Here is a 57,671-nt window from a genome sequence, read left to right as displayed (position 1 = left end):
GGGAGTATCTGCCGCGCCTTGAGCGATGAAGGTATGGAAGTAATGGCGATGGACATTGATGAAGATCGAGTCAATGAATACTCTACGATTGCTTCGCATGCGGTTGTAGGCGATTCAACGGATGAATCTGTTCTAAAAAGTATTGGTATTCGAAATTTCGACCTTGTCATAGTTGCAATAGGAGACAATTTGAAAGCAAGTATATTAACGACCATCATTTTAAAAGAATTAGGCGTTAAACAAATTTGGGTGAAAGCCCAAAACGATTATCATGAGAAGATACTAAGTAAAATAGGTGCGGACCGCATCGTCCACCCAGAACGAGACATGGGAAAACGGATTGCTCATAATATTATCTCTAATAATGTACTAGACTATTTAGAACTATCAGATGAACATAGCATTATTGAAATTGTGGCTGGTAATAAAATCGATGGAAAATCCCTTATTGATTTAAATGTGCGAGCAAAATATGGAGTAACGATTGTTGCGATCAAAAGGGGAAAGAATATTATTGTGTCCCCTCAGGCAACCGAGCTTATACATAAAGGAGATATCCTGATTATGATCGGGGCCGATACTGACATCAGTCGTTTTGAAAAGAATTTAATTGAAGAAGAATAAACGTCCCAAATGGGGCGTTTTTTTAATTTTTATAAAAGGTTTCAACTTGGATAGTCTTTTTTTGTTTTTTACTAGGCTTGAGTGAGGCAATTTAATATGAGCGTTTATAATTTAAAACCCACTGAACTAGGATCAGTGGGAATCAACATTGAATATAAGTGCAAAAAAGGTATATCTTATACCTCCATAATAATCGGTAAGATCATTGGACGGCGTTTTGTTTTCTCATAAAGGAAAGGCGCAAGAGTATCTGTGATTTCATTTTTTATCTCAGACCATTGTGTAGTGCGACGCTCCATTACTTTGTTTAAATGTTTAGTAATCAAGGATTGTGCATCATTGATTAAATCTCCTGACTCGCGCATATACACAAAACCACGAGAGATTAAATCAGGACCTGCCGCAATTTTAAAGTCTTTCATATTAATACTTACTACAACAATGACAAGGCCTTCTTCGGATAGGATACGGCGGTCACGTAATACAATATTACCGATATCACCAATCCCACTACCATCAATATATACATTGCCTGAAGGAATTTTTCCTGCTACAGAAGCTTCATTCTCACTTAACGCAAGCACTTCACCATTATCCATAATAAAGCAATTTTCTTCTAGTACTCCACAATCGACAGCAGATTTCGCGTGCATTTTTTGCATTCTGTATTCGCCGTGAATTGGCATAAAATATTTTGGTTGCATGAGGCGAAGCATTAATTTTTGCTCCTCTTGTCCCCCATGACCAGATGTATGGATATTACTTAGTGGTCCATGTATCACATCTGCGCCAGCACGGTAAAGCATATCAATGATTCGACTAACACTAAGTGTATTCCCTGGAATAGGAGATGATGAAAACACAACAGTATCCCCAGGAATAATTTGAATTTGGCGATGTGTACCATTCGCAATTCTTGAAAGGGCTGCCATAGGTTCACCTTGACTACCTGTACAAAGAATAACTACCTTATTAGCAGGAAGGCGGTTGATTTGGTTCGCATCAATAAATGTATCTTTTGGGCATTGAATATAACCAAGGTCATATCCAATGGTTATCGCAGATTCCATACTTCTTCCGAACACAGCAATTTTCCGATCGTTTTGAACAGCAGCTTCAACAACTTGCTGGAGACGATGAATATTGGAAGCAAAAGTAGCGAAGATGATTCGACCATCTACCGTACGGAAAATATCGTGAATACTTTCGCCTACTCGTCTTTCCGACATCGTGAAATGTGGTATTTCAGCATTTGTACTATCAGATAATAAACATAGTACTCCATCTTTACCGATTTCAGCCATTTTTTGTAAGTTTGCTGGCTCGCCAACAGGAGTGAAATCAAATTTGAAATCTCCCGTATGAACAACTTGTCCTGGAGGGGTTTTCACTACAATTCCATAAGAATCAGGGATACTATGGGTTGTTCTAAAAAACGTAACCGATGTTTTGCGGAATTTTATAATGTCATCTTCTTTAATTTCAATTAACTTTGCTTGGCGGAGTAGACCGTGCTCTTCTAATTTGTTCCGAATTAAACCTAAAGCAAGTTTACCTCCGTAGATTGGTACATTAATTTCACGCAATAAATAAGGTATCCCACCAATATGGTCTTCATGGCCGTGTGTGATGAATAGCCCCTTAATCTTTTCTTCGTTCTTGACTAAATAGCTGTAATCAGGAATGACATAGTCGATTCCTAACAGCTCGTCCTCTGGAAATTTAATTCCAGCATCGATCAGGATAATTTCATCCTGAAACTGTACGCCATAAGTGTTTTTACCAATTTCCCCGAGTCCACCTAAGGCGAAAACAGCTGTTTGATCGTTCTTAACAAATTTCATAATTCATCAAATCTCCAATACTTTATAATCTTCATCTAGTTTTTCATATTCAAGATATGGACCTTCCACCTTTTGAATATATTCAATGTTAATTTTCCGTTCCATTAGTTTCTTGCGTACCTCAACTTGAGATTCTGCTTCAACATACATGGTTCTTGTATTTTCTCTTACTGGAACTTCATTTGCATCATCTTGATAGTAAATTTTAAAAATCATTGCCAAATCTCTCCTTAATTTCCGAAAGTTAGAGTAACTTTTTCTATTATATAAAAATATAACATGATTTTCATGTTTTTTCTTTCTTTTCCTAAATTATTCTTATCAAAGAGAATGAATAGGTAAAAAAAGAGGGGTGTCTTAGAGGCAAATTCTTTGACTTATCCGAATTAAGTCAGATATTTGAAGAACAAAAAAACCGCACACCTAAAAATTAATTATAACATTAATGAAAATGATAGTATATAGAGTCCACACAAAAGGTGAGTAATTATGTCTAGCGTATCACGTGCTGTTGAGGTTACAAATCAGTTCATCAAGAAGGTTCTCTGGCAACCTTCTTGATGGTTTGTTTGTCTGTGACTATCTAGGTGAAACTTTATAAAATGTTCTTAGGCAATTGTTTTCCTTTTTAATAAATCCTGCCATTGCTTGAGTAACTTTTTCCGTAACTTTTTTAGCATGACTATCATCTCCTTTTTTCTTAGACTTTAAACTTTAACGATTACTATATTTGTCTATATTATGTGGAAAAATGGAGTACTTTATCAGGCAAATAATTGGAAAGTAGAAATATAGTGACAAAGGAGTATAAATAGGAGGGATGCATTATTTTACAAACGACGTGTGGCATAACCTTTAGTTGGAGATGCTAAGAAAGTTTGCGTAATTCCTCCTAATAAGAGTAATATGCAGTTTCAATAATACCGTGTTTGCTATAACAGGATAATATAAAAAAGTACCGATATGACTTACACATCGATACTCATTTTCTCCTTTAACATAGGAAGGATTGCGGAAATTAATTTATCGTTCAATTGGAATCGCATTTTCTGGTTCGGCAAACGGGTTCTCTTTATTAATGTGGTCATAGAACATAATTCCATTTAAATGATCAATTTCATGTTGAAAACAGATAGCTGGTAATCCTTTAAGTTTCAAGATCACTTCCTCACCATCAAGTGTCGTCCCTTTTACTTTAATTTTTGCATAACGAGGAACATAGCCTGGTACCGCTCTGTCAACGGATAAGCAACCCTCTCCACTTGTTAAATAGCTTTTTTTCACTGAATGACTAATAATTTTTGGATTAAATAATGCATAACTATATAGCTCACCATTTTCATCATGAAGATGCACAGCGATCATTCGTTTTGAGACGTTAATTTGCGGTGCCGCAAGTCCAATTCCTGGTCTAAGTCCATATTTTTCAGCAACTTCTGGATTTTGACTGTTGATAACATATTCAATTAACTCTTCTAGTATTTTACGATCTTCTGCAGATGCGGGTAATGGTACCTCGTCTGCAACCCTACGTAATGTTGGGTGACCTTCACGAATAATATTTTCCATCGTTATCATAATTATCACTTCCTGCTCTTGATGATGCTTTTTTTAGCTTAAGTTTACCAGAGGTACGTTTAATTGAAAATACAAAAGTATGAGTTGAACCTGAGTTCTAAAGCTTGTATAAGCTCATATATTAATATCGTTTAAACAAAAATATATTAGGAAATCGTATTATAATATAGTATATTGGAAGTAACTAAGGGGGAGCAGATGGTGAAAAATAAAACGGGTATTATTGTCTTTCTTTTCATTCTTATGAGTTTTCTTCTAATGGGGTGCATGGGCGGTCCCTCACCTGAAGAACAAATGTATGAGACATTAGAAAAGGTTGTATCGATTGAAAAGGACTTCGAAGAACAACAAAATCCATTAGTCGAACTTGAGAAGAAAGAAAAAGCGCTTTACGATGAAATTTTAACTTTAGGAATGAAGGAATTTGAACAAATTGTTTCTTTATCTAATGAAGCTTTGACAGTTGTCGCGGATCGTGAGACAAGAATCAATAATGAACAAGAGAGTATCAATGCTTCTAAAAAAGAATTTCAAAAGGTTGAATCCATCATTCAAGAGATTAATGATGAGAAGGTAAAAAAAGAGGCAAATGATTTAGTCACATTGATGAATCAGCGTTATGATAGTTATGATGAATTATATAAATCATACAAAGAAGCCACTCAACATGATAAGAAGCTGTATGAAATGTTTCAAAATGAAGAATTAACGATGGAAGAATTAGAACAACAAATCAATCTAATTAATGAGACATATGAAAAAGTAGTGACAGCAAATGAAACATTTAATCAACTTACAGACCAATACAATAAAGCAAAGATTTCGTTCTATCAAAATGCGGGACTAAAAGTTGAAATGAAAGAAGAATAAAAAACGAATAGAAAAGGGCTATCATTAAATGGTAGCCCTTTTCTTATACCGTTTTTTCGAGTTTTCTTAAAGATATACTAATATACATAGAGTTTTTATAGTACAGGTAAAAAATGTGTACTGGTACAGTTTGAGTAAAAAGGGAATTATGAGAAAAAATAAAAAATAAAAAACCACAACAAAAACAGTAAACAAACAATTTGACGTGTGTCTTACGTTGTTGTAAACTTGGTTATGGAAATAAGGCAGTTGTATCAATTGCTTTTCTAAAATAATTAATACAGATTTATTTAGGAATAAAAATATCCTTTTCGAGCATGGCGTATTATCGCTTCTTCTACAGGTCATTACTAAATGGATAAAAAGAGTCTTTGAAAAGTTATATTTTTGGGTAACCTAATGCTGTATGTTTTGTATCAAGTTAACTTTATTTCATTGGTTCTCACCATAATAAAGTTAAGAACCAAGGTGAAAACCACCGAGGCATATTTTGATATTAGAAAATAGGGTAAGAAAGGAAGCGAGAAAAGATGGCTGTAAAAGCAAATGTCTTTGATTTACAAGGGCAACTGAAAAAAGTTGCTGAAAACTTTCCTATGTTTCAGATCTTAAATGAAGAAGGAGAAGTAGTAAATAAAGCTGCTGTTCCTGATTTAAGTGATGATCAATTAAAAGAATTAATGAGAAGAATGGTTTATACAAGAATTCTTGATCAACGTTCCATTTCTTTAAACCGTCAAGGACGTTTAGGTTTCTATGCACCAACTGCTGGTCAAGAAGCTTCTCAACTTGCATCACAATTTGCATTAGAAAAAGAAGATTTCATTCTACCAGGTTACCGTGATGTACCTCAAATCGTATGGCATGGTTTACCATTATACCAAGCATTTTTATTCTCACGTGGACATTTCCATGGAAACCAAATGCCTGAAGGAGTAAACGTACTTTCTCCACAAATCATTATTGGTGCACAATACATACAGTGTGCTGGTGTAGCATTAGGTATGAAGAAACGTGGTAAGAAATCAATTGCGATTACTTATACAGGTGATGGTGGTACTTCACAAGGTGACTTCTATGAAGGAATCAACTTTGCAGGTGCATTTAAAGCACCAGCTGTATTCATCGTACAAAATAACCGTTTTGCAATCTCTACTCCAGTTGAAAAACAATCAGCAGCTCCTACATTAGCTCAAAAAGCTGTTGCAGCTGGTATTCCTGGAATTCAAGTTGATGGAATGGATCCACTTGCTGTATACGTTGCTGTTAAAGAAGCACGTGAACGCGCAATTAATGGTGAAGGTCCAACTCTAATTGAAACAATGACATACCGTTATGGTCCACATACAATGGCTGGAGACGATCCAACAAGATATCGTACGGCTGAGCTCGACAATGAATGGGAAAAGAAAGATCCACTTGTTCGTTTCCGTAAGTATCTTGAAGGTAAAGGTATCTGGAACGAAGAAATTGAAAACCAAGTCATTGAAGAAGCAAAAGAAGATATTAAAAATGCGATTAAAAAAGCAGATGAAACACCTAAGCAAAAGGTTACTGACTTAATTTCACATATGTTCGAAGAGCTGCCTCATAATTTAGAGGAGCAAATGGAAATCTATAAAGCGAAGGAGTCGAAGTAAGCCATGGCGCAAATGACAATGATTCAAGCAATCACTGATGCGTTACGCACAGAATTAAAAAATGACCCAAACGTCTTAGTTTTTGGTGAAGACGTTGGTGTTAACGGCGGTGTGTTCCGTGCTACTGAAGGTCTACAGGCTGAATTCGGTGAAGATCGTGTATTTGATACGCCACTTGCTGAATCAGGAATTGGTGGACTTGCGGTAGGTCTAAGCCTTGAAGGTTACCGCCCTGTCCCTGAGATTCAATTCTTTGGGTTTGTTTATGAGGTTATTGATTCCATTAGTGGTCAATTAGCTCGTATGCGTTACCGTTCAGGTGGCCGTTATAATGCTCCTGTTACAATTCGTTCACCATTTGGTGGTGGTGTACATACACCAGAACTTCACGCGGATAGCTTAGAAGGATTAATGGCACAACAACCAGGACTTAAGGTTGTTATCCCATCTACGCCTTACGATGCAAAAGGTTTATTAATTTCTGCGATTCGTGATAATGACCCAGTTATCTTCCTTGAGCATATGAAACTTTATCGTTCATTCCGCCAAGAGGTTCCTGAAGGTGAATACACAATTGAAATTGGTAAAGCAGAAGTGAAGCGTGAAGGTACAGACCTTACTATGATCTCATATGGTGCAATGGTACATGAGTGCTTAAAAGCTGCAACTGAATTAGAAAAAGAGGGCGTTTCTGCTGAGGTTATTGACCTACGTACGGTAAGCCCATTAGATATTCCAACCATCATTGCTTCTGTTGAAAAAACAGGACGAGCTATTGTTGTTCAAGAAGCTCAAAAACAAGCTGGAATTGCTGCTAACGTTGTTGCTGAGATCAACGATCGTGCAATCTTAAGCCTAGAAGCACCTGTATTACGTGTAGCTGCACCAGATACAGTATATCCATTCTCACAAGCTGAAACAGTTTGGTTACCAAACTTTAAAGATGTTTTAGAAACAGCTAAGAAAGTATTGAACTTTTAATCAATAATTAGGGATTAAATCCTTACTTAGAACATAAAAAGCCTATGGTGTATAAGCTATTAGACTTGATGAAAAAAACATACGAAAAGCTGTACACTATTGGCTCTTTTTACATGAAACTAACAATTTAGGAGGCGAATACCGTGGCATTTGAATTTAAGTTGCCAGATATCGGTGAAGGTATCCATGAAGGTGAAATCGTAAAATGGTTTGTTAAACCAGGCGATGAAGTAAACGAGGACGATGTACTATGTGAAGTCCAAAATGATAAAGCAGTAGTTGAAATTCCTTCTCCTGTTAAGGGGAAAGTTCTAGACATTCTTGTAGAGGAAGGAACAGTTGCAGTAGTAGGTGACACACTTATTAAATTTGATGCTCCTGGATATGAAGACATCCAATTTAAAGGTGAAGAATCTGACGATGCTCCTAAAGCTGAAGAACCAAAACAAGAGGCAGAACAACCAGCTGCTACAGCACCAGCTGCAGAAGTGGATGAAAACCGTCGTGTTATCGCGATGCCATCTGTTCGTAAATATGCACGTGAAAAAGGAATTGACATCAAAAAGGTTGCAGGTAGTGGCGATAATGGTAGAATAATGAAGTCGGATATTGATGCGTTTGTATCTGGCGGTGCACCTGCTGCTCAAGAAACAACAGCAGCTGAGGCTCCAGAAACAGCAACACAAGAAACTGCAAAAACTGCAGCGAAACAACCAATTCCAGCTGGCCAATACCCAGAAACTCGTGAAAAGATGAGTGGAATCCGTAAAGCAATTGCAAAAGCAATGGTTAATTCTAAACATACTGCTCCACACGTTACATTAATGGATGAAGTAGATGTGACAGAACTCGTTGCACACCGCAAAAAATTCAAAGCAGTTGCAGCTGAAAAAGGTATTAAATTAACATACCTACCATACGTAGTGAAGGCATTAACTTCGGCATTACGTGAATTCCCAGCTTTAAATACATCTCTTGACGATGCAACAGATGAGATTGTTCATAAGCACTACTACAATATTGGTATTGCAGCTGATACAGATCGCGGACTACTTGTACCAGTTGTTAAAGATGCAGATCGCAAATCCATCTTTACTATTTCAAATGAAATTAATGAATTAGCAGGTAAGGCTCGTGATGGTAAGCTTGCTCCAGATGAGATGAAAGGTGCATCTTGTACAATAAGTAATATTGGTTCAGCAGGTGGACAATGGTTTACTCCTGTAATTAACCACCCAGAGGTTGCAATCTTAGGAATCGGTCGTATTGCAGAAAAACCTGTTGTTAAGAATGGTGAAATTGTTGTAGCTCCAGTACTTGCTATATCATTAAGCTTTGATCACCGTATGATTGATGGTGCTACCGCACAAAACGCACTCAACCAAATTAAACGTTTGTTAAATGATCCACAATTATTATTAATGGAGGCGTAATTCAAATGGTAGTAGGAGATTTCCCAATCGAAACTGATACAATAGTAATTGGTGCCGGACCAGGTGGATATGTTGCAGCCATTCGTGCAGCGCAACTGGGACAAAAGGTAACTATCGTAGAAAAAGGCACTGTTGGTGGTGTTTGTCTTAACGTTGGATGTATCCCTTCTAAGGCATTAATCTCCGCAGGACATCGTTATGAAACAGCTAAAAATTCTGAATCAATGGGAATCAAAGCTGAAAATGTAACTCTTGATTTTTCAAAAGTACAAGCATTCAAAGATGGTGTTGTTAAAAAATTAACCGGTGGAGTAGCAGGATTATTAAAAGGTAATAAAATCGACGTTGTACAAGGGGAAGCATACTTTGTTGATGCAAATTCTCTACGTGTTATGAACGAAGATTCAGCACAAACGTATACGTTTAAAAATGCGATCGTTGCTACTGGTTCTCGTCCAATCGAGATTCCATCATTTAAATATTCAAAACGTGTTTTAGATTCAACTGGAGCATTAGCTCTACAAGAAGTACCTGAAAAAATCGTTGTTATCGGCGGCGGAGTTATCGGTATTGAACTTGGTGGAGCTTATGCAAACTTCGGATCACAAGTAACAATCCTTGAGGGAGCAGATGACATTCTTCTTGGTTTCGAGAAGCAAATGACTCAAGTTGTTAAAAAGAACCTGAAGAAAAAAGGTGCAGAAATTGTTACGAAGGCATTAGCTAAAGGTGTTGAAGAAACAGAGAATGGCGTAACTGTGAAGTATGAAGCAAACGGTGAAGAACATTCAATTGATGCTGATTATGTATTCGTAATGGTTGGTCGTCGTCCAAACACTGATGAGCTTGGTTTAGAGCTTGCAGGCGTTAAAATGAACGAAAGAGGCATTATTGAAATTGATAAACAATGTCGTACAAGTGTAAGTAATATTTATGCGATTGGTGACGTTGTTCCAGGACCTCAATTAGCACATAAAGCATCTTATGAAGGTAAAATCGCTGCAGAGGCAATCGCAGGTGAGCCTTCTGAGATTGACTATTTAGGAATTCCAGCTGTTGTCTTCTCAGATCCTGAACTAGCAACTGTTGGTTACACAGAACAACAAGCAAAAGACGAAGGTCTTGACTATGTTGCATCTAAATTCCCATATGCAGCAAATGGTCGTGCACTTGCTCTTGAAGCAACTGACGGTTTTGTGAAACTAATCACTCGCAAAGAAGATGGCCTTCTCATTGGTGCTCAAGTAGCTGGTGAGAGTGCGTCAGATATTATTGCTGAGCTTGGTCTAGCAATTGAGGCAGGTATGACTGCAGAAGATGTTGCTATGACTATTCACGCACACCCAACTTTAGGTGAAATTACAATGGAAGCAGCTGAAGTTGCTTTAGGAACTCCAATCCACATTGTAAAATAAATGAAGAAAAAATCGCTCCAAGTAATTGGGGCGATTTTTATTTTGATAAAAATTCAAATGGGTATTTTTAAACGAGTATTCTTAGTTTGAACTTGTCGATGTTGATAGGATATCCTCAAGAGGAGTAATAATATCGTCTTTTTCAACAATCCCTTCGATTTTTGCAAGGATTTTATTGTGTTGAATAATTAATAATGAAGGAAATTCTTCCACCTGATAATTCGTATATTGTCGATTATCATCAGAAGAAATTACCTTCATGTTTTCAATTTCTGTTGGATATTTAGCTCTTAACTCCAATAAGGCATCGTAATAACTGCTCTCATTCCGTAAGTTCTCCACATCTGAAAAGAAAATAATTTGTTTTTCATTGTTTTCTGGTAGTGGTTGCTGATTGTTGAAAGAAGAACAAGAGGCAAGTATAAAAAAAGAAAGTATGATTAGAATAGAAGGTTTCATTTTTATAATCACTCTTCCATAAAATAGTTAAAAGTATAGGACATTCCAGCTATTTGAATAATACAAAACACCTATATTTCAGATAATTTTATTCTAACATGTATTGGAATCATTCTTTTCGATGTCATCGATTTGTTACGAAAATGAAAAATACTACCATTTTTTATTGCATATAATTTATATAGTAAAAATAAATATATAAAGACAAGCAAACATGCATAGTTAGTAAAAGGAGAGCATTGCCATGAAGGTCTATGTTATTGGATTATTTCAGGTGTTAATTTGGAGTATATTTTCATTCGTTACATGGCTATCTCGATCTGACAGTTTAGTAGCAAAAGCAATTTTGTTAATCATTTTTTGTTATTTTGCTTTTCTGATTGCAATTAAAATTGGTTTAACACGAAAAAGTTCTCTTCTAACAACAATCATCACATTCTTAAGTTTTTTTACCTTTGAAAAACTATTTTGGGCTATTACTTAAAACAGACCATATCCGTGTAGATATGGTCTGTTTTTGGTTGCTTATTCTTTCGTATCTTTTCCTGGATTCACTACCTTGTACATAATAATTTGTTCCTGTTTAAAAGATTTAAGCAGAGAAATCATGATACAGATTAACACGATCGTAAATGGAAATGCAGCAATAATAGATGCCGTCTGAAGTGTGGATAAACCACCTGCCCACAGAAGAATTGCAGCCGATGCTGATTGGATAATTCCCCAGATAAATTTAATCAAATTAGGTGGATTTAGGTTTCCGTTTGTCGTCTGCATTCCAAGTACAAATGTAGCAGAATCTGCTGATGTTATAAAAAATGTACAAATTAAGAAAATCGCGAGACTAGATAATATGATGGAAAACGGGAAGTTTTCAAGTACTGAAAAAAGGGCAACTTCCATGCCTCTCTCATTCATGATCGACATGACATCTATATTCTCGAAAAATTCAAGATAAATCCCAGAACCTCCAAATACAGAAAACCATAATGCACTAAAAATAGTTGGAACCGTAAGCACTCCAATTAAAAATTCCCGAACTGTACGACCTCTAGAAATTCTAGCGATAAAGGAACCAACAAAAGGTGCCCATGCGATCCACCATGCCCAATAAAAAATTGTCCAATCTTGAACCCACGTGCTTTCGGTAAATGGACTTAAGCGAAGACTCATGGATGGTAAGTTTTGAAGATAAGCACCAATGGTTGTTGTAAAAAGATCCATAATAAAATTAGTTGGGCCAGCAAATAAAAGGAAAAACATTAGCGAAATGGCTAAGATAATATTTAAATTACTCAAATATTTGATTCCTTTATTAAGACCTGTTTGTGCTGACAACATAAACAGTACAGTAACAATGGCGATGACAATCAACTGCGTGACAGCATTATTTTCAATCCCAGAGAATAAATAGGCAAACCCTCCACCTACCTGAATGGCTCCTAACCCTAATGAGGTTGCTACTCCAAAAACAGTGGCAAAAACAGCTAGAATATCAATGAAAACCCCTAGTTTTTTATCCACTCTATCACCAAATACAGGCCGTAGAATTTGACTAATTAAACCTGGTGATCCTTTTCTGAATTGGAAATAAGCTAGTGCAAGAGCGATCACCGCATAGATTCCCCATGGATGAAGACCCCAATGAAAAAAGGAATATCTTAGTGCAACACGTGCTGCTTCGTCAGTGATGCCTGCGCCAGCCGGCGGCGTGTGATAATGGTAGAGGGGTTCTGCAACACCCCAGAATACAAGACCAATTCCCATGCCAGCACTGAATAACATTGCAAACCAACTCATATACGGATATTCAGGTTCTTCATTATCTTTACCAAGTCTGATATTTCCGTATTTCGTAAATATCAAGACAAGCGAAAATACAAGAAAAGCGGTACCAGATAGTAAATAAAACCAACCAAATTTCTCAATAATAAAAGATTGGACCGAAGTGGCAACATTTTCTAAATTAGCATTTGGTAAATAGCTCGCAGGAATGACACCCCATACAATAAAAATGATGGCAATAATCACGGATATCGTAAATACAGGAGTAAATTTTTTCATATTAATGCCTCCTCACCTGTAAAAATAAGCTCTAAGATTGCCTGCCATTTATTCCTTCCAGTAAAGTATTCGTAAAAGCAAGGAGGAATATTCGAACTAACATCAATCAGTGAGGCTATCTAATTCTCCACAGATAATAGGGTAATGTGTTTGAAGATGTTTATGCTATTGAACTCATTCTTCTAAAACTGCGACAAAGTGGACTCCCATTTTAAGGCCAAAAAAAAATAGCCTTATCGGCTATTTGCGTTTATAGAAATACATAATTCGTCCATTGAACAGATGTAATTCCCCTGCAAGTTTTTTGGCTAAAAACTTGCAAAATTCATTTGCTTTTCCTTTATCACCAGCAGTTGAGTTGGCTGGTAGGTTTACTTGAATGTAGGGTCGCTCCAATTTTTCACCATTATCATCCTGGAGACTTTCTTGACCGACCCCTACGACAATTGCGTGGTACTTTTGGTGATCTGATTTTAAATAAAACCAATTGTTTTGTTGATTTACTTCTTTTATTTCGTATGGAAATGCAGCATTGTCATAATCCCAATCTAGTTGCTGACCAGTTTTACCGGTGATCTCTTTGTAATAGGTAAAAAGGTCTTTAACATCATCAAGTGAAATACTCTGTACATTTGATGCAGGAACAAGTTTTATGTATGCGTTTACCAAACTCTTCACTCCTACTCAAGTTTATGTAGATAATCATACTGTACTAACACTATTATTCTAGCATTTAAAAGACATCGCTTACAACCAAAGATTGTACAATGAACATATTGTATGATGATAGGTTGCAAATATGATTACAATTTGCTAAAAAATACAAATAATATAACATAATTAACTATTGACGAACTTAATGTGACATACTATTATATAATTAATAAAACATAAAGCGTTTTCAAGATTAGTTAAAAAACTATTTTGGGAGAGGGGCTTTGAATAATGGGAATCATCATCTGTCAAACTTGTAGCGAAACAATCGAGCATTTTGAATATGAGAAGGTTACTACACTTTATTCAACGTGCGACCATTGCGATTGTCAACAAGAAGATAAATAACTAATAAATCATATGAAAAAGCATGCAAAAAAATTGCATGCTTTTCTTTTGGTTTGATACGAGCGTCACTAGGAATCAACTTGTCAATCCAGAAGGTATAGGTACAGCCTGCGAGTCTCTAGCAATTAACAATAAAGCATCCAAGTTACCTAATTGCCCTGTGTTCTTTGATGACACGTAAAAAGTGTAATTCAGCATCTTCAGGTCCTTGTACTGGAAGGCCGGCCTCAATATTCGTTCGAATATATGATAAATTTTCCTCTGTAATGATTTCCCCAGGGATAAAAATTGGTATTCCTGGTGGATAAATCATGACAAATTCTGCAATTACCCTACCTGCAGATTCATCAAACGGTACAACCTCTGTTTCAGAATAAAATGCATCGCGCGGTGATAAAGCAAGAACAGGAATATCTGGTAGTAACACTTCTGGAACGGATTTTGATTCTGACAGGTCTGCTACTTCTTCAGTAAGTTTTGCAAGAGCAGAAATAAGCAAATCAGCCTCTTTTTTTGTATCTCCAGGTGTAACGATACAAAGTATGTTGTAGAGATCGGACATCTCAACTTCGATATTGTATGTTTCTCTAAGCCAAAGTTCAGCATCCGAACCTGTTATCCCGAGATCTTTCACCGAAATAATTAGCTTTGTTGGATCTAAATCAAATGTAGCTTTTGTACCAAGGATTTCACGCCCGACACAAAATAGGTTTTCAATTTCATTAATTTTATCCCGCATATAATTCGCTAACTGAATCGTATTTTCGATAAGTTCATAACCTCTTGTAACTAATTGTTTTCTTGCGACATCTAAGGAAGCTAATAATAGGTAAGAGGTAGACGTAGTTGTTAGCATACTTAAAATGGATTGAACCCGATTAGGTGATACTAAGCCCTCTTTTACGTTTAATATTGAACTTTGCGTCATGGAACCACCTAGTTTATGTACACTAGTTGCGGCCATGTCAGCACCAGCCTGCATGGCTGACATTGGTAGTCCATCATGAAAATGAATATGAACACCATGTGCTTCATCAACGAGTACAGGTATATCATAGGTATGAGCTAGATCTACAATTTTTTTAAGGTCAGCCGAAATCCCAAAATAGGTAGGATTAATAACGAGCAGTCCTTTTGCGTCAGGATGCTGTTCTAATGCTTTCTCTACTGAATCAATTGTGATTCCATGAGAAATTCCTAATGTGTTATCGATCTCTGGATGAATGAAAATGGGTACTGCACCAGAAAAAACAATCGCAGACATAACAGACTTGTGCACATTTCTAGGTACGATGATTTTATCGCCAGGGCCACAAACGGCCATAACCATCGTCATAATCGCTCCGCTTGTGCCTTGTACGGAAAAGAATGTATGATCTGCACCAAAAGCTTGTGCAGCTAGGTCTTGGGCTTGCTTGATCATTCCCTTTGGTTGATGAAGGTCATCTAGAGGCCCAATGTTAATCAGGTCAATTGAAAGGGCGTTATCGCCGATGAAATTTCTAAATTCTGGGTCAATTCCTGTCCCTTTTTTATGGCCAGGTATATGGAATTGAATCGGATTCTTTTTTGCATGTTCAACAAGGCCAGTAAATAATGGTGTTTCATTTTGTGACAATTGATCATCACACCTCTTTAATTAAATTTCAAATTAATGTCTTTCCCAACTAGTTCCAGCACCTATCCCATTAGGTTACTAACCATTAGTGCTCACAAGTCACTATCACAAACTTATGCTTTTTTTGACATATACAAAGAGTAGGGATGTACAGGTAACTTAGTCATCCGAAGAAAATGCAAGGTGTATCTAAGGACAAGCATACATTAACGTTCATGTTGAACGTAGCTTGAGATAGGTATTGTCCATATTACAGCGTTCCTTCACGTTCGACACATAAAACAAGTGAATTATAGCACTTCTTATTTAATTTGCATACAAAAATATTTCTCTTTTTTAAATTGTCACAACTGGAGATTATTAAACATTTATATAGTTGTTAAACTTTGCTTTAAATATTAGTAACCACTTTACTATCCTATGTATAATAAGAAAAAAGAGGAGTATCGAGAAGTCATATCGAAATGGATTAGAGGAAAGGTGGGGAATAGAATGAATTGGGAAACAAAGGTTTCTACTATATTAGGTATTCAGTATCCAATTATACAAGGAGGACTTGCATATTTAGCCTATTCTGAACTAGCGGCTGCGGTCTCAAATGCAGGAGGTCTAGGACAAATCACCGCCATGTCACTTGACACTCCTGAAGAACTTCGAAGTGAAATTAAAAAGGTTAAACAACTTACTAATAAACCATTTGGGGTTAACTATGCGATCGGACAACATGGTAGACCCTTTTCTGAAATGCTTGAAGTTGCGATTGAAGAAGAGGTACCTGTTATTACAATGACAGGAGGAAATCCAGCACCTATTTTTGAACAATTGAAAGGTGTAAATACAAAAAAGCTTGTCCTAGTTGCGGCTAGAAGGCAAGCTGAAAAGGCGGAAGAATTAGGAGCAGATGCTGTAATGGTGGTGGGTCAAGAAGGTGGTGGCCATCTTGGCAGACAGGATATCGGAACAATGGTCCTGATTCCACAGGTGGTAGATGCTGTATCCATCCCTGTTATTGCTTCTGGTGGAATCGGGGATGGACGTGGCTTAATGGCAGCGTTGAGCTTGGGGGCAGAGGGTATAGAGATGGGAACTCGATTTATTGCAACGAAAGAATGCGTGCATGCTCATCAAGCTTATAAAGAGGCATTGATAAAAGGAACGGAGAATGATACAGTCGTGATAAAACGTTCATTAGGTGCACCAGGCCGGGCGATATCGAATGAATGGACCTCCAAGATCCTCCAATTGGAAGAGGCAAATAAGGGGTATGAAGGATTAAAGGAATATATAAGTGGTCAAGCTAATAAGAGTTATATTTATGATGGGAAGCTTGATGGTGGTTTTGCTTGGGCTGGGCAAGTGATGGGCCTGATTAAAGATGAACCGACAGTCGCTGAATTATTTGAGCGCATCATCTTAGAGGCGGAGCAAATCAGAAACAAATGGAGTAAATAGAGGTGAGTTAGTTGGATTTGGATTACCAATATCCGATTTCTTTGGATTGGAGCACAGATGAAGTTGTTGATGTGATTACCTTTTTCGAATGTGTTGAAATGGCATATGAAAAGGGTGTTGCAAGGGAACAAATAATGAAGGCTTATAAACGCTTTAAAGAAATTGTACCAAGTAAAGCGGAGGAAAAACAGGTTTGCGGAGAATTTGAAGAAACCAGTGGTTATTCTGCGTATCGTGTTATTCAAAAAGCAAAACAAAATACGGAATTGATTAAAATGTAATGTGTCTAACAGAAACGGATACATAGTAAAAGGGATGTCTTATTAATTAAATAGGACATCCCTTTTTGATGTAAGCTTGTCGAAATTAGAAGTTTTATTTGAAACTTATTTTGAACTTTCTTGCGCAAGCTGATATAATGGAATTAACTTTCTGAAAGTTTCATCAATTACTTGTATCAATTCTTCACCATTCATTTCAAGTACTTTATCTTGAGAAATAGTCACTCCACAAAGAATTTCTGCCTTTTTAACCTTTTGTAGTCGTGTGAACATTGATTCCAGTTCTTGTTCGTTTAGATCATGATGAGTGAAAGTATTTGGTACTGTGTGATCAACAGACCATTGGAAATGGCTAGGGACACTTTCTCTAACTTTCTTTGAATACTCCATTAATTTTTTTCCAAATTCAACTTTGATTGGTGCCTCATAAATAACAGCAAACCAAACAAAAAGATGTGTATGCCACAAGCCGATTTGGAAATGAGGCAGCATTTTATAGCCGCGATTATTATTAGCAAAAGCTACCCAAGTATCTTTAGGTGGATTAATAGTCCTACGTGCATGTTTAGCTACGTGTGGAAACATTTCATCTCCTGTAAGACTTGATAGCGTGGGGGCAAAATGATATCCTAATTCCTCTAATTTAGGTCGCACATGTGTAATAAGTGCATCCATACGGTTTTCTAGTCCATCTATTGTAAAAACATCAAAATCCTCTTTTGTAAACCCTGTAAAAGCCATTTAGGTATCCTCCTATTGATATGTCTATTCGTATTTTACCAAAAGTATCGGAAAATCTGCACTAACTTGCTTGAGGCTTATCTAGGTATTCGCACATATTTGTTACAATGTTATTGTTTTTTCATAGTATAAGATAACTAGAAGTATCAGTCATTAGAGGAAGATGAGATTTAAAAAGATGAAAGGGGTGCAGAAGATTGAAACAAGTGATGAATGATTTTAAAAGAAGAGACGGAGAAAAACGCTTGGCTGTGTTACGTTTGGAAGTAGACTATGAATTGGCAACCCTTTATGATGCGATGATTGAAAATGATGATAAGAAAAAAGCTGAATGTAAAAAGAGACTTCAAAAATTAAGTCAAGAAATGAGTAAACTTGAAGCATAATAGCAAAGTGAATCATACTAGTATTTCCTATAAAAACGAGTATAGACAAAGTCAAGTTTGACTATGTCTACACTTTGAAGCGAATCTTACATGATTCGCTTTTCTTATTGCTTGATTTCCACTAAGTAAGTAAAGTAATCTTTAAAGTAGAATAAAAAGCGTATACTATTCCTTGGGATAAGAAAAGTGAGGTTGAAAAATGGTTAATTGGGATGAAATCGATACATATGCAAAACATTGGATAAAAGAAGCGGGGGAGCGGATTCGTGATTCGTTTAAAACGAAGCTCGTTGTGGAAACAAAATCTAATCCTGATGATCTTGTAACCAATATGGATAAGGAAACGGAACAATATTTTATCGAGAAAATTCATGAAACCTTCCCTTCACATCAAATTCTTGGCGAAGAGGGTTTGGGGGATAAAATACAAACACTAGAAGGGATCACATGGATAATTGACCCAATCGATGGCACTATGAACTTTATACACCAACAGCGTAATTTTGCGATTTCAGTTGCTGTATATGAGGACGGAGTAGGGCAAATTGGACTTATATATGATGTGATCCATGATGAGCTCTATCATGCTAGAAGAGGCCGAGGTGCATATTTTAACGACTCTAAAATAGAGCCTTTAGGTGATGTCCCACTTGAAAAAGCAATTGTTGCTATAAATGCCACGTGGGTAACCGAAAATAAGCGAATTGACCCTAAGATTCTTGTTCCAATTGTAAACGCTGTACGTGGAACACGTTCCTACGGTTCAGCTGCACTCGAGCTGGCTTATGTCGTTACGGGAAGAATAGACGTGTACATCACTATGCGCCTGTCCCCTTGGGATTTTGCAGCAGGCGTCGTGTTGTTGAATGAGGTGGGTGGTGCTATTACTACTCTAGATGGAGAACCATTAAATTTTTTAGTTGAAAATAGTGTATTTGTGGCCAGACCAAATTTACATAAGGAAATTTTTACTAAATTTTTAAAGAGGAAATAAGATTTAAAAAAAAAGAGCGTGGAAAGGGCAGAATTAGAGTCTGCCGTTTTCACGCATTTTTTTCTTTGTCGAAAAGCCTAAACCTGTCACTATAATTACTGCAATAATAGACAAAATAATACCAAGGAGACTTCTTTCAGCTACCGCTACACCAATAAGCATAATACAAACTGCTACTGAAATTGCAATAAGAAGCAACGGGATATTTACATTTTTCATTCCTTTTGAGCTCCTTTCCTATGGAATGTCATGCTTTTAGCGCCTAGCCTCAGAGGTCTAATAACCTGTGGCAACAAAGGTTAAAGAAAACTTTACATTTTCAGAACACTCGTTTGTGTGGCTAAGCAAGGGCTTGTGCAATCCTTAATTATTTTACATTTTTATATGTATTAATTCTACTGTTTGGTATATAATGTTTAAGTCTTTCATTTTTTAATAGTAAAAAAATGTAAAATGAAATTTAATTCTTTAATTTGATCTTAGGAGATGTGAAATCGTGACACTACGTAATGACTTACGAAATATAGCAATAATCGCTCACGTTGACCATGGTAAAACGACACTTGTTGATACAATGCTACACCAATCAGGAACATTCCGTTCAAATGAACATGTAGATGAACGTGTAATGGATTCAAATGATATCGAGCGTGAACGTGGTATCACCATTCTCGCCAAAAATACAGCTATTAACTTTAAGGGTACTCGTATAAATATCATGGATACCCCTGGACACGCTGACTTCGGTGGAGAAGTTGAGCGTATTATGAAAATGGTTGATGGCGTACTGTTGGTTGTCGATGCTTATGAAGGTTGTATGCCACAAACTCGTTTTGTATTAAAGAAAGCATTAGAACAAAATCTTACACCAATTGTTGTAGTGAATAAAATTGACCGTGACTTCGCTCGCCCAGAAGAAGTCATTGATGAAGTCATTGATTTATTTATTGAACTTGATGCTACTGAGGAACAATTGGAGTTCCCAGTTGTCTATGCTTCGGCACTTAATGGAACTGCAAGTACAGACCCTCATCAGCAAGATGAGAATATGGAAGCATTATTCAATTGTATCATTGAGAACATTCCTGCTCCAGTTGATAACAGTGAAGAACCATTACAATTTCAAGTAGCACTTCTTGATTACAATGATTATGTAGGAAGAATTGGAATTGGTCGCGTATTTAGAGGGACCATGCATGTTGGCCAACAAGTTGCCCTTATGAAATTGGACGGTAGTGTAAAACAATTCCGTGTAACAAAAATCTTCGGTTTCTCAGGTTTAAAACGTATTGAGATCCAAGAAGCAAAAGCAGGAGACCTTGTCGCAGTATCTGGTATGGAAGATATTAATGTTGGTGAAACAGTTTGTCCGATTGAGCACCAAGATGCATTACCAGTTCTTCACATTGACGAACCGACACTTCAAATGACATTCCTAGTAAACAATAGTCCATTTGCCGGACGTGAAGGGAAATTTGTAACAGCTCGTAAAATTGAAGAACGCCTTCGTGCACAACTTCAAACGGATGTAAGCTTACGTGTTGAAAATACAGATTCTCCAGATGCATGGATTGTTTCTGGTCGAGGAGAACTTCATTTATCGATATTAATCGAGAATATGCGTCGTGAAGGCTATGAACTTCAAGTGTCTAAACCAGAAGTTATCGTCAGAGAAATCGATGGCGTTCGTTGCGAGCCAGTTGAGCGTGTTCAAATTGATGTTCCAGAAGAACATACAGGTGCCATTATGGAATCAATTGGAGCACGTAAAGGTGAAATGTTAGACATGATTAACAATGGTAATGGTCAAGTACGTCTTATTTTTATGGTACCTGCCCGTGGACTAATCGGTTACACAACTGAATTTTTAACACTAACTAGAGGGTTTGGTATCTTAAATCATACGTTTGACAGCTACAAACCAATGGCTTCAGGTAATGTTGGCGGTCGTAGAGCGGGTGTACTTGTTTCAATGGAATCTGGAAAAGCAACCCAATACGGAATTATGGGGATTGAAGACCGTGGTACGATTTTTGTTGAACCAGGTACAGAAGTGTATGAGGGTATGATTGTTGGAGAGCATACTCGCGAGAATGACCTAACAGTTAATATTGTAAAAATGAAACAAATGACAAACATGCGTTCAGCGAATAAGGATCAAACAACAACAATGAAAAAGCCACGCATTATGTCACTAGAAGAATCACTTGAATACCTAAATGATGATGAATATTGTGAGGTAACTCCAGAATCCATTCGTTTACGTAAAAAAATTCTTGATAAAAATGAACGTGAAAAAGCAGCAAAACGAAAAAAACTTGCAGAAGTTAATCAATAATGTTGTGAACCTTGTCCCTTTTTGATACTTTTAGGATAGGAAAATGGGATAAGGAGGGGAAAGTGTGGATATTATTGATGAAATGTGGCCAATTGCAAAAATCATCTACAGTAATACAACACCTGAAACAGGTGCAAATATTTTATATGTTGTGATTTTGCTTTTGACCATAATTGTATATAATCTGGGCTTTGCAAGAAAGCTCCCGTTACTAAAAAACATTGTCGTTTATATCTTTTTAGCTTTAGGTTGTACTGTTTTGACATTATTAGGTTCTCTTTTACCGATAGCAGAAGGATTAGCGATTGCCGCTCTTTTATTATTGATTTATAAAATTAGACTGCATCAAACAAAGCAAAGTCAAGTCCAATAAAAGGAGGCAATCATATGAAATCCCTGCAGGATGCGATATATAATTGGCTAACCATCAAAATTGTTGCAGAGGCTAGGCCAGATGATAAAGCTGCAAAAGAGACCTTTGACCTTTTTGAGGATATATTAGTAAACGAGTTTAAGCTGGAAGATATCGAAATCCAAAAAAATGATGTTATGTACCTTGTGAAATATAAGATAGATGGAGAAGCGAAAAGTGCAAGATTCCCAACTGAATTAATCGAGGTCATGCATGATCAAATCAGTCAAAATCCAGAGAGATATCAAAATTACGAGTAAACGTAAAAGCCGAGCAAATCTGCTCGGCTTTTGGTTTATCGATTTTTAACAATTTTTTGCGCATGGAGCACATTTACGGTAGCATTACGCTTGTGACATAAGAATAGCATTGTCTTAAGAAAATACTGGATGTATTAACACTACGTTTGTGATCAAGATGAAAGCATTTAGATGGAATTCACTCTAAATGCGACTTGCAGAGTTGTTTTTACCACCAATCATCATCTGTTTTCTTTTTACGGTAAAGTTTGAATTTGTTTGTAGCGATACGTTCATATGTTCTTTTTTCGATACGGTCGTGGCATTCTAGACACATATATGTATGGATTGGGCGGTTTCTAAGTCGCTTAGCGAGGCTAGAATCATCCTCGATTTCTTCGATTTTATCACATATTACACATTTAACTTTCATATTTTTGAACCCCTCAAGTATTGTCGGTAATCTTTTTTACGTCTTGCTCAGACGGCTTACTGCTCGATGTCACAAATCCAATCGCCTCGGAAGATGAGGATCACCTTCTGTCAGCGCTAGTCTTGTGCTTGTCGCCGTTAGACGTGTGCCTATCGCTTTTCTTTTATGTCTAGCTCCAGGCGCAAACGGCTCGAGGTCACAATCCAATCGCTTCGGAAGGTGAGGATCACCTTCTGTCAGCGCTAGTCTTGTGCTTGTCGCCGTTAAACGTGCGCCTATCGCTTTTCTTTTATTATACAACATTCCGTTCTTTTCTGACAAAGTTTGTCTTTTAGGGACATATAAAAACAGTGTGAGATAGCATTCCTCACACTGTTTTACTTGGAGCTTTTATTTGTCCATGTTGTTGTTCGATTGTTCTTGTTGTTTTTTATTAATTTTTTGTTGCTCTTTTTTGTTCAGTTCACTGTCATTTGTTTCTGTTGGTTCCGTATTTTGATTATCAAGTAAATCATTCGGTACATTAGGCACCAGTCGACCAACGATTTGAGCGAGTTCATCTAAAATACCTGTAACAGGTCTACCATTTTCAATTTCTTTTCCCATCTGACGTAGGCGTTCAAAGGTATCTGCATCCGCAATTACGATCGCATTTGCACCATAAGGGTCATGTTTGAGGCTTTCAGCGACAGAATATTTAATCGTCTCGACTCTTGAGCGCTCTAAATTTGCACCTACATCAATCCCAACAATGGCAAATTTCCCTAAGACGACCGCTGTTGCATCATTGACATTTGGAATACTAGTTGCAATTTCAACTAAGTGAGCCGCAATTTCTTGGCCTGTTTTTCGGTCGATATGGTTTTCGACTGTATTTTGAACCTTTACACGGTCGTCTTTTTCATTTTCACGAGCGTTATTATTCGCACCGCAACCAGAAATAAACAAGATGATGCTTGAAAACAGAAGGATATATATAATTCTCACCGTTTTTGCCTCCCATCGTCCAAAATGTTTTCTTACTTTATTGTTTAATTATTCTTCTATCTTTATTCATTCCTACATATATTTTTATCAAAGGTCGTCCTTACAAGAACAAAAATAGGATTGACAAATATAATAAAATAAAAAATATTTTCACACGATTAACCTGTTTCACTCCTAAAACAAAAATGAAGCGGACTTGAGTAGGAGGCGTGATTTTGGGGAAAATTTATGTATTAGATACGAATGTATTATTGCAAGATCCAAGAGCAATATTCTCGTTTGACGATAATGAGGTAGTAATACCAGCAGTAGTGTTAGAAGAGGTGGACTCAAAAAAACGTTATATGGATGAAATAGGTAGAAACGCTAGGCAAGTTTCAAAACTCATTGATAACATGAGACAGACGGGGAAGTTGCATGAGAAAATCCAGCTTGAAACGGGTGGAACGATGAGGATCGAATTAAACCATCGATCTTTTCATGAATTACAAGACATCTTTATTGAAAAAACAAATGATAATCGAATTCTGGCCGTTGCCAAAAACCTTTCATTAGAAGAACAATCAAAAGAAAATGGGAAACAGGTCATATTAGTTAGCAAAGATGCATTGGTCCGAGTGAAGGCTGATGCATTAGGCTTACAAGCGGAAGATTTCCTAAATGATCGAGTTGTTGAGGTTGACCATATTTATTCGGGATTTCTCGAAGTATATATAAATCGTAGCCTTCTTGACCTTTTTTATGAAAAAGGTGAGTTACACGTAACTGAATTGGTGAATCATCCATTTTATCCGAATCAATTTATTATTTTAAAAGATGCACTAGGCGGTTCAGCATCTGCAATTGGGATTGTAGATAAAACAGGAAAGGTAGTAAAAAAGCTCCATTTTAAACAGGATCATATTTGGGGTATAAAGCCACGAAATGTACAGCAAACGATGGCATTTGAATTATTATTACGAGATGATATTCCATTGGTAACATTAATAGGTAAAGCAGGTACAGGAAAAACATTACTGACACTTGCAGCTGGCCTTATGCTAACTGAGGACTTAGGGGAATACAAAAAGCTCTTAGTTGCTAGACCAATTGTCCCAGTTGGTAAAGATATAGGTTTCTTACCTGGAGAAAAACAAGAAAAGCTTAGACCATGGATGCAGCCTATTTATGATAATCTTGAATATTTGTTTAATACGAAGAAGCCAGGTGAGTTGGATGCTATTTTAGCTGGTATGGGTTCGATTGAAGTGGAGGCCCTTACGTATATCCGAGGAAGAAGTATACCAGAGCAATTTATTATCATCGATGAGGCACAAAATCTAACAAAGCATGAAGTGAAGACCATCCTCACTAGGGTTGGGGAAAAAAGCAAGATTGTTTTTATGGGTGATACCGAACAAATTGACCATCCTTATCTGGATGAGTACAATAACGGGTTAACATATGTTGTGGAAAAGTTTAAGGATCAAAAGATTGCTGGGCATATTAAGTTAGTAAAAGGTGAAAGGTCTGGTTTAGCACAACTAGCTGCAGATATCCTCTAGCACAGTATAGGCCTGTCACGAACCTTTAGCGAAAGGTAAGTGGCAGGCTCTATTGATGTCTAGCTGAAGGCGCCATCGGCTCGAGGTCACAAGCCAATCGCTTAGGAAGGCAAAGAGCGCCTTCTGTCAGCGCTCGTCTTGTGCTTGTCGCCGATGAGCGGGCGCCTTTAGCTTTTCTTATTATTCGATAACAAATCCAGTGATATTTTTGATTGGATTATGACGATTTGAGCCATCACCAAAGTAAAAATGAACAGGCCCATCTTCACGTAAAGGTTTTCCTTCATTTGAGAATCCTAGGACAGCCTGGTATGCTTCTTCTAGTGGAACGGTTGTTTCTCCATCCTGTTGAATGATTTTTAACAACGAAGCACCTTCAGTTGGTTCAGCATTGTTTATAAAATCTTTAAGCGGAATTCCAAATGTGCCTGTTAATGCTTGTTCTTTTAAATACTTTTTCTCCGTTTTTAAGGTAGGCGGATATATCGCACCTTCACGAATTTCTCGATCCCAGTGTTCTGAAACCGATTTTGTGTAATCGGTTAAATCTTCAGTTGTTTTTTGTTCTGACTCGAAATATGTAAGTAAATCTACTCGACGATCATCAAAAATCCACACACTTGGATCTAATGTAATCTTATACTTTGTCTTTCCTTCAATCATGATAATAAAGTTCATCGCAAATCATTCCTTTCCATCATAATTATAGTGGTTTTAAAACTGAATAGGAAGTATCAACTGTTTCAATACCTAAGTGAAAGCTGTATTTATGCCTAATAATAGGGTATATTTAAATTTAAGATTGCTAGTCTTGTCTATTTATTCTTGCAATTTTACTATATACAGGTTAATATTTATAGATAGGATTAGGTATCGCTTCGCGAACGGAGGGGTTATGAATTGACTTCAGAGATTTCAGTGAATCATCGTGAAAAAGCATTATCTTTGCTACAAGCAGATGCTGAAAAAATATTAAAACTTATAAAGGTTCAAATGGATAATCTTACCATGCCTCAGTGCCCATTATACGAAGAAGTCCTTGATACGCAAATGTTTGGATTATCACGCGAAATTGACTTTGCAGTAAGATTAGGATTAATAGAGGCGCCAGAAGGTAAAGAGCTCCTTTCAAAACTTGAGCGCGAGTTATCCGTTCTTCATGAAGCTTCGACTCGTAAGTAACCAATAGATAAATCAACTCAAATTAACCTGAAACCAGGATAATTTGAGTTTTTTTATAATAGGGTTTACAGTTTTCCTTCAATAAAGTATTTTAATTTAAAGGATTCTATCCCTAAATCACACTAGTAAGAAAATATAGTAGGTTGAAAGAATACAATATTTTTTCGACACGAAACTAAAAAATATTGTACAATAAAGTGAAACTCCAAATTGTCGGGGTTTCTTCAACCTCTCGCGATTATTATTTGTTGTGGCTCAATGATGAGGGCCAGACAGACGTAGTTCATAATGTGGCTCTTTTGCTCCTAGTTACATTTATGACCTTAATCGGGCACGTTATATGTCAGCGTATTGATCTATTTAAAGCTTAGACTTGAATCGTGCAGCTGTGTTAATGCGAGATAAAGAACGATACCTTGTATTTAGAGGATGATGTCCAATGCTCAAAAAAATTTTAAAATCGTATGATTATTCTTTACTAATAGCTGTTTTTCTTTTATGTTCTTTTGGACTTGTAATGGTCTATAGTTCAAGTATGGTCATTGCCTCAGCTCCAAAATTTGGAGAAAATCCGTCTTTCTTTTTTGACAGACAAAAGATGGCCTTGTTTGTCGGCACATTTGCCTTACTGTTAACCATGATTTTACCTTATAAAATATATGCATCAAAAAAGATTCTTGTAGCAATTGTACTTGGATCAGTTGCCATGCTTTTGTTAGTTTTTATTATTGGACATACTGCGAATAATGCACAAAGTTGGATTATGGTGGGTGCAAGGGGAATTCAGCCTTCTGAATTTACGAAATTGAGTGTGATTATTTATCTTGCTGCTGTTTATTCAAAAAAACAGGCATATATCAACCAATTCGGTATTGCAGTCATGCCTCCTATCATTTTCACCCTCGTCATATGTATGACAGTAGCCATTCAGCCCGATTATGGGACAGCCTTTATTATTGGATTAATTGCTTTATCCATTATTTTATGTTCAGGAATGGGTATGAAAAGCATCGGAAAACTAATTTTGCTTGGCCTCATTACAGCCGTTCTCCTTTCTCCAGTTTTATATATACTATCAGATGGGATTTTATCTGAGGGCAGAATGGGCCGATTCTTAGGATTTATGAATCCATTTGAAGATGAGGTAAATGGATACCAGCTCGTTAACTCCTATATTGCATTAGGTGCTGGAGGTTGGACAGGCCTTGGTTTAGGGCAAAGTATTCAAAAGTTTAATTACCTTCCAGAAGCCCATACAGATTTTATTATGGCTGTTATTGCAGAAGAATTAGGTTTATTTGGTGTCATGTTTGTATTATTATTATTAGCATATATTGTTTTTCGAGGATTTCAAATTGCAAGAAAATGTAATGATCCATTTGGTAGTTTACTAGCAATTGGCATTTCCTCTATGATTGCGATTCAAACTTTTATTAATTTAGGTGGTTTGACAGGATTAATTCCAATCACAGGGGTTACATTGCCATTTATTAGTTACGGAGGTTCATCTTTGCTATTATTATTAGCCTCAATGGGAATTTTGATAAATGTTTCCATGTTTACAAACTATCATTCGATGTATAGTAAAAAAGAAAATAAGCCGCCTATTCAACCGGCTCGTTCCTTTCAAAAAAATTATGTCCCCTATAGATAAATTTTTATCTATAGGTTGATTATATATTTAAATGTTTATTTTTAAGAAGGAGGATTTATATGGAGAAGCGCATCAAGAAGGTACTAGTTGCCAATCGAGGGGAAATCGCAATACGTGTATTTAGAGCATGTACAGAACTAAATATACGTACTGTTGCAATATATTCTAAGGAAGATGCAGGTTCTTATCACCGTTATAAAGCGGATGAGGCTTACTTAGTTGGTGAAGGGAAGAAACCAATTGATGCATACCTAGATATCGAGGGTATTATTGAAATTGCAAAAGATAATGATGTAGATGCCATTCACCCTGGTTATGGTTTTTTATCTGAAAATATTGATTTTGCAAGAAGATGTGAAGAAGAGAATATTATTTTCATAGGACCTAAATCTTCTCATTTAGATATGTTTGGAGATAAGGTGAAAGCAAGGCATCAAGCTGTAAAAGCTCAGATCCCTGTTATACCTGGTAGTGATGGTCCACTAAAAAGCCTAGAAGAAGCAATTAAATTTGGTGATCAATATGGTTACCCAGTTATTATCAAGGCATCACTTGGTGGTGGCGGACGTGGTATGCGTATTGTTCGAAATAAAGCAGGTATTAAAGAGTCCTACGAACGTGCGAAATCCGAGGCAAAAGCGGCATTTGGTAATGATGAGGTTTATATTGAAAAACTAATTGAAAATCCAAAACATATTGAAGTTCAAATTATCGGTGATAGTCATGGTAACATTGTTCACCTATATGAACGTGATTGCTCTGTACAAAGACGTCACCAAAAAGTAGTTGAAGTAGCACCAAGTGTATCTTTATCCGAATCATTGCGCCAAGAAATTTGCGACGCAGCTGTTAAATTAATGAAGAATGTAGATTACTTAAACGCTGGAACAGTGGAGTTCTTAGTTGCTAATGATGAATTTTATTTTATTGAAGTGAACCCACGTGTTCAGGTTGAACATACGATTACTGAAATGATTACTGGTATTGATATTGTGCAAACTCAAATTCAAGTTGCTGAAGGTCTTTCCTTGCATAGTAATGAAATTGGTATTCCTGCACAAGAAGATATCACAACACATGGTTATGCGATCCAATCTCGTGTAACAACAGAAGACCCATTAAATAATTTCATGCCAGATACTGGTAAAATTAGTGCGTATAGAAGTGGTGGCGGTTTTGGTGTTCGTCTTGACGCTGGAAATGGGTTCCAAGGTGCGGTTATAACACCTTACTATGATTCTTTACTCGTAAAGCTTTCTACACAAGCTTTAACTTTTGAGCAAGCTGCATCCAAAATGGTCAGAAACTTGAAAGAGTTCAGAATCCGTGGAATTAAGACAAATATTCCATTTTTAGAGAATGTGGTTAAACACGAGAAATTCTTATCAGGCGAATATGATACATCGTTTATTGATTCATCACCTGAGTTGTTTATTTTCCCGAAACCAAAGGACCGAGGAACAAAGATGCTTTCTTATATTGGAAATGTATCTGTCAATGGTTTCCCAGGAGTCAAAAAGAAAAGAAAACCAGTTTATGATAAACCATTCTTACCTAAAGTAAGACATGATGAACCAGTACCTTCAGGAACAAAACAAATTCTTGATCAACTGGGTCCAGAAGGGGTAATGAATTGGGTTAAAGATCAAAAACAAGTTCTCTTCACTGATACAACGTTCCGTGATGCACACCAATCATTACTTGCAACAAGGATTAGAACGACTGATATAACACATATTGCAGATCCAACTGCACGACTATTACCTGAATTGTTCTCACTAGAAATGTGGGGTGGAGCTACATTTGATGTTGCATACCGTTTCTTAAATGAAGATCCATGGGAGCGCCTTGCAACATTACGTAAGCAAGCTCCAAATATTTTATTCCAAATGTTACTTCGTGCATCAAATGCAGTAGGTTATAAAAACTATCCAGATAATTTAATTCGTGAGTTCGTGAAAGAATCAGCTGATTCAGGTATCGATGTATTCCGTATCTTTGATAGCTTAAACTGGGTAAAAGGAATGACTTTAGCTATTGATTCTGTTCGAAACAGTGGAAAAATAGCAGAAGCTGCCATTTGCTACACGGGTGACATTACTGATCCAACACGTTCAAAGTATGACTTGCAATATTATAAAGACCTTGCAAAAGAACTCGAACAATCGGGAGCTCATATGCTGGGCATTAAGGATATGGCAGGCTTACTTAAGCCGCAAGCTGCATATACGTTAGTTTCTGCATTGAAAGAAACTGTATCAATTCCTATTCATTTACACACGCATGATACAAGCGGTAATGGCTTAATGACTTATGCAAAAGCGATTGAAGCAGGTGTTGATATTGTTGACGTAGCGGTAAGTTCTATGGCTGGATTAACATCACAACCAAGTGCAAACTCACTATTATACGCATTAGAAGGGACAGATCGAAAACCAGATCTTTCTGTAACTGCCTACGAAGAGATTGCACGTTATTGGGAAGGTGTTCGTAAATATTATCAAGATTTTGAAAGTGGAATGACTTCACCACATACTGAAGTCTACCAGCATGAAATGCCTGGAGGACAATATAGTAACTTACAACAACAAGCTAAGGGAGTTGGACTTGGCTCAAGATGGGAAGAAGTAAAAGAAATGTATCGTCGTGTCAATGATATGTTCGGCGATATTGTAAAAGTAACTCCTTCTTCTAAAGTTGTTGGAGATATGGCACTTTACATGGTTCAAAATAATCTTACCGAAGATGATATCTATGAAAGAGGAGAGTCACTTGATTTCCCAGACTCAGTTGTCGAACTGTTTGAAGGATATTTAGGTCAACCACATGGTGGTTTTCCAAAAGAACTTCAACGTATCATTCTTAAGGGTCGTGAACCTATTACAGTCCGACCAGGAGAGTTACTTGATCCAGTAGATTTTAATGATATTAAAGATACATTAACGCATAGTCTACATCGAGAAGTTACGAATAAGGAATTAGTTTCTTATGCATTATATCCAAAGGTGTTCATGGATTATCAAAAAATGTTTGAACAATATGGTGATATTTCAATGCTCGATACACCAACATTCCATTATGGTATGAGACTTGGTGAAGAAATCGAAGTAGAAATTGAACAAGGTAAAACATTAATTGTTAAACTTGTTTCGATTGGTGAACCACAGGCTGATGGCACGCGCGTTGTATATTTTGAATTGAATGGACAACCTCGTGAAGTCATCATTAAAGACGTAAATATTAAGTCGACTGTAGTCGCTAAGCTAAAAGCTGATCGTGATAACGAAAACCACATTGGTGCAACAATGCCTGGTACTGTTATTAAAGTATTAGTTGAAAAAGGCGATAAAGTAAATAAAGGGGACCATCTCATGATCACAGAAGCCATGAAGATGGAAACAACTGTACAAGCACCATTCTCAGGTGTTGTAAAGGATATTCACGTTACTAACGGAGAAGCGATCCAAACAGGTGACCTATTACTTGAATTAACAAAATAAGAACAAAAGAGCCTCGGGGTAAATTCCCTGAGGCTCTTTTGTGCGCTTGGCAGCGCATCGGACTAACAGGTGAAAGTCCTGAACACACCGTAGTGGCGGAAGTGTATAGCTGACAAGTAGTGCATTGCCGTGAGGCAATGTGCAGAGGACTTGAAGGCAAAACCTGGAACAGGTGACAATCTAACCATGTTGGCTGGCAGAGTCGGATAACCCTGCAAAAGAAGGGAGTGTCCAAAGCCACAAGAGGGCTCTGTTAGTTAAGAGGACTGGATTCAGGTGAAAGCCCGATGACGTGACCCAAGGAGGTCTCATCGTTTCCGAAATACGGTAACCCTTATTCAAGTCCGTGATGGATAAGATAAGATTATGAATGGTGAGAAGTCAGAGCAGGGGATAGTAGTGAAGAAGCTTACCGGAAAGGTCGCAATGGTGAGTGACTTAATACAAGTTATTAAGAGGAGCCTTAACCCAAAAGGTAGGGACTCTATGCGAAGCCCGTCTGTCCATGGAAGAAAAAAAACCGAGTTATCTTAGAATACGTCATGTCCATACAGAAACCGATAGGACAAATCCATAGAATCGGGGTCGAACAGAAGGGTAGACCGTATGGGGGCGCAGTACTTTGTGGACCTGTTGATATTGCGGAAATTGGGCTAGTCAATCATCAGACTGAAAGGAAAGATACGGAACATGAACGGAAAAGAAGGCAAACAAGGTTTTCGTGAGGGAGTAAGGATTCCACAAAAGAGAAAGTGGTATAGTCTTATAGATAAAATATGGGCAATGCCAAACATGGAGGAAGCCTTTAAAGAGGTTAAAAGAAATCGAGGTGCCGCAGGGATAGATGGAGTAACAATTAAGGCTTTTGAATTTGGTGTGGAGGATAATGTACAAATCCTTCAACGTGAATTACGAGATAAGACATATAAGCCGAGACCAGTGAAACGAGTATATATTCCAAAGGCTGATGGTTCAAAAAGACCTCTAGGTATCCCAACCGTGAGAGACCGAATAGTACAGGCTTCTGTACGCAGAATAATAGAGCCAATCTTTGAAGCTAAATTTCTTGATTGTAGTTTTGGTTTTCGACCGAACCGAAGTGCACATATGGCATTGGATAAAATCCGAAAGGATTTATTGGATGGTTATGTGTATGTAATTGATGCAGACCTAAAATCATACTTCGACACAATTCCACATGACAAACTAATGTCACTGGTTAGAGAAGAAATAGTGGATGGAAGTGTCATTGGACTACTTGAGAGTTTCCTCCAAGCAGGAATCATGGAAGGTGGAAGTTTCCACTTAAATGAAAAAGGTACTCCGCAAGGTGGTGTTATTAGTCCGCTTCTTGCGAACATATACTTGCATCCGTTAGATGAATTAATGACGGAGCGTGGACATCGCATTACGAGATATGCAGACGACTTCGTCATCTGTTGTAAATCACAAAAGGGTGCAGAAAGAGTACTTAAATCCGTTACTCGATTTCTTGAACAAAAACTCGGTTTAACTGTACATCCTGAAAAGACTAAGATTGTTGATAATATGAAAGAATCCTTTGTATTCTTAGGATATGAATTTAAACAAGGTTATTGGGTTAAGCCGTCAGAAAAATCGATAAAGAAATTTAAGAATAAGGTAAAGGAAATTACAAAGCGAAATCAAACAATAAACATGGAGAAGCTAATTAAAGAGAAACTTAATCCATACCTGCGTGGCTGGGCTAACTACTTCGGATACTGGCATTCCAAGACTCTATTTACGGAGTTTGACAAGTGGATTCGGAGGAGACTACGGTCCGTTCAATTGAGGAGCTGGCGAAAGATAAGAAAATTGCACAGAGAACTACGAAGAAGAAAGTGGAAAGGAGAACTTCCACAGTTGCGCATGTATGCTTGGAGAAGTTCTATGTCTACCCCAGTGCATGTAGCACTTCCAAATGAATGGTTTAAAGAAATTGGTCTCATATCTTTAGTGGATATTTACAATGAACATCATCCCCAACGGGGATAATCATGGAGGAGCCGTATGCGATGACCCGCACGTACGGATCTGTGAGAGGCGCATGAATAAATTCATGCGCCTACTCTATTATGAAAAAGGACTTTTTGTAAAATTTGGATACTGAGATAATGGATTGGCGGATATCAATGTTTATTTTATCTTTAGGAACACTCAATTAGAAAAACTGATGAAAACTAAAAAATAACCTAAGGATGACCGAGGGCACTGAAAAAGTCCCTTTCTAAAATTGGTGTTGATTTCCGCTGCAGTCACTCGCTTTCCGCGGGCGGTCCGGGAGCCTACTCGTCGCTGTGCTCCTGCGGGGTCTCCCCTGGCCACGCTTTTCCCGCAGGAGTCTCGTGCCTTCCGCTCCAATCAACATTAGTTAAAAAGGTATTATTTTCTCTGAATTTGAGAAAATAATACCTTTTTTCATTGTATAATGGTTGTATCAATTCTATGTGGGTGGGTTCTATGATTCAAAAACAACAATCAATGACTTTTAGTCCGTTTATGCAAATCTATGATATTGTCGTTCCGCAGGATAATATGCTACGGAAAATTAATGAACTTGTGGACTTCTCTTTCGTATATGAAGAGCTTAAGGAAAATTACTGTCATGATAACGGTCGAAATGCTGTAGACCCTATTCGCATGTTCAAATATTTATTGCTAAAGACTATCCATGACTTGTCTGATGTTGATATTGCGAGCGTTCTAAGTACGACATGTCCTTTAAGTATTTTTTAGATATGGCTCCTGAAGAGCCAGTGATTGATCCGAGTTCTTTAACTAAATTTCGAAAACTGCGTTTGAAAAATGTTGACCTATTAGATTTGTTAAACAATAAAACTGTAGAAATTGCGATTGAAAAGGAAATCATCAAAAGTAAAAGTATTATAGTAGATGCTACCCACACAAAAGCACGGTATAACCAAAAATCACCTAAAGAAATCTTAATGGAAAGCGTAGCTGCCAATCAAGTGGATACCTATTATTTTGATATCGAAAAGTGTAAACACTGTCCATTTAAAGAAGGTTGCTATAAGGAAGGTGCTAAAAGTAAAACTTATTCTGTTAGTATTAAATCAAATGTACAAACTGAACAGATGGAATTTCAGGAAAGCGACTATTTTAAAGAGAAATCCAAAGAGCGTTATAAAATAGAAGCTAAAAGTAGCGAATTAAAACACAGACACGGGGTTGATGTAGCGAAATCCTCGGGTCTAATTGGCATGGAATTACAAGGTGCCATGGCGATATTTACGGTAAATATAAAGCGGATTTTAAAACTATTAGGGTAATAACCCAGGGTGAAATGGTATCATATGCATAAAAAAGACGACTTTTAATTCAAAAAATGAATTTTAGTCGTCTTTTTTGATTTATCAATTTAATCACCTATAAAAAACGTAAGTTTTTCAGCTGCCTCGGATGACCCTAGGTTATTTTTTATGGAATTGAAATCGTTTGATTTGGATTGATTTTTTCATCATTCGCATTATCAGTTTCTGCTTGTATCGCTAATTCATTTTTCTTGCTTCTTGAAGATAAAAGGATAAAGTAGCTTAATACTCCAAATAGACAAGAAATAAATAAAGCGTGAGCTAGAGAGACAAATAAATTAAGTCGAGTGAAAACAACGACAGCGCCTGAAATGACTTGAAGGATGGCTAAACCAAGTACGATGTTCCAACCGTAATAGAGAACTCTTTGATGTCTATAGTGCTTCGCAATATTCACTGCAAGCCATACTATCCATAGAACCAATAAGCCAGCTAACATTCTGTGCCCCATCTGAACCCATTCATGGATTTGTGTAGGGAAGCCGATGTTGTTATATGTACACACTGGCCAATCAGGGCAGGCAAGTGAAGCTCCGATATGACGTACAAGTGCACCAGAATAAACGACAACTAAACTATAAATGGTTAATGCGTAAAAGTGCATTCTTAGTTTCGGGTCAATTACAAGTGAGCTGGCATCAAACTTTTTATCGACTTCAAATATAAGCAAAGTCAATAGTAATACAGATGCAAATGAAATGAGCGAAATACCAAAATGGAGTGCTAGGACAACATCAGATTGACCCCACATAACAGCAGCTGCTCCTATTAATCCCTGTAAAACTAAGAAAAAGAATGATATAAATGCTAGAAATTTCGTTTCTCTAATGTGGCCAATAGCTTTCCAAGCCCAAATAGATAAAATGAGAACTAAAATTCCTACACCTCCAGAAACAACCCTATGGCTAAGTTCAACTACTAACTCAAAGGTAATTTCTTCTGGGATTAACTGTCCGTGACATAATGGCCATGATTCTCCACAGCCGTCACCAGAATCTGTTTTAGTTACAAGTGCACCACCGATTAACACAAATAGCATACCGATCGTTGTAATTACCGATAACCATTTTAATGAACGGTTCAAATTATCACCTACTTACTATAATGAAACATACATTTAACATACATTCTATTATTTAACTATATTTCTACGATATTCATCTTATCTAAATAACAGATAAAATTCAAAGAAATGCTATAATCGATATTACACAATTTACGAAATCATTACAACCCACCTAAATTCGAAAAAAATTTATTATTGTAGTAAAAAAGGTTGAATATTTTCAAGGAGTTTGCTAGAAATAGATAGGGGAGAACATTTACGTTTCGACAAAACCTAAAAATCATGAGGTTAACACTATTTTTACAGTGTGAATGGTAATTATGACGCGGTTTCGCCTTACATGAAGGTCACAAAAAAGTCATAAATTATTAACGATTTGTTCACAAAAAAACCTTAAAGTGTGATTTAATATACAGAAAGGGTATTTTTTAATATAATTTATAATATACACAACATAATAATAGCGATAATATGATTGTGCTTTATTACATACATAGTAACTCGAAAACGCTTTTACACTTTTCAATAGGTTTTTTAATACAGAAAGTAGTACAAAATGTTTTATAAAATGAAAATATATAAAAACGAGGCTGATAAGATTGCTGCACGCAATTATGAAGTGAGTCTTTAAGTTTATTGTTAAATAAAATAAGGAGGCTACAGGATGACGACGACTAGGTCTGTACTAGGTACAGATGAAAAAATACAAAATGAAGAAACTCGTGGTCAGGAAAATAGTTCTACGGCCTATAAGGATTTTCTTTCGCTTATTAAAATTGGTATTGTTAACTCCAATTTGATAACAACCTTTACTGGTATATGGCTCGCCCTATTTTTTACAGGGAAAAGTTTCATGCAGGAATTAGATATCGTTTTATACACACTTCTAGGTTCTGCATTAGTCATTGCGGGTTCCTGTGTAATAAATAATTATTACGACAGGGATATCGATCATGTAATGGACCGTACGAAGGTGAGACCAACCGTTACTGGTAGAATTAATCCAAAGCATGTTTTAGGATTGGGTATAATACTCATACTATTAGGAACGGGATTTTTACTACTAACGACAATTACGGCTACGGTAATTGGTATTATTGGTGTGTTTTCATATATTGTACTTTACACTATGTGGTCAAAACGAAAGTATACCATTAACACTGTTATTGGGAGTATCTCAGGGGCTGTACCTCCACTTATAGGTTGGGCAGCTATTGACCCCGATTTGCACCTCATTGCATGGCTTTTATTCTTGATTATGTTTATCTGGCAACCGCCACATTTCTTAGCATTAGCTATGAGAAGAGTTGAGGAGTACCGCGAAGCGGGAGTTCCGATGCTTCCAGTGGTGCACGGTTTTGCAATGACAAAGAGACAAATCTTAATATGGGTTATTTGCTTACTACCACTACCATTTTACATGTTCTCTTTAGGCGGTTTATTCGTATTAATCGCCACTCTTCTAAATATCGGATGGTTAGTCCTTGGTATTAGAGGATATAAGAAGAAGGATGATATTAAATGGGCAACGCAAATGTTTGTTTACTCGCTTAATTATTTAACGATTATGTTTGTTTCTATGATAATTGTTACCTTATTATAAGCGGGTTTCAAAATATAAATGAATCTTCTATATAGTAGAAGGTTTTACTATCTTTGTTAAAAAGATAATGCAAAAAAAATTGAAAGAGGGGTTTGATCAAGCTATGAAAAAATGGCTACCAAATTTGCGCTTGTTGGCACTATTTAGTTTCATGGCGCTACTGTTAGCTGGCTGTGGAGAACCATTTGTTTCTGCACTGCAACCAGCAGGGGAAGTTGCTAAAATGCAATTCGATTTAATGATTTTAGCAACACTAATCATGGTAATCGTTATTGCAGTCGTTACGGTTATCTTCATCATCACTTTAGTCAAATTTAGACGTAAAAAAGGTGAAGAGAACAAGATTCCTAAGCAAGTAGAAGGTAATCATACGTTAGAAGTAATTTGGACTGTTATTCCGATTCTTTTACTATTAGTTCTAGCCATACCTACTGTATCTGCTACATTTGAATTAGCAGATGTTAAGGCTATGGAACCAGACACTAGAGACGAAGATGCAGTAGTAGTTAAGGTTACTGCAAACCTATATTGGTGGGAATTTGAATACCCTGATCATGAAATTGTAACTGGTCAAGAATTAGTTGTTCCTACTGATGAGAAAGTTTATTTTGAACTTATAGCATCTGATGTTAAGCACTCATTCTGGATTCCAGCTGTTGGTGGAAAACTAGACAATAATACAGATAACGTAAACAAATTCTGGTTAGAGTTTGATTCTGAAAAAACAGAAGAAGCTGGTGGCTTATTCTATGGTAAATGTGCAGAGCTTTGTGGCCCATCACATGCTTTAATGGATTTTAAAGTTAAACCACTTCCACGTGCTGAATTTGATCAATGGGTGGACAAAATGGTAGCTGCTAAGGATGCTGAGCATGTACCTGCATCTGATGTTGCAAAAGCAGGAGAAGAACTTTTCACTTCTAATGGCTGTATCGCCTGTCATGCAGTTAATCCAGGAGAAGTCCGTCCGAAACCGGGTACTGGACCAAACTTAGCAAACTTTGGAGATCGCTCAACAATTGCAGGTATTTTAGAATTCGATAAAGAAAATCTAAAAAAATGGTTGAAAGATCCTGAAGATGTTAAACCAGGAAACCTTATGACTGATACGTACGATCATGATGGTTTATCTGACCAAGATTTAGATGCATTAGCTGAATATCTAATGGGTCTTAAAATTGAAGAATAATGATAGTAGACTAAAATAAGGAGGTCACATTGTGAGTACTGTAGCTCAGAAAAAAGGGTTTGGCGCTGTTTTATGGGATTATTTAACAACCGTTGACCATAAAAAAATTGCTAAACTTTATATTATGGCTGGTGGCTTCTTCTTCCTACTTGGGGGAATTGAAGCACTACTAATTCGGATTCAGCTCGCTGTACCCGACAGTAACTTTGTAAGTGCAGGCTTTTTTAATGAACTTTTAACAATGCATGGTACAACAATGATTTTCTTGGCAGCGATGCCACTATTACTTGGATTTATGAACGCCGTAATGCCAATTCAAATTGGTGCACGTGACGTTGCATTTCCATTTTTAAACGCTTTAGGTTTTTGGTTATTCTTCTTTGGGGGATTATTCTTAAATCTAAGTTGGTTCTTAGGTGGAGCACCTGATGCAGGTTGGACTTCCTATGCATCACTTTCTTTACATTCTGAAGGTCATGGTATTGATTTCTATGTACTTGGTCTTCAAATTGCAGGTCTAGGTACTTTAATTGGTGGTATTAACTTCTTAGCGACAATCATCACAATGAGAGCACCTGGTATGACTTACATGCGTATGCCGTTATTTACATGGACTACGTTCGTAGCATCAGCACTTATTTTATTCGCTTTCCCACCATTAACTGTTGGATTGCTCTTACTGATGTTTGACCGTATCTTTGGTACAGCTATTTTCGATCCTGCATTGGGTGGAAATACAATTATTTGGGAGCACTTCTTCTGGATCTTCGGTCACCCAGAGGTTTACATTTTGATTCTCCCAGCATTCGGTATTTTCTCTGAGATTTTCTCTACATTCTCAAGAAAAAGACTATTCGGATACTCTTCAATGGTATTCGCGACTGTTTTAATTGGATTCTTAGGTTTCATGGTGTGGGCTCACCACATGTTTACAACTGGTTTAGGACCAATCGCGAACTCAATCTTTGCGGTTGCTACGATGGCAATTGCAGTTCCGACTGGTATCAAAATCTTTAACTGGCTCTTCACTATGTGGGGAGGATCACTAACATTCCCAACACCAATGATGTATGCTGTGGCATTTATTCCATCGTTCATCATGGGTGGGGTAACAGGAGTAATGCTAGGTTCTGCTCCTCAAGACTATCAATATCATGACACGTATTTCGTAGTTGCCCACTTCCACTATGTAATCGTTGGTGGGGTAGTATTTGCGGTACTTGCAGGTACACACTACTGGTGGCCAAAAATGTTTGGTAAAATGTTAAACGATACACTTGGAAAAGTAACGTTCTGGTTATTCTTAATTGGATTCCATTTAACATTCTTTATCCAACATTTCCTTGGTTTAATGGGAATGCCACGTCGTGTATTTACATTCCTACCAAACCATGGTTGGGAACTTGGAAACATGATCAGTTCTATTGGGGCTGCATTCATGGCAGTAGCAGTACTTATTATGCTCTATAATATTGTGGTTACATCTGTTAAAGGTGAATACGTATCAGCAGACCCTTGGGGAGATGGACGTACACTAGAGTGGGCTGTTGCATCACCACCTGCTGAGTACAACTTTAAACAATTACCATTAGTTCGTGGATTAGACGCTTTATGGGTAGAAAAAATGCAAGGTAAAAAAGAAATGACTCCTGCAGAACCGCTTGGAGACATTCATATGCCAAATAGCTCAATCCTACCTTTAATCATCTCTTTCGGACTATTTGTAGCAGCATTCGGATTCTTATACCATCCAGACGGTGTAAGTTGGTCTGTTCCAGTTATGATCATTGGAGGAATCATTACTTTCGGTTCAATGACTTTACGTTCTATCATTGATGATCATGGATACCACATTCATAAAGAAGATTTAATGGATGATGATGACAAGAAAGGGGTTGAGGCATAATGCATGTGGAAGAAAAATTAACAGCTGAAACATTTCCTGCAGAGCCTGAAAAAGCGACCCTTGAAGGAAAAAATAAATTTATTGGTTTTTGGCTCTTTCTTGGAGGCGAAACAGTTTTATTCGCCTCTCTATTTGCAACATATCTAGCATTAAACAAAAGTCATGCATCAGGTCCTTCTTCACAGGAATTATTTGAATTACCACTAGCTTTCATTATGACAATGATTCTTTTAGCAAGTTCATTAACTAGTGTGTATTCAATGTACCATATGAAGAACTTTAACTTTAAAAAGATGCAGCTTTGGATTGGTCTAACTGTTCTTCTTGGAGCATCTTTCCTAGCATTGGAAATTTATGAGTTTAACCACTATGTACATTTAGGCCATACTATTACTGGTAGCGCATTTGGATCTGCGTTCTATCTACTTGTTGGTACTCACGGTGCTCACGTATTATTCGGATTATGCTGGGCTATTGCACTTATGGTCCGAAATTCAAAACGTGGTCTAGATTTATATAATGCGCCTAAGTATTATGTCTTCAGCCTTTATTGGCACTTTATTGACGTAGTTTGGGTGTTCATCTTTACTGTTGTATATCTTATGGGAATGGTGGGATAAACACATGACAAATAATACGAATCATTCTAATGTTGATTTAGCCTATCGTAGACGTAAAAGTGCAGAAGAAATGAAACATCATGTGATATCTTTTGCTCTCATGATCTTTCTAACAATCATTGCTTTTATTGCAGTTGGATATGGTGATTTCTCCCCATATCTAGTAGTACCATTTATTCTACTACTAGCTGTAGTTCAGGTTATTTTACAATTGTATTACTTCATGCACATGAATCAAAAAGGACATGAGGCACCAAAATTGTTCCTATTTACAGGAGTATTGATTGCTGCTGTTACAGTCCTTTGTTACTCAACCATTATTTGGTGGTAAGAGTCGAAGAAAGTCGGTGGTATAACCGGCTTTCTTTTTTTGTATATTGGCTGTTATCGCGTGATTTTTGACACTAAATGTTCATAAATGGTTTGTTTGCATGGGTATTTCTATAAGGGTATAATTAATAGTATATGTATGCTGTTTAATTTGTTTAAAGGGGTGAGGCTAGATGTCTATAGATATCTTCGGTTTTCGGGCATTGTGGAGTCCATACTTTTTTGTATCACTAGTAATTGTTACCATTTTATATTTAATGATTGTCGGTCCCTGGAGACATCGATTTTCTCATTCTGAACCTACATCACTAAAAACGAAAATTTTATTTATTATCGGAATGATCCTCCTTTATCTGTGTAAAGGAAGTCCGATTGATCTCTTAGGTCACATGACAATGACTGCCCATATGACTCAAATGGCTGTTTTATACTTAATTGTCCCACCATTTTTCATATTTGGTGTACCTAATTGGATTTGGAGAAAGATTTTTAATAACAGAGTAATGAAGCCAATTGTAAAATTTCTTACAAAACCTTTAATTGCTTTAGTTATGTTTAATGGGTCTTTTTCTTTGTATCATATCCCATTGATTTTTGATTTTGTGAAAATTAACGTATTTATTCATGCGGCGACAACTACGTTTATATTTATTGCTGCTTTCTTTATGTGGTGGCCATTAATCAATAAGTTAGAAGAATGGAATACATTATCAGGTATCAAAAAGGTTGGTTACATCTTTGCAGATGGAATGTTATTAACACCTGCCTGTGCATTAATTATTTTTTCAGATACAGCCATGTATGCAACGTATACTGAACTTAGTTCATGGATGAACGCTCTTGCACTCTGTGTACCTGCCTCGATGCTTGAAAGTATGAATCTTACTGGACCTCAGATGTTTGGATTTATGCCTCCACTAGAAGATCAACGAACTGGTGGGGTTATTATGAAAATTATCCAAGAGTTCGTCTATGCAGGTCTATTAACAAGAGTATTCTTTGAATGGGTTCGCAAAGAACGTGAGGAAGAAAAAATACTGGATAAAAAATTAATGGAAGAACAATTATTTAACCCACGAACAACAAATTAAATAGAAAAAAGAGAATAAAATGGGAGAGGTTAGCTATGAATATCCCGTTATTACCTACACTGAGCACAGCTTTTATTGTTTTAAGTGCAGTTACAGTTGGAATCGGTTGGTATTTAATTAAACAGAAAAAAATTGATGCTCATAAAAGAGCAATGACAACAGCAGCAGTTTTTGCACTGATTTTCTTTGTGATTTATATGTCGAGAACAATCTTTATTGGAAATACTTCATTTGGTGGCCCAGATGATGTGAAGTTGTACTATACTATTTTTCTAATCTTTCATATCACACTGGCAACAATTGGTGCGGTTTTTGGAATAGTTACGCTCTATCTAGGTTTTAAAAATAATATTACAAAACATCGTAAAATTGGTCCAATAACGAGTATTATTTGGTTCTTCTCAGCCTTAACTGGTGTTGCAGTTTATTTACTGTTGTACATTTTTTATAAGGGTGGAGAGACCACATCGATGTTAAAAGCCATTTTTGGTTTTTAAATGAGTTAGAGATTGTAATATGTATAAGGTGTTCTAGAATACAATATTCTAGAGCACCTTTTTATTTTGTATAAGATTCACATAAACCTATGATTCCTAATTTATCAATGTTAGAGGGGAGTGTTAAGGATGATTGAGATCTTTACAGAAAACTTATTATTAGTTCCATGTTCTTTGGATATTGCCAAATCATTAGTTTTTCATCGCAAAGAACTTGAAAAACGATCACCTATAACGATTCCACAAACATGGCCATCTCCATTAATAACTGGTATTCTTCCGTTTTATATAGAAAAACTCGAAAAAGACGAAAGCCATTATGGATGGGGGTTATGGCTAATTATTAATTATGCTGAAAAACGAATCATCGGTGATATATATCTTCAAGGGAAACCAGATAAAAAGGGAAATGTCCAATTAACGTATACGATGAATCGAGATTATCAACAAACAAACTTAACATACGAAGCGGTAGATGCATTAATTGATTGGCTTGTTGCTCAAGCAAATGCAAAAAAAATACTTATGGAGTGCAGCGATAGTAATTACCAATCGATTCAGCTTTTTGAAAAATTAGGGATGAGGTGCACAAGGAAAGATGGTAGGTTTTTAACATGGGAGTTACGAAAGGCTATTTAAATAGAGAAAAGATTTTCTAGACTAGTGCCCAAATCATTTCAAATTGCATATGGTGGGAGTAACCATATTTTTTATAGAATAAAAAGAAATGGGAAAGGGAAGTGGTTGGGATGGTTAGAAAATCATTAGAAAACGGTTCTCTATATATTAGGAATGATGTTTTTGCAATGATAGCTTCTATTTGTGTAGAGGATATGGAGGGGGTAACCCTTGTTGCGGGTTTCAAAGATGGAATGTCTGGAATTCTAAATAAGAACTTTCATAAAAATGGAATTACTGTTATTGAAGAAGATGAGGAATGTATTTCGCTAGAGATTAAAATTGCGATTGAATATGGTTTAGAAATAAAAAGAACATGTGAACACCTTCAAACGGCAATCATACAAGAGATCAAAAGCATGACAGGTATTTCATTGTCAAATCTGACAATGAAAGTTGAGGGACTAACAAGAAGCAAGGCTTTGGTAACAACGTAAAAAGGAACAGCTTTACTGTTCCTTTTTTTAGATTTAACTGTCTGATTCAGTTGTATTGGAAGACATCGAGCACCTTTTATCAGCATTTGGATGATTGTATCAAATTCTTTAAATGTCTTCACGTATACTTATTATGCGTTTACAACTGCATCGAGTTGTTGCTTAACATTCGAAAGGATACGATTACATTGGTCGACTAGTGGTTTAGGAAATACCTCATCTTCTCCATATTCAACGCCATGTGGGTAATAGTATTTACCAACAAATGGAGCTAATAGCTTAACAGTTGCTCCTGTCGCATTTTCCTCGATAATTCCTTCAACTGCATAACCTTGAACACGAAGATAGTAAATGTCTCCTTTAATTTCAAACTTATAATCATATGTAATTCTTTCATAATCCCACTGACCTGCAAGAATAAATCCTTCAGATGTCATAATGTCAGTTAATCTTGATAACTCGATTGTTACGTTTTCAATCCCCGTATTTTCAAATTTCATGTAAATTCCCTCCAAAAACCGTCACTAAACGATTTATATGTTCTCAGTATAATAATAGTACGAAAACATTCAAGTTGCAACGCCTGACTTTAATATGTCACGAAAATTAAAAAATATTTGATGTGAAATTTCTACAGAATTGGTCAAACTAACTAGGAAAGGAGGGACAAGATGAAGAAATTTCTTTTTATTATTACAGCTGTACTATTTGTTTTTAGTAGTCCAATTATTGCGAATGGACAAGGTACCACTACATATACAGTGCAGCCAGGAGACTCTTTATGGAAGATTGCTGTACGTTATCAGGTCGGATTGACAGAAATTATTCAAGCAAATCCACAGTTTCGAAATCCAAACCTCATTTATCCAGGACAGAAGGTAACCATACCAATTTTAGATAATGTCAAAAGTATTGAAAATCAGGTGATTTCTTTGACCAATCAGCAAAGGGCAAAATATGGTTTACCTGCATTGAAGATTGATTGGGAACTATCAAGGGTAGCACGTTATAAATCTGTGGATATGAGAGACCGAAATTATTTTGACCATACTTCTCCTACATATGGTTCGCCATTCACGATGATGAAAAACTTTGGCATCTCTTACCGTACTGCCGCTGAAAATATAGCAGCGGGACAAAGAACCCCACAGGAGGTAGTAAATGCATGGATGAACTCTCCTGGTCACCGGGCCAATATTTTAAAACGTGATGTTACACATATTGGTGTTGGCTATGCAGAAGGTGGATCAAAAAGGCATTATTGGACTCAGATGTTTATAGGAAAATAAAGCATAAAACGAGGATGATAACATGAAAACTGTGCGAGATATTATGAGTACTGATATTGAATATTGCACACCTTTAGATAATGTATATGAAGTAGCTGTTAAGATGAAAGAATTAAACGTCGGCGCAATACCCATTCTAGAGGATAACAAATTAATCGGTATGATTACTGATCGAGATTTAGTTGTACGTGGATATGCAGAAAAAAAAGCAGGATCTAATCAAGTGACAAATGTGATGAGTGAGGACTTAATTACATGTTCACCTGACACTTCACTTCAAGAAGCATCCGAGTTAATGGCCAAGCATCAAATTCGCCGTTTACCAGTTGTAGAAAACGGACAACTCGTTGGAATTGTTTCTCTAGGTGATTTAGCAACAAATACCATGTCGGATGAACATGCAGGAGAGGCCTTAAGTGACATCTCTGAACAAGAACCATTACATTAAATAAGTGGGGACCTTTGGGAGGCACGCAAATAAGTCACCTCTTTATAGTTGGTGCTAGTTGCAGAATTGATACTCGCTTCTCAAGGGCGGTTTGGTAGCCTACGCGGGTCGTTATGCTCCTTGCTGGTGCTTCCTTGGTCATGCTATTCCCTCAAAGAGCATCGTGCCTTACTCGAATCAACAAATTTAATAAAAGGTATCAATATCTCTAATATGGGAAATTTGATACCTTTTTTTTATTGACAGTGCACGGGTTTTGTACATTGCGTTTTTCTCGATGTATTTACGCATAAATCTAGTGAAAATTTAATATATATGATAGAAATTGATTTATGTTAGGAAGTGGTCTTCTGAAATTGGCGAAGATTGTTGTTACAATCCTACTATTATCTTCTAGCATATTCTATATTTCTATTAATTATGGAAGAACAGAAAGTGTAAATGGACTAGTTCATACCGCTCCTTTAACCAGTACAATTGAAAGAGGTCTACCGTATCAAAAGGATATCCTTCAATTTAATGGTCTCTATTCCCTCATTGGAATGGAAAGTTTAAAACTAAAAGAAAAATTAGGTGAGCCGAGTCGAATCGATCGTTCCTCCTATGATTATGATTGGTGGGTATATAATACGAATTTTAATCATTATATTCAGGTTGGAATTGAGAATGATAAAGTTGTAACTGTATTTGGAACAGGAAATGATGTAGAAGTTGAACCTTTTAAAATAGGACAACCATTAGCAGAAATTGAAAGAAAAGGGTTAATTAAATCAGAAATCTCATTAAACGTAAATAAAACCCCATACCGATTTGTCTTAACAGAACAGGAAATGAAAACAAAGCCATTGATTTCAATGGGAGAGGTCTTTATCCAATTGTATGTAGATACGTTTACGGAAAAAATATCAAGTGTTCGATTTTTAGACGGAAAAACATTGATAAAACTTCGGCCATATGAGCTGGCCTACCGTGGAGAATTGTTGTCCGCTAAGAAACTATCAAAATCTGAAAGTATGGAAGTCGAAAAGGGTAACAAAGCCCAGATTTATGATTTAACAAACATTTATCGGAATAGACATGGATTACATCCTCTAAAAGGAGACGAACAATTAGCGGAAGTGGCCTATTTACATAGCAAGGATATGCAAATAAATGATTTTTTTGACCACTTCTCCCCAACTAATGGTGGGCTTGCAGAAAGACTTGAAAAGGGAGAAATTAGTTATCAATTGGCAGGAGAAAATATTGCAGCAAAATATGTAGATGGAATCGCAGCAGTAGAGGGCTGGCTAAATAGTCAAGGTCATCGTGAGACTTTATTAAATGAGGAGTACAATTATCTTGGAGTAGGGGTATATGAAAAGTATTACACACAAAATTTTATCCAGAAATGGAAATGATATAAGAATGCAATACATCGTTGTGTATTGCTTCAAAGTGTAGACAAAGCCAAGCTTGACTTTGTCTACACTCATTTTTATAGGAAACACACGTAAGATTCATTTCCCCAGACTGTCTTGAAAACGTTTGTCAGACAAGGCGTGGCAGTTCGAGACGTGAATAGAAGAAGTTGCCTTCATGAGCGGACGAGTGAGGCAAGCATCGAAGTATGCGAGCGTTTGTCAACAGACAAAAGCAATACATCGTTGTGTATTGCTTTTGGTATGTCCTTATATCTTGGTTGGTCGGTCAATGATGAAAAAGCTACCTGTAGCATGTGCAATTAGCGTTCCGTCATCGCGAAATACTTGTCCTTCAATCACGCATATTTTCGATCCCTTATGAATTAATTTTGCAACACATCGCAATTCTTTCCCTATACCGGGAGCCACATAATTTATTTTCATTTCAGTTGTTACAGCTGCCTTATTCTGTGGAAGGACTTGATGAACAACCGAGCCCATTGCGGAATCAAGCAATGTTGCTGTCATTCCACCATGTACAATTTGTAATGAATTTTGTATTAGTGCTGTATTGGGAATCGTGATTTCATATGTTTGGGAATCAATGACTCGACGACTAGTTTGTAATAAGCCTCCAATATATGAGCCATTTTGCTTGGTGTGTTTACGAATTACAGCATCGATTACAAGCTCCAGTGTATGTTTTTCTTCTTCAGTTGCTTCGAATAAAAATGATTGTAATTTTTGTAGAATACGATCTTCCATCCGATGACCTCAAATCCGAAATATTTTTATTATTCCTATTTTAACAATAATACATAAAAGTTTGCAATTAAAATGGGCGAACAAAACAATTTAATAAAGATAAACTATAGTAGGCAATTATATGACTTTATTCAGCACAGGCCAACAAATTTTCAAAGTTTAGAATGTCCGAAGTAGGTAAAAGCAAATGTGAGATGGGTTTTACGAAAGCTGAGTAAAGGAGCCTCTGATAGACGCCAGGATTATTTAACTTGCAAATCAAGGACCAATCACACCACATCATTGGGTAACGTTCTTAACACCCACTACTTGTGGGGAAAAAATCGGGTAAAAATACGTCAGCCATATTTGATAAATAGGTTTGTAGAGGTGATAAATATGGGGAAAAATCTTCATCCATCTATTCAAGAATTTAAATCCTTCGTGAAAAAACATCCTTTGTTGATTCAGGAAGTACGAAAAGGGGACCTTAATTGGCAGGAAGTATATGAAGATTGGTATATACTTGGTGAGGATGATGAGAAATGGAACAAATATAAGGAGAAAGACAGTCAAAACGATGATAGCGACAAAGTAGATTTTATCGGGAAGATCTTTTCAACCTTAAAAAATGCAGATATGAATAATTTGCAACAACACATCTCAAATGTGGGGGAAGCTCTTTCTACGATTCAAGCCGTAATTCATCAGTTTCGTGGAGAAGAAAAGTCAACTCAACAGCCATCTTCACCCCATCAACACCATCCATTTGCGTTTCGCAAAGATTAAAGGTGAGAAGGGAGAGCATAGATGCGCAAAGAAACATACGAATACATCAACGCCCAAAAAAAACTACGGGCTTTCGTGCGTCAGAACCCAATTTGGTACCGAAAATTAACCCGTAATCCGACCGATTTTTCTAGCTTGGAACATGAGGCCAAGGTGTATTTCAAACAAACAGTCCCACATAAAGTGCAAAAACTGAATCAATCCTTAGAAATGGCCTCTTTCATGCTTCAAATGTATCAAGGCATGCGACAAAGTGATTAATATCATCCATCTCTACCTAAATTCAAACAGTCGAGTATAAAACCTCGACTGTTTGTTTTGTTACCAAAGATGCGATTTACGAAAAATCATGGTATAGTGGATGTGGAGGTGTTTTATATTGATCGCTACAACAGAGAGAGTTGAAATACTTGATGAGGCGCGAAACCTATCATTGATGATTCTACAATCAGAACTAGCAGAAGAATATCGAAGCTGTTTATATACATTGCAAAAAGATAGAGAAGCACAGAAACTAATTGCTGAATTTCAAGTCATGAAGGAGAAATATGAAGAAGTTCAACGATTTGGAAGATATCATCCTGATTTTCGAACTGTTTCCAAAGAAACAAGGGAATTGAAAAGAAAACTTGACCTCCATGAAACAATTGCGGATTTTAAAAAGGCAGAGGACAACCTACAAGGAGTACTTGACGAGATAAGTGTAATCCTTGGTGGGGCTGTGTCAAAGCATATTAAAGTCCCTACAGGGAATCCTTATTTTGACTCAATGTCGAGCTGTGGTGGCGGATGTGGTAGTGGCGGAGCGTGTGGATGTAAGTAATTCAACTGGAATCTGTTTCATTTTTCAGATAAAGCAGTTTTTTTACATGGTTCTTATTGTAAGAAATTAACACACTGTGCTACACTATAAACTAAGTTACTGAAATAAGGAGAAAACACTATGATTGGACAACGCCAAGGAATAATTGTTTGGCTTCACTCGCTAAAGCATTCAAAGATGCTGCGTAAATTTGGCAACATTCATTATGTTTCAAAACGTCTAAAATACGTAGTCCTATACAATGATATGGAAAATACGGATTCAATCGTGGAGAAATTAAATTCTCTATCCTATGTAAAAAAGGTAGAACCATCATATAAACCCTTTTTAAAGATTGAATTCGAAAACAAAAAACCAGATCGAGCAAAGGAATACGATTATAAAATTGGATTATAAAAGGGGCTGTCCGATAAGTCCTAAAAAATAAGGCAAGGGAGAAAAACGACCGTTTTTCTCCCTTGCCTTTTCGTCTACTACACGGGCCTCGTGATGTTGTGGAATAAGAGATTCGATATCATAAATCATTTGAATTTGTCGATTATCGTATGGTTTGAAAGTAGGGGCTAATTGTCTTGGATTAGGTTCTTTTTGTTTTTCTTCATTTTGAACTTCTAGTTTCTCCTCTTCGAACTCTGGAAAAAGGGAAGTTTGCGTGTTAAATTTTCATTAGTAATTAATTGATTGCTCATAAAAAATCATCCTTTCTGGAATGTTGTGTAGTAACTTCATTTTACTAAAAAGGATGATTTTTTTGTGTGTTTTTTAAAAAGTTACGAGTCAATACTATTAAATTTTGTAACCTTGTTGATTGTAGCGGAAGGTACGAGACTCCTGCGGGAAAAGCGTGGCCAGGGGAGACCCCGCAGGAGCTTGCGACGAGGAGGCTCCCGGACCGCCCGCGGAAAGCGAGTGCCTGCAGCGGAAATCAACACCAGATTTTTTAGTAAACCCAAAAAACAAAAAATGAGGGCTGTCCTCAAAAGTCATTTTTCAGTACTTTTTTGGACAGCCCCTTTTTATGTATGTTATTGCATCGGTGGTATGTAACGGTTCATTCGTAATATACCAATTAAGTGTTGGTAGTAAAGTTCTTTTTCGTTAAACATCGTTGATGGTTTTACATCGAGAGTGATTATTGGTAAATCGAGTTCAGTTGCTACTTCTGCAAAGAGAGTGTAACGTTTATTCGGTTTGACCTCAGGATTCGGAATTCCTTCTCTACAAATATAAATGGCTTGAAAGTCACCTGGATCAGTTGGCTTAAAAGCTACAGCCAAGGAAGTAACTTGTCTGTCATTAATTGTGGTGTGAAAAGCAAATAGCTTTGAAACTCTGCTTCTATTTCCTCTAGCAAGCTCAAGAAGTTCATAAATATCAGAATATCCTTCACCAAGCTCTATAAAACGTTGAATCATCTATATACCCCTCAATTTTCATATTTTTCATGTATACTGTACCATGAAAAGATTAAAAGAGACAATTAAATAACAAACAAATTATGCAACCGCCTTAAACAGTGACACATCAACGAGTTAAGATACTTTTGCTAAATGAACTTACCCTCAATAAAATAATTCTTCAAGATAGAAATGTATGTAAATTAAAAAAACCCTGCAAGACGACCTGCAGGGTCCTTCTATTCCATGCTTTTAAAAACCGATCACATGGAGAAGGCAAAGGGAGAGGAGAAACCGGAGGAAGAACTTATGGGGAAACGTAAGTCTTCTCCGCGGTTGGCAACAACATCCTCGAATGATGTTGTTATTACTAATTATGACCAATTGAAAAATGTGTATACATGAAGTTATATATTTTTTGAACTATGAAGATTTTGTCGAAATTTTGTCTTGAATTTTTGGATTCTCGTTAACAAACAATATTGTTTATGGTAGGATAATGTTATTCAATTTTACATAGACAGTGGTGATAGTTGTGAGAGTTGTATCTGGATCGAAGAAAGGTCTTCACTTGAAAGCGGTACCAGGAGTATCTACAAGGCCGACTACAGATAAAGTGAAGGAAGCCATTTTTAATATCATTGGTCCATATTTTGATGGTGGGTACGGACTTGATTTATTCGGTGGAAGCGGGGGGCTTGGGATCGAAGCGTTAAGCCGTGGAATCGACAAAGTAATCTTTGTCGACCGTGATCAAAAAGCCATCCAAACAATAAAGGGAAATTTAGATATATGTCGTCTACAAGATCAAGCAGAAGTGTATCGAAACGATGCTTATCGAGCATTAAAAGCGATTATGAAGCGAGAAATCAAATTCGATTTGATCTTTTTAGATCCACCATATAAACAGCAAAAGTTGATGGAGCTCATCGAAGCCATTCATGATCATCAACTTTTAACGGATAATGGTTATATCATTGCAGAACATGGTTCAGACGTCATGTTGGAACAATCAATAGGCAATCTTACTTTAGTTCGCCATGAGATATATGGAGTGATTGGAGTTTCAATCTATACATATATAGAGGAAGAGAGAGGGGAAACGATATGACGAGAATTGCGGTATGCCCAGGAAGCTTCGACCCTGTAACAAACGGGCATCTAGATATTATTAAAAGAGGGGCAAAGGTTTTTGACAAAATTTATGTGTGTGTGTTAAATAATTCTTCGAAACAGCCTTTGTTCACTGTAGAAGAGCGAATTGAACTTTTACAAGAAAGTACGAAGGAATTACAAAATATAGAAGTGGAATCTTTTCAAGGTCTCTTGATGGATTACGCTAGTCAAAAAAATGCGAATGCCATTTTAAGAGGTTTACGTGCCGTATCAGATTTTGAGTATGAAATGCAAATTACCTCTATGAATCGTATATTAAATGAAAAAATTGAAACTTTCTTTATGATGACGAATAATCAATATTCATTCTTAAGCTCAAGTATTGTTAAAGAAGCTGCCAAATATCATGGTGAGATTTCAGAGCTCGTGCCAAAGCCAGTAGAAATGGCTTTGAAAGAGAAATTCAAAAGCCCCGCAAATTAAATGCGAGGGCTTTTCACTTTCCCGACGTATATGACAATGTAACAAAGTAATGAAAAGATTGTGAAGAGCGGACCATACGTGATTAAACCATCCCATATTTTTTCCATCCAGATAGGTGTATTCTCTGTTATGAAAGGTGTGAAGATTCCAAACGTTTCTTCAGAACCAGCGTTTTTAACGTAGAGTGGATTCCATAATAAATAGGTGAGAAATCCAGCAATAAAACCGTGCATAATTCGTGCGATAAAAAAAGGCTTAAAACGAACATCTGTCTCTGCCAAAATACTTGCAACTTGCGCTTGAACGGAAAGTCCGCAAAATCCAAGAATAAAACTAACCGTAATCACCTTTGGGAGTAGATCTATATGTTTTAATTCACTTGTCATCATCGAACCAGTCGTAATTTCAAATATTCCAGAAATAAGCGGAATACTTAGTTCTGCTGGCATTTGAAATAGCTTTAAAAACAAGGATAATCCACCAGCGACTAGTGCAATAAAATTAATTAAAGAGAGTAGTTTATTAAATACCGAGAATAGGATGATAAATCCGCCAATCATCAGCAAGGTATGAATCGAAGTAGACACCGCATCGCCTAATAGTTGACCAAATGGTCTTGTCTCTTTCAGTCTTGTCCGGTGAAGTTCCTGCAAGGCTTTTACAAGTATACTCTTTTTTTCTTCATCTTTTGGGGTATGTTCATCATGTTTGTTACCGTGAAACCTCATGATTAATCCAACACAAAAATTCCCGACGTAATGACTGACTGCAAGTAAAATTCCGAGTTGTGGATTTTTAAAAAAACCGACAGATATAGCTGCAAATATAAAGAGGGGATTCGAAGCGTTAGCAAAAGAAACGAGTCGTTCTGCTTCAACTCTTGTAATCTGTTTCTCTTGTCTAAGCCTAGCTGTTAGCTTTGCACCAGCTGGAAAACCTGAAGCCATCCCCATAGCCCATGCAAATCCGCCGACACCTGGCACTCGAAATAAAGGTCTCATTAGAGGTTCAAATAAGACACCGATAAATTTAACTACACCAAAACCGATTAATAACTCAGAAATGATTAAAAAAGGCAGTAGGGATGGAAATACAATTTTCCACCACATTTCCAATCCAACTTTTGATGCATCGAGTGATTCCTTTGGAAAATAAATAAGGGCAATTGTTAGTAGAGAAATTCCTGCTGCAATTGCTACGGTTTTAAATCTAGATCGTATCAATGGTACTCCTCCTACAGATGTCTTCTTTTCTTCTATTCAGTAAACAAGGATGTTCAATAAGTCTGTCAAAAAGAACACATTGAATGTATGCGGATATTGCTCCAATTACCTGGTGAACATCTAAGTTAAGCCTTTGAGTCGTTTAGTCATTTTAAGAAGTAAATTCCCGAGCTCAAAGTCTGCAAGGAAAGTTAACAAGCAGTTGCCTCGTTCTGGTACTCCAAGCTCCGCCGTCTTAAGATATTGGTTCTTTTTTAATCTCCTTTTGAACACGCACATTATTCCAACAAGTGATAGAATAAGAGAGCACACAATTTTCTGAAATGATTATGTAGTTTCTGAACAAAATTGATTCATTAATCGAAACGAAGGTTTGTACATCTATTTAAATATACGTGTATAGGTGGGAAGTTTAGACCAAAAGAATGTACAAGTTTCATTTCTTTTTTCATATACTGGAATAAAGTGAATTTTCTCTCGGGTAGGGGTTTCTTCATTCCTCCAAATGATTTTCCTACCCACAAGATATGGGTCACATAGACAAGTCACTCGAGATATACCGTTCGTAGTCTTTGTTCAATCATTCATAGGCTTTTCGGGTGAGAAGATCCCATTGTACCTCGGGGTTTCGAAGGAAGTTAATGCGAAAAATGAACATTAAATATTGCTGGAAGTCTTATAGTTGGGAGATGGATGATTCGTATGAATGAACCGAAAATTGGATTAGCACTTGGATCTGGTGGAGCGAGAGGGTTTGCACATTTGGGTGTAATTAAAGTTCTTTTAGAGGAAGACATTCCAATCAATCTCATTGCAGGAACAAGCATGGGGGCTTTGGTCGCAAGTTTTTATGGAGCGGGACTTGATATCAATCGTTTATATAAACTTGCACTTGCCTTTAAACGAAAATATTACTTGGATTTTACCGTGCCAAAGATGGGCTTTATTGCAGGAAAACGAGTGAAGGAGCTCATTCGAGTCTTTACACATGGTAAAAACATAGAGCAGCTTGATATACCAGTTGGTATTGTTGCGACTGATTTGTTGAAAGGTGAAAAGGTCGTATTCCGAAGTGGTCCAGTTGCAGATGCTGTAAGGGCAAGTATTGCAATCCCTGGAATTTTCGTGCCCGAGAAAATAGATGGTCGGATACTTGTAGATGGGGGAGTAATTGATCGGGTTCCTATTTCCGTAGCAAAAGATATGGGAGCAGATATCGTTATTGCGGTAGACGTCTCTCATGTTAAAATAAATGAAGAGATTTCTTCAATATTTGATGTGATTTTACAGAGTATAGATATCATGCAAAAAGAGCTTGTGAAGTATGGGGAATTTTCTTCAGATATTATGATCCGACCACATGTAGGCCATTATAGTTCACGTGCTTTTACAAATATTGAGGACATCATTCAAATTGGGGAAGAAGAAACTAGAAAACAACTTCCTAAGATCCAGGAGGCAATCGCAAAGTGGAAGGAGTCTGCATTGAATGAAGAGAAAGAGAAATAAAGCATTTTTTAGAGTACTTGCAGTCGGAGTGGTGCTAGCAATTCTAGGTACCTTTATACAGCTTCCCTATTACGTAACCAAACCAGGTATGGCAACAGAACTGGATCCTATTATTAAGGTGGAAAATGGTTATAAAGAAGATGGGGAATTCATGTTAACTACCATCCGCATGGGCAAGGCAAATATATTTAGCTATGCGTGGGCAAAAGTGGCAAACTATCATGAAATTCTACCAATAAAGCGCGTAAGACGAGAAAATGAAAGCGACGAGGAATATTCAAATCGCCAATTATATTATATGGAGGATTCACAAGAAACGGCTATAGCAGTGGCCTATAAATATGCTGACAAGCATGTAACCCTTAAAAACAATGGAATTTACATAATGGGGATTGTTGACGGAATGCCTGCAGAGAAAGAATTAAAGCCAGGTGATCGAATTTATGCGGTTGACGGGATGCAAATTGATGAGCATACAAAATTTATGAATTATGTGGCTGATAAAAAGGACAAAGACATCATAAGCATTGAGATTGAACGCAATGGAGAGGAGAAGACGGTTAAGATTCCATTGGCTCCATTTCCTACTAATCCAGAAAAAATAGGGATCGGGATTGAGTTAATCACAGATATTGAAGTGGAGACCGATCCGAAAGTTGAAATTGATACTGAGAAAATCGGGGGTCCATCTGCAGGACTTATGTTTACACTCGAAATCTACAATCAGCTTACAGAACAAGATTTAACACACGGATTACGTATCGCAGGAACAGGGACGATTAATATAGATGGGCAGGTCGGTCCAATTGGTGGAATTGGTCAAAAAATTGTTGCCGCCGAAAATTCTGATGTCGACATTTTCTTTGCTCCAAATGAAAATGGAGCAGTTGATTCTGATTATCAACAGGCATTAGCAACTGCAAAGGATATTAAAAGTGACATGAAAATTGTACCTGTCGATACATTCGAAGATGCACTTCATTTTCTCGAAAATCTTGATGTGGATAAAATAAAAAACTAGCCGCTTCCAATTGGGAGCGGCTTTTGACGTTTTAGTTATAGAAATAATTGCTGTTCTTCATTGTATCTAATTGGAGGCGTTGCGTATTCCTGACGTAGAAGTTTGGTACGAAGTGGTTCAGGAAAAATCGCTAAATACGTTTGCGCCGCCTTCCAATCTAATGAAAAGAGCTCATCAGAAAATGAGGACCCTTTTGAAATAATCGGAAGTTCAACTTGTTTTTTTATGTGGTTTAAGTAGGTTTGTCCTTTTAGGGACATGCCCAGTAACCGAATATAGGTTGCGACTGGTTTCTCATTGATTGGTTTTAACTGTTCTTTTGTTGTATTGGTTAAGATGTGTACGCAAAGTCTTTGTAATCTTGTCCATGTGTAACGCTTTGTTTTAATTTTTTCCATAAAGTCTTGAAAGGAGACCGATTCAGTAATATAAGTTAACAACCTATTTTCGATCCCTTCTTCGGCCTCATATATTGTTGCTAATTCGGAGGAAGTAGACGTCAGCAGCCTATACTTTAATAAAGAGAAATACTCCTCCCATCTGTGGAATAAATGATTTTCTTGATAGTAGGTAGTTAGCCATTTGGCGGTAGAAGATGGTACGTAATTTTTCACTTCATCTATGTTTTTCTCAGTAGAAAACAAGGTTTTGCGTATACTAGTTGCACTTGCAATGGATTTATGTGAAAAAGTCTCATCATGATATCCAGCAGATGTTCGCATAATCGTTTTTGCTTTTAGCGAGCTATTTTGATCATGTATTGCTTTCACGTAATGATAGCCTAAAATATTATTGGGTTTTGATAAATCAACATATGTGTGCTGACTCTCAAGTGAAGAAAAAGCAAGTGAAGCTGCTTTTGGGTAGCTGTACCCTTGTTTCATGAATTGACGCGTGGTGTAATCATAGGATTGCTGATTTTTTT

The 57,671-nt window shown here is 36.8% G+C and carries 58 protein-coding genes and 1 pseudogene (2 of these 59 cut by a window edge); 41 read left to right on the top strand and 18 right to left on the bottom strand.

Annotation, left to right across the window (positions count from 1 at the left end; genetic code table 11):
• Positions 1–624, top strand: the 3' portion of a protein-coding gene (locus tag ACWPVE_RS22275) for a potassium channel family protein (protein ID WP_453997256.1). The gene continues 45 nt to the left of window position 1, outside the view; only the last 624 of its 669 coding nucleotides appear in the window; its start codon lies off the left edge, out of view; the stop codon is at positions 622–624.
• Positions 625–800: 176 nt separating this feature from the next.
• Here the strand turns inward: ACWPVE_RS22275 and rnjA are convergent, their stop codons facing one another.
• From rnjA to def, 3 genes are all read right to left on the bottom strand, one after another.
• Positions 801–2,468 (bottom strand): ribonuclease J1, encoded by a 1,668-nt coding sequence (gene rnjA, locus ACWPVE_RS22270; RefSeq protein ID WP_453997253.1) that lies wholly within the window; start codon positions 2,466–2,468, stop codon positions 801–803.
• Between the two features lie 6 nt (positions 2,469–2,474).
• Complete coding sequence (locus tag ACWPVE_RS22265) at positions 2,475–2,684, bottom strand: DNA-dependent RNA polymerase subunit epsilon (RefSeq protein WP_453997251.1); 210 nt, start codon at positions 2,682–2,684, stop codon at positions 2,475–2,477.
• A gap of 807 nt (positions 2,685–3,491) precedes the next feature.
• Entirely contained in the window at positions 3,492–4,046 is a 555-nt protein-coding gene (gene def / locus ACWPVE_RS22260) for a peptide deformylase (RefSeq protein ID WP_453997249.1), read from the bottom strand.
• A 198-nt stretch (positions 4,047–4,244) separates the two neighbouring features.
• Between def and ACWPVE_RS22255 the strand changes: the two genes are divergently transcribed.
• From ACWPVE_RS22255 to lpdA, 5 genes are all read left to right on the top strand, one after another.
• Positions 4,245–4,916, top strand: a complete 672-nt coding sequence (locus tag ACWPVE_RS22255) for a YkyA family protein (RefSeq protein WP_453997247.1) — start codon at positions 4,245–4,247, stop codon at positions 4,914–4,916.
• Positions 4,917–5,446: 530 nt separating this feature from the next.
• Positions 5,447–6,556 carry a pyruvate dehydrogenase (acetyl-transferring) E1 component subunit alpha gene (pdhA, locus tag ACWPVE_RS22250; protein ID WP_453997245.1) on the top strand — a complete coding sequence of 370 codons (1,110 nt, stop codon included), beginning with the start codon at positions 5,447–5,449 and terminating at the stop codon, positions 6,554–6,556.
• Positions 6,557–6,559: 3 nt separating this feature from the next.
• Complete coding sequence (locus tag ACWPVE_RS22245) at positions 6,560–7,537, top strand: alpha-ketoacid dehydrogenase subunit beta (protein WP_453997243.1); 978 nt, start codon at positions 6,560–6,562, stop codon at positions 7,535–7,537.
• 143 nt (positions 7,538–7,680) lie between these two features.
• Positions 7,681–8,970, top strand: coding sequence for a dihydrolipoamide acetyltransferase family protein (locus ACWPVE_RS22240; protein WP_453997241.1), 1,290 nt, complete (start codon positions 7,681–7,683; stop codon positions 8,968–8,970).
• A gap of 5 nt (positions 8,971–8,975) precedes the next feature.
• On the top strand, positions 8,976–10,385 hold the full coding sequence (gene lpdA / locus ACWPVE_RS22235) for a dihydrolipoyl dehydrogenase (protein ID WP_453997239.1): 1,410 nt from the start codon (positions 8,976–8,978) through the stop codon (positions 10,383–10,385).
• A gap of 81 nt (positions 10,386–10,466) precedes the next feature.
• Here the strand turns inward: lpdA and ACWPVE_RS22230 are convergent, their stop codons facing one another.
• Complete coding sequence (locus tag ACWPVE_RS22230) at positions 10,467–10,844, bottom strand: hypothetical protein (RefSeq protein ID WP_453997237.1); 378 nt, start codon at positions 10,842–10,844, stop codon at positions 10,467–10,469.
• A gap of 244 nt (positions 10,845–11,088) precedes the next feature.
• Between ACWPVE_RS22230 and ACWPVE_RS22225 the strand changes: the two genes are divergently transcribed.
• On the top strand, positions 11,089–11,328 hold the full coding sequence (locus ACWPVE_RS22225; RefSeq protein WP_453997235.1) for a hypothetical protein: 240 nt from the start codon (positions 11,089–11,091) through the stop codon (positions 11,326–11,328).
• Positions 11,329–11,369: 41 nt separating this feature from the next.
• On the opposite strand, the gene ACWPVE_RS22220 is transcribed toward ACWPVE_RS22225, so the two are convergent.
• Together ACWPVE_RS22220 and ACWPVE_RS22215 are read right to left on the bottom strand one after the other, a co-directional pair.
• A complete protein-coding gene (locus ACWPVE_RS22220; RefSeq protein WP_453997233.1) occupies positions 11,370–12,908 on the bottom strand; it encodes a glycine betaine uptake BCCT transporter in 1,539 nt (512 codons plus the stop codon).
• A 240-nt stretch (positions 12,909–13,148) separates the two neighbouring features.
• Entirely contained in the window at positions 13,149–13,577 is a 429-nt protein-coding gene (locus ACWPVE_RS22215; protein ID WP_453997231.1) for a DUF1885 family protein, read from the bottom strand.
• Positions 13,578–13,853: 276 nt separating this feature from the next.
• On the opposite strand from ACWPVE_RS22215, the gene ACWPVE_RS22210 reads away from it, so the two are divergent.
• Positions 13,854–13,970, top strand: a complete 117-nt coding sequence (locus ACWPVE_RS22210) for a GapA-binding peptide SR1P (protein WP_453997230.1) — start codon at positions 13,854–13,856, stop codon at positions 13,968–13,970.
• Between the two features lie 145 nt (positions 13,971–14,115).
• On the opposite strand, the gene ACWPVE_RS22205 is transcribed toward ACWPVE_RS22210, so the two are convergent.
• Entirely contained in the window at positions 14,116–15,588 is a 1,473-nt protein-coding gene (locus ACWPVE_RS22205) for an aminotransferase class I/II-fold pyridoxal phosphate-dependent enzyme (RefSeq protein ID WP_453997228.1), read from the bottom strand.
• A 492-nt stretch (positions 15,589–16,080) separates the two neighbouring features.
• Here ACWPVE_RS22205 and ACWPVE_RS22200 point away from each other — a divergent pair, with 492 nt between their 5' ends.
• Positions 16,081–17,040 carry an NAD(P)H-dependent flavin oxidoreductase gene (locus ACWPVE_RS22200; protein WP_453997227.1) on the top strand — a complete coding sequence of 320 codons (960 nt, stop codon included), beginning with the start codon at positions 16,081–16,083 and terminating at the stop codon, positions 17,038–17,040.
• Between the two features lie 17 nt (positions 17,041–17,057).
• Complete coding sequence (locus ACWPVE_RS22195; protein WP_453997693.1) at positions 17,058–17,321, top strand: UPF0223 family protein; 264 nt, start codon at positions 17,058–17,060, stop codon at positions 17,319–17,321.
• Positions 17,322–17,426: 105 nt separating this feature from the next.
• On the opposite strand, the gene ACWPVE_RS22190 is transcribed toward ACWPVE_RS22195, so the two are convergent.
• A complete protein-coding gene (locus ACWPVE_RS22190; RefSeq protein ID WP_453997226.1) occupies positions 17,427–18,062 on the bottom strand; it encodes a YktB family protein in 636 nt (211 codons plus the stop codon).
• A gap of 197 nt (positions 18,063–18,259) precedes the next feature.
• On the opposite strand from ACWPVE_RS22190, the gene ACWPVE_RS22185 reads away from it, so the two are divergent.
• Together ACWPVE_RS22185 and ACWPVE_RS22180 are read left to right on the top strand one after the other, a co-directional pair.
• Positions 18,260–18,448: a hypothetical protein gene (locus tag ACWPVE_RS22185; protein WP_453997224.1), complete on the top strand. Its 189-nt coding sequence runs from the start codon at positions 18,260–18,262 to the stop codon at positions 18,446–18,448.
• 199 nt (positions 18,449–18,647) lie between these two features.
• On the top strand, positions 18,648–19,442 hold the full coding sequence (locus tag ACWPVE_RS22180; RefSeq protein ID WP_453997222.1) for an inositol monophosphatase family protein: 795 nt from the start codon (positions 18,648–18,650) through the stop codon (positions 19,440–19,442).
• Positions 19,443–19,475: 33 nt separating this feature from the next.
• Here ACWPVE_RS22180 and ACWPVE_RS22175 read toward each other — a convergent pair whose 3' ends face one another.
• Entirely contained in the window at positions 19,476–19,661 is a 186-nt protein-coding gene (locus tag ACWPVE_RS22175; RefSeq protein ID WP_453997220.1) for a YlaF family protein, read from the bottom strand.
• 277 nt (positions 19,662–19,938) lie between these two features.
• Between ACWPVE_RS22175 and typA the strand changes: the two genes are divergently transcribed.
• From typA to ACWPVE_RS22160, 3 genes are all read left to right on the top strand, one after another.
• Positions 19,939–21,780, top strand: a complete 1,842-nt coding sequence (typA, locus tag ACWPVE_RS22170) for a translational GTPase TypA (RefSeq protein WP_453997218.1) — start codon at positions 19,939–19,941, stop codon at positions 21,778–21,780.
• Positions 21,781–21,844: 64 nt separating this feature from the next.
• The gene (locus tag ACWPVE_RS22165) at positions 21,845–22,153 is read left to right on the top strand and encodes a YlaH-like family protein (RefSeq protein ID WP_453997216.1); all 309 of its coding nucleotides are present in this window, start codon (positions 21,845–21,847) and stop codon (positions 22,151–22,153) included.
• 14 nt (positions 22,154–22,167) lie between these two features.
• Entirely contained in the window at positions 22,168–22,452 is a 285-nt protein-coding gene (locus tag ACWPVE_RS22160) for a hypothetical protein (protein ID WP_453997214.1), read from the top strand.
• Positions 22,453–22,660: 208 nt separating this feature from the next.
• Here the strand turns inward: ACWPVE_RS22160 and ACWPVE_RS22155 are convergent, their stop codons facing one another.
• Together ACWPVE_RS22155 and ACWPVE_RS22150 are read right to left on the bottom strand one after the other, a co-directional pair.
• Positions 22,661–22,864 (bottom strand): YlaI family protein, encoded by a 204-nt coding sequence (locus ACWPVE_RS22155; RefSeq protein WP_453997212.1) that lies wholly within the window; start codon positions 22,862–22,864, stop codon positions 22,661–22,663.
• Positions 22,865–23,254: 390 nt separating this feature from the next.
• Positions 23,255–23,851 (bottom strand): YhcN/YlaJ family sporulation lipoprotein, encoded by a 597-nt coding sequence (locus tag ACWPVE_RS22150; protein WP_453997210.1) that lies wholly within the window; start codon positions 23,849–23,851, stop codon positions 23,255–23,257.
• Between the two features lie 215 nt (positions 23,852–24,066).
• Between ACWPVE_RS22150 and ACWPVE_RS22145 the strand changes: the two genes are divergently transcribed.
• A complete protein-coding gene (locus ACWPVE_RS22145) occupies positions 24,067–25,395 on the top strand; it encodes a PhoH family protein (protein WP_453997208.1) in 1,329 nt (442 codons plus the stop codon).
• Between the two features lie 180 nt (positions 25,396–25,575).
• Here ACWPVE_RS22145 and ACWPVE_RS22140 read toward each other — a convergent pair whose 3' ends face one another.
• Positions 25,576–26,073: a peptidyl-prolyl cis-trans isomerase gene (locus ACWPVE_RS22140; protein ID WP_453997206.1), complete on the bottom strand. Its 498-nt coding sequence runs from the start codon at positions 26,071–26,073 to the stop codon at positions 25,576–25,578.
• A 222-nt stretch (positions 26,074–26,295) separates the two neighbouring features.
• On the opposite strand from ACWPVE_RS22140, the gene ACWPVE_RS22135 reads away from it, so the two are divergent.
• The 5 genes and pseudogenes from ACWPVE_RS22135 to ACWPVE_RS22115 all read left to right on the top strand — a co-directional run bounded on the left by ACWPVE_RS22135 (position 26,296) and on the right by ACWPVE_RS22115 (position 35,042).
• Entirely contained in the window at positions 26,296–26,577 is a 282-nt protein-coding gene (locus ACWPVE_RS22135) for a YlaN family protein (protein ID WP_453997204.1), read from the top strand.
• 439 nt (positions 26,578–27,016) lie between these two features.
• Positions 27,017–28,231, top strand: a complete 1,215-nt coding sequence (gene ftsW, locus ACWPVE_RS22130; protein WP_453997202.1) for a putative lipid II flippase FtsW — start codon at positions 27,017–27,019, stop codon at positions 28,229–28,231.
• Between the two features lie 59 nt (positions 28,232–28,290).
• Positions 28,291–31,731, top strand: a complete 3,441-nt coding sequence (gene pyc, locus ACWPVE_RS22125; RefSeq protein ID WP_453997200.1) for a pyruvate carboxylase — start codon at positions 28,291–28,293, stop codon at positions 31,729–31,731.
• Positions 31,732–32,421: 690 nt separating this feature from the next.
• The gene (gene ltrA / locus ACWPVE_RS22120) at positions 32,422–33,747 is read left to right on the top strand and encodes a group II intron reverse transcriptase/maturase (RefSeq protein ID WP_453990916.1); all 1,326 of its coding nucleotides are present in this window, start codon (positions 32,422–32,424) and stop codon (positions 33,745–33,747) included.
• A 465-nt stretch (positions 33,748–34,212) separates the two neighbouring features.
• A pseudogene (locus tag ACWPVE_RS22115) lies at positions 34,213–35,042 on the top strand (transposase).
• 148 nt (positions 35,043–35,190) lie between these two features.
• Here the strand turns inward: ACWPVE_RS22115 and ACWPVE_RS22110 are convergent.
• Positions 35,191–36,168 (bottom strand): COX15/CtaA family protein, encoded by a 978-nt coding sequence (locus ACWPVE_RS22110; protein WP_453997198.1) that lies wholly within the window; start codon positions 36,166–36,168, stop codon positions 35,191–35,193.
• A gap of 646 nt (positions 36,169–36,814) precedes the next feature.
• Here ACWPVE_RS22110 and cyoE point away from each other — a divergent pair.
• The 9 genes from cyoE to ACWPVE_RS22065 all read left to right on the top strand — a co-directional run bounded on the left by cyoE (position 36,815) and on the right by ACWPVE_RS22065 (position 44,501).
• Positions 36,815–37,753, top strand: coding sequence for a heme o synthase (cyoE, locus tag ACWPVE_RS22105; protein ID WP_453997196.1), 939 nt, complete (start codon positions 36,815–36,817; stop codon positions 37,751–37,753).
• 103 nt (positions 37,754–37,856) lie between these two features.
• Positions 37,857–38,942: a cytochrome c oxidase subunit II gene (coxB, locus tag ACWPVE_RS22100; protein ID WP_453997194.1), complete on the top strand. Its 1,086-nt coding sequence runs from the start codon at positions 37,857–37,859 to the stop codon at positions 38,940–38,942.
• 31 nt (positions 38,943–38,973) lie between these two features.
• Positions 38,974–40,848, top strand: a complete 1,875-nt coding sequence (gene ctaD / locus ACWPVE_RS22095; protein ID WP_453997192.1) for a cytochrome c oxidase subunit I — start codon at positions 38,974–38,976, stop codon at positions 40,846–40,848.
• Positions 40,848–41,468 (top strand): cytochrome (ubi)quinol oxidase subunit III, encoded by a 621-nt coding sequence (locus tag ACWPVE_RS22090; protein ID WP_453997190.1) that lies wholly within the window; start codon positions 40,848–40,850, stop codon positions 41,466–41,468. The genes ctaD and ACWPVE_RS22090 overlap by 1 nt, the downstream gene beginning before the upstream one ends.
• 4 nt (positions 41,469–41,472) lie before the next feature.
• Positions 41,473–41,799, top strand: coding sequence for a cytochrome c oxidase subunit IVB (gene ctaF, locus ACWPVE_RS22085; protein ID WP_453997188.1), 327 nt, complete (start codon positions 41,473–41,475; stop codon positions 41,797–41,799).
• A gap of 172 nt (positions 41,800–41,971) precedes the next feature.
• The gene (ctaG, locus tag ACWPVE_RS22080) at positions 41,972–42,889 is read left to right on the top strand and encodes a cytochrome c oxidase assembly factor CtaG (protein WP_453997186.1); all 918 of its coding nucleotides are present in this window, start codon (positions 41,972–41,974) and stop codon (positions 42,887–42,889) included.
• Positions 42,890–42,924: 35 nt separating this feature from the next.
• Positions 42,925–43,386 (top strand): DUF420 domain-containing protein, encoded by a 462-nt coding sequence (locus ACWPVE_RS22075; protein ID WP_453997184.1) that lies wholly within the window; start codon positions 42,925–42,927, stop codon positions 43,384–43,386.
• Between the two features lie 129 nt (positions 43,387–43,515).
• Positions 43,516–44,025, top strand: a complete 510-nt coding sequence (locus ACWPVE_RS22070) for a GNAT family N-acetyltransferase (protein ID WP_453997182.1) — start codon at positions 43,516–43,518, stop codon at positions 44,023–44,025.
• 110 nt (positions 44,026–44,135) lie between these two features.
• A complete protein-coding gene (locus ACWPVE_RS22065) occupies positions 44,136–44,501 on the top strand; it encodes an Asp23/Gls24 family envelope stress response protein (RefSeq protein ID WP_453997180.1) in 366 nt (121 codons plus the stop codon).
• A 131-nt stretch (positions 44,502–44,632) separates the two neighbouring features.
• On the opposite strand, the gene ACWPVE_RS22060 is transcribed toward ACWPVE_RS22065, so the two are convergent.
• Positions 44,633–45,001, bottom strand: coding sequence for a YugN family protein (locus tag ACWPVE_RS22060; protein ID WP_453997178.1), 369 nt, complete (start codon positions 44,999–45,001; stop codon positions 44,633–44,635).
• A gap of 171 nt (positions 45,002–45,172) precedes the next feature.
• On the opposite strand from ACWPVE_RS22060, the gene safA reads away from it, so the two are divergent.
• The 3 genes from safA (at position 45,173) to ACWPVE_RS22045 (ending at position 47,638) form a co-directional block, all read left to right on the top strand.
• Positions 45,173–45,790: a SafA/ExsA family spore coat assembly protein gene (safA, locus tag ACWPVE_RS22055; RefSeq protein WP_453997176.1), complete on the top strand. Its 618-nt coding sequence runs from the start codon at positions 45,173–45,175 to the stop codon at positions 45,788–45,790.
• Between the two features lie 22 nt (positions 45,791–45,812).
• Complete coding sequence (locus tag ACWPVE_RS22050) at positions 45,813–46,238, top strand: CBS domain-containing protein (protein ID WP_453997174.1); 426 nt, start codon at positions 45,813–45,815, stop codon at positions 46,236–46,238.
• Positions 46,239–46,594: 356 nt separating this feature from the next.
• Entirely contained in the window at positions 46,595–47,638 is a 1,044-nt protein-coding gene (locus tag ACWPVE_RS22045; RefSeq protein ID WP_453997172.1) for a CAP domain-containing protein, read from the top strand.
• A 270-nt stretch (positions 47,639–47,908) separates the two neighbouring features.
• On the opposite strand, the gene ACWPVE_RS22040 is transcribed toward ACWPVE_RS22045, so the two are convergent.
• Positions 47,909–48,406, bottom strand: coding sequence for a PaaI family thioesterase (locus ACWPVE_RS22040; protein ID WP_453997170.1), 498 nt, complete (start codon positions 48,404–48,406; stop codon positions 47,909–47,911).
• Positions 48,407–48,784: 378 nt separating this feature from the next.
• Here ACWPVE_RS22040 and ylbD point away from each other — a divergent pair, with 378 nt between their 5' ends.
• The 4 genes from ylbD to ACWPVE_RS22020 all read left to right on the top strand — a co-directional run bounded on the left by ylbD (position 48,785) and on the right by ACWPVE_RS22020 (position 50,393).
• Positions 48,785–49,174, top strand: a complete 390-nt coding sequence (ylbD, locus tag ACWPVE_RS22035) for a spore coat protein YlbD (protein WP_453997168.1) — start codon at positions 48,785–48,787, stop codon at positions 49,172–49,174.
• A gap of 21 nt (positions 49,175–49,195) precedes the next feature.
• Entirely contained in the window at positions 49,196–49,435 is a 240-nt protein-coding gene (locus ACWPVE_RS22030) for a YlbE-like family protein (RefSeq protein WP_453997166.1), read from the top strand.
• A gap of 118 nt (positions 49,436–49,553) precedes the next feature.
• Positions 49,554–49,997: a YlbF family regulator gene (locus ACWPVE_RS22025; RefSeq protein ID WP_453997164.1), complete on the top strand. Its 444-nt coding sequence runs from the start codon at positions 49,554–49,556 to the stop codon at positions 49,995–49,997.
• Between the two features lie 120 nt (positions 49,998–50,117).
• Positions 50,118–50,393 carry a YlbG family protein gene (locus ACWPVE_RS22020; protein WP_453997162.1) on the top strand — a complete coding sequence of 92 codons (276 nt, stop codon included), beginning with the start codon at positions 50,118–50,120 and terminating at the stop codon, positions 50,391–50,393.
• A 629-nt stretch (positions 50,394–51,022) separates the two neighbouring features.
• On the opposite strand, the gene ACWPVE_RS22015 is transcribed toward ACWPVE_RS22020, so the two are convergent.
• On the bottom strand, positions 51,023–51,412 hold the full coding sequence (locus tag ACWPVE_RS22015) for a DUF7147 family protein (protein ID WP_453997160.1): 390 nt from the start codon (positions 51,410–51,412) through the stop codon (positions 51,023–51,025).
• Positions 51,413–51,929: 517 nt separating this feature from the next.
• Between ACWPVE_RS22015 and rsmD the strand changes: the two genes are divergently transcribed.
• Together rsmD and coaD are read left to right on the top strand one after the other, a co-directional pair.
• Positions 51,930–52,505: a 16S rRNA (guanine(966)-N(2))-methyltransferase RsmD gene (gene rsmD / locus ACWPVE_RS22010; RefSeq protein ID WP_453997158.1), complete on the top strand. Its 576-nt coding sequence runs from the start codon at positions 51,930–51,932 to the stop codon at positions 52,503–52,505.
• Positions 52,502–52,993, top strand: a complete 492-nt coding sequence (coaD, locus tag ACWPVE_RS22005; protein ID WP_453997156.1) for a pantetheine-phosphate adenylyltransferase — start codon at positions 52,502–52,504, stop codon at positions 52,991–52,993. Before rsmD ends, coaD begins: the two co-directional genes overlap by 4 nt.
• On the opposite strand, the gene ylbJ is transcribed toward coaD, so the two are convergent.
• Positions 52,990–54,216, bottom strand: coding sequence for a sporulation integral membrane protein YlbJ (gene ylbJ, locus ACWPVE_RS22000; protein WP_453997154.1), 1,227 nt, complete (start codon positions 54,214–54,216; stop codon positions 52,990–52,992). The genes coaD and ylbJ overlap by 4 nt on opposite strands.
• Positions 54,217–54,909: 693 nt before the next feature.
• On the opposite strand from ylbJ, the gene ACWPVE_RS21995 reads away from it, so the two are divergent.
• Both ACWPVE_RS21995 and ACWPVE_RS21990 read left to right on the top strand, forming a co-directional pair.
• Complete coding sequence (locus ACWPVE_RS21995; RefSeq protein WP_453997152.1) at positions 54,910–55,725, top strand: patatin-like phospholipase family protein; 816 nt, start codon at positions 54,910–54,912, stop codon at positions 55,723–55,725.
• Complete coding sequence (locus ACWPVE_RS21990) at positions 55,706–56,746, top strand: SepM family pheromone-processing serine protease (protein ID WP_453997150.1); 1,041 nt, start codon at positions 55,706–55,708, stop codon at positions 56,744–56,746. Before ACWPVE_RS21995 ends, ACWPVE_RS21990 begins: the two co-directional genes overlap by 20 nt.
• A 35-nt stretch (positions 56,747–56,781) precedes the next feature.
• Here the strand turns inward: ACWPVE_RS21990 and ACWPVE_RS21985 are convergent, their stop codons facing one another.
• Positions 56,782–57,671 carry the 3' portion of a nucleotidyltransferase gene (locus ACWPVE_RS21985; protein WP_453997148.1) on the bottom strand. Its footprint extends 352 nt past the window's final position, so only the last 890 of its 1,242 coding nucleotides appear in the window; its start codon lies beyond the right edge, outside the window; its stop codon occupies positions 56,782–56,784.

This window comes from Bacillus nitroreducens, assembly GCF_964021195.1.
This window is presented reverse-complemented; position numbering and strand designations above follow the sequence as displayed.

Bases quoted from the DNA above. Each gene is read 5' to 3' on its own strand.
- ACWPVE_RS22050 (WP_453997174.1), top strand. From the start codon at position 45,813: ATGAAAACTGTGCGAGATATTATGAGTACTGATATTGAATATTGCACA.
- ACWPVE_RS21990 (WP_453997150.1), top strand. From the start codon at position 55,706: ATGAAGAGAAAGAGAAATAAAGCATTTTTTAGAGTACTTGCAGTCGGA.
- ACWPVE_RS22190 (WP_453997226.1), bottom strand. From the start codon at position 18,062: ATGGCTTTTACAGGGTTTACAAAAGAGGATTTTGATGTTTTTACAATA.
- rnjA (WP_453997253.1), bottom strand. From the start codon at position 2,468: ATGAAATTTGTTAAGAACGATCAAACAGCTGTTTTCGCCTTAGGTGGA.
- ACWPVE_RS22065 (WP_453997180.1), top strand. From the start codon at position 44,136: ATGGTTAGAAAATCATTAGAAAACGGTTCTCTATATATTAGGAATGAT.
- ACWPVE_RS22200 (WP_453997227.1), top strand. From the start codon at position 16,081: ATGAATTGGGAAACAAAGGTTTCTACTATATTAGGTATTCAGTATCCA.
- safA (WP_453997176.1), top strand. From the start codon at position 45,173: ATGAAGAAATTTCTTTTTATTATTACAGCTGTACTATTTGTTTTTAGT.
- ctaG (WP_453997186.1), top strand. From the start codon at position 41,972: ATGTCTATAGATATCTTCGGTTTTCGGGCATTGTGGAGTCCATACTTT.
- ACWPVE_RS22030 (WP_453997166.1), top strand. From the start codon at position 49,196: ATGCGCAAAGAAACATACGAATACATCAACGCCCAAAAAAAACTACGG.
- ACWPVE_RS22220 (WP_453997233.1), bottom strand. From the start codon at position 12,908: ATGAAAAAATTTACTCCTGTATTTACGATATCCGTGATTATTGCCATC.
- ftsW (WP_453997202.1), top strand. From the start codon at position 27,017: ATGCTCAAAAAAATTTTAAAATCGTATGATTATTCTTTACTAATAGCT.
- ACWPVE_RS22040 (WP_453997170.1), bottom strand. From the start codon at position 48,406: ATGGAAGATCGTATTCTACAAAAATTACAATCATTTTTATTCGAAGCA.
- ACWPVE_RS22230 (WP_453997237.1), bottom strand. From the start codon at position 10,844: ATGAAACCTTCTATTCTAATCATACTTTCTTTTTTTATACTTGCCTCT.
- ACWPVE_RS22180 (WP_453997222.1), top strand. From the start codon at position 18,648: ATGGTTAATTGGGATGAAATCGATACATATGCAAAACATTGGATAAAA.
- ltrA (WP_453990916.1), top strand. From the start codon at position 32,422: ATGAACGGAAAAGAAGGCAAACAAGGTTTTCGTGAGGGAGTAAGGATT.
- ACWPVE_RS22210 (WP_453997230.1), top strand. From the start codon at position 13,854: ATGGGAATCATCATCTGTCAAACTTGTAGCGAAACAATCGAGCATTTT.
- pyc (WP_453997200.1), top strand. From the start codon at position 28,291: ATGGAGAAGCGCATCAAGAAGGTACTAGTTGCCAATCGAGGGGAAATC.
- def (WP_453997249.1), bottom strand. From the start codon at position 4,046: ATGATAACGATGGAAAATATTATTCGTGAAGGTCACCCAACATTACGT.
- ACWPVE_RS22265 (WP_453997251.1), bottom strand. From the start codon at position 2,684: ATGATTTTTAAAATTTACTATCAAGATGATGCAAATGAAGTTCCAGTA.
- cyoE (WP_453997196.1), top strand. From the start codon at position 36,815: ATGACGACGACTAGGTCTGTACTAGGTACAGATGAAAAAATACAAAAT.
- lpdA (WP_453997239.1), top strand. From the start codon at position 8,976: ATGGTAGTAGGAGATTTCCCAATCGAAACTGATACAATAGTAATTGGT.
- ACWPVE_RS22015 (WP_453997160.1), bottom strand. From the start codon at position 51,412: ATGATTCAACGTTTTATAGAGCTTGGTGAAGGATATTCTGATATTTAT.
- ACWPVE_RS22175 (WP_453997220.1), bottom strand. From the start codon at position 19,661: ATGAAAAATGTAAATATCCCGTTGCTTCTTATTGCAATTTCAGTAGCA.
- ctaF (WP_453997188.1), top strand. From the start codon at position 41,473: ATGACAAATAATACGAATCATTCTAATGTTGATTTAGCCTATCGTAGA.
- pdhA (WP_453997245.1), top strand. From the start codon at position 5,447: ATGGCTGTAAAAGCAAATGTCTTTGATTTACAAGGGCAACTGAAAAAA.
- ACWPVE_RS22060 (WP_453997178.1), bottom strand. From the start codon at position 45,001: ATGAAATTTGAAAATACGGGGATTGAAAACGTAACAATCGAGTTATCA.
- ACWPVE_RS22255 (WP_453997247.1), top strand. From the start codon at position 4,245: ATGGTGAAAAATAAAACGGGTATTATTGTCTTTCTTTTCATTCTTATG.
- ACWPVE_RS22020 (WP_453997162.1), top strand. From the start codon at position 50,118: ATGATTGGACAACGCCAAGGAATAATTGTTTGGCTTCACTCGCTAAAG.
- ACWPVE_RS22140 (WP_453997206.1), bottom strand. From the start codon at position 26,073: ATGAACTTTATTATCATGATTGAAGGAAAGACAAAGTATAAGATTACA.
- ACWPVE_RS22160 (WP_453997214.1), top strand. From the start codon at position 22,168: ATGAAATCCCTGCAGGATGCGATATATAATTGGCTAACCATCAAAATT.
- ACWPVE_RS22245 (WP_453997243.1), top strand. From the start codon at position 6,560: ATGGCGCAAATGACAATGATTCAAGCAATCACTGATGCGTTACGCACA.
- ACWPVE_RS22090 (WP_453997190.1), top strand. From the start codon at position 40,848: ATGCATGTGGAAGAAAAATTAACAGCTGAAACATTTCCTGCAGAGCCT.
- coxB (WP_453997194.1), top strand. From the start codon at position 37,857: ATGAAAAAATGGCTACCAAATTTGCGCTTGTTGGCACTATTTAGTTTC.
- ylbD (WP_453997168.1), top strand. From the start codon at position 48,785: ATGGGGAAAAATCTTCATCCATCTATTCAAGAATTTAAATCCTTCGTG.
- ACWPVE_RS22075 (WP_453997184.1), top strand. From the start codon at position 42,925: ATGAATATCCCGTTATTACCTACACTGAGCACAGCTTTTATTGTTTTA.
- ACWPVE_RS21995 (WP_453997152.1), top strand. From the start codon at position 54,910: ATGATTCGTATGAATGAACCGAAAATTGGATTAGCACTTGGATCTGGT.
- ACWPVE_RS22155 (WP_453997212.1), bottom strand. From the start codon at position 22,864: ATGAAAGTTAAATGTGTAATATGTGATAAAATCGAAGAAATCGAGGAT.
- ACWPVE_RS22070 (WP_453997182.1), top strand. From the start codon at position 43,516: ATGATTGAGATCTTTACAGAAAACTTATTATTAGTTCCATGTTCTTTG.
- coaD (WP_453997156.1), top strand. From the start codon at position 52,502: ATGACGAGAATTGCGGTATGCCCAGGAAGCTTCGACCCTGTAACAAAC.
- ACWPVE_RS22225 (WP_453997235.1), top strand. From the start codon at position 11,089: ATGAAGGTCTATGTTATTGGATTATTTCAGGTGTTAATTTGGAGTATA.